At 63.9% G+C, this 57671-nt stretch carries 51 protein-coding genes, 1 tRNA gene and 2 pseudogenes (1 of these 54 running past the window's edge); 24 read left to right on the top strand and 30 right to left on the bottom strand.

All coding sequences use genetic code 11. The features are described from left to right. Positions 1-194: 194 nt before the first annotated feature. Positions 195-4088, bottom strand: coding sequence for a PAS domain-containing protein (locus AC066Y_RS00005; RefSeq protein WP_478272121.1), 3894 nt, complete (start codon positions 4086-4088; stop codon positions 195-197). 362 nt (positions 4089-4450) lie between these two features. Here AC066Y_RS00005 and AC066Y_RS00010 point away from each other — a divergent pair, with 362 nt between their 5' ends. From AC066Y_RS00010 to AC066Y_RS00020, 3 genes are all read left to right on the top strand, one after another. Next, positions 4451-4849, top strand: coding sequence for a phasin family protein (locus AC066Y_RS00010; RefSeq protein ID WP_478272122.1), 399 nt, complete (start codon positions 4451-4453; stop codon positions 4847-4849). A 283-nt stretch (positions 4850-5132) separates the two neighbouring features. Further along, positions 5133-5570 carry a phasin gene (locus tag AC066Y_RS00015; protein WP_176533651.1) on the top strand — a complete coding sequence of 146 codons (438 nt, stop codon included), beginning with the start codon at positions 5133-5135 and terminating at the stop codon, positions 5568-5570. 187 nt (positions 5571-5757) lie between these two features. Then, positions 5758-5834: transfer RNA gene (locus tag AC066Y_RS00020), tRNA-His, on the top strand. A gap of 388 nt (positions 5835-6222) precedes the next feature. On the opposite strand, the gene AC066Y_RS00025 is transcribed toward AC066Y_RS00020, so the two are convergent. After that, positions 6223-6405 carry a hypothetical protein gene (locus AC066Y_RS00025; RefSeq protein ID WP_478272123.1) on the bottom strand — a complete coding sequence of 61 codons (183 nt, stop codon included), beginning with the start codon at positions 6403-6405 and terminating at the stop codon, positions 6223-6225. 259 nt (positions 6406-6664) lie between these two features. On the opposite strand from AC066Y_RS00025, the gene tnpA reads away from it, so the two are divergent. The 4 genes from tnpA to AC066Y_RS00045 all read left to right on the top strand — a co-directional run bounded on the left by tnpA (position 6665) and on the right by AC066Y_RS00045 (position 10235). Further along, positions 6665-7204, top strand: coding sequence for an IS66-like element accessory protein TnpA (gene tnpA, locus AC066Y_RS00030; protein WP_478272124.1), 540 nt, complete (start codon positions 6665-6667; stop codon positions 7202-7204). A 21-nt stretch (positions 7205-7225) separates the two neighbouring features. Then, positions 7226-8122, top strand: a complete 897-nt coding sequence (locus AC066Y_RS00035; protein WP_478272125.1) for a LysR family transcriptional regulator — start codon at positions 7226-7228, stop codon at positions 8120-8122. A gap of 108 nt (positions 8123-8230) precedes the next feature. Continuing rightward, entirely contained in the window at positions 8231-9001 is a 771-nt protein-coding gene (locus tag AC066Y_RS00040) for a glucose 1-dehydrogenase (RefSeq protein ID WP_478272126.1), read from the top strand. A 244-nt stretch (positions 9002-9245) separates the two neighbouring features. Continuing rightward, positions 9246-10235: a zinc-dependent alcohol dehydrogenase family protein gene (locus tag AC066Y_RS00045; protein ID WP_478272127.1), complete on the top strand. Its 990-nt coding sequence runs from the start codon at positions 9246-9248 to the stop codon at positions 10233-10235. Positions 10236-10277: 42 nt separating this feature from the next. Here AC066Y_RS00045 and pyc read toward each other — a convergent pair whose 3' ends face one another. From pyc to AC066Y_RS00080, 7 genes and pseudogenes are all read right to left on the bottom strand, one after another. Beyond that, positions 10278-13718, bottom strand: coding sequence for a pyruvate carboxylase (gene pyc / locus AC066Y_RS00050; protein WP_478272128.1), 3441 nt, complete (start codon positions 13716-13718; stop codon positions 10278-10280). 129 nt (positions 13719-13847) lie between these two features. Next, a complete protein-coding gene (locus tag AC066Y_RS00055) occupies positions 13848-14873 on the bottom strand; it encodes a zinc-dependent alcohol dehydrogenase family protein (RefSeq protein WP_478272129.1) in 1026 nt (341 codons plus the stop codon). A gap of 64 nt (positions 14874-14937) precedes the next feature. Further along, positions 14938-16373: pseudogene (locus AC066Y_RS00060) on the bottom strand (aldehyde dehydrogenase family protein). A gap of 312 nt (positions 16374-16685) precedes the next feature. Next, the gene (locus AC066Y_RS00065) at positions 16686-16916 is read right to left on the bottom strand and encodes a hypothetical protein (protein WP_478272130.1); all 231 of its coding nucleotides are present in this window, start codon (positions 16914-16916) and stop codon (positions 16686-16688) included. After that, positions 16913-17650 (bottom strand): substrate-binding domain-containing protein, encoded by a 738-nt coding sequence (locus AC066Y_RS00070; protein WP_478272131.1) that lies wholly within the window; start codon positions 17648-17650, stop codon positions 16913-16915. The genes AC066Y_RS00065 and AC066Y_RS00070 overlap by 4 nt, the downstream gene beginning before the upstream one ends. Before the next feature lie 197 nt (positions 17651-17847). Continuing rightward, a complete protein-coding gene (locus AC066Y_RS00075) occupies positions 17848-18888 on the bottom strand; it encodes a LysR family transcriptional regulator (protein WP_478272132.1) in 1041 nt (346 codons plus the stop codon). 30 nt (positions 18889-18918) lie between these two features. Continuing rightward, positions 18919-19278, bottom strand: a complete 360-nt coding sequence (locus tag AC066Y_RS00080) for an EthD family reductase (RefSeq protein ID WP_478272133.1) — start codon at positions 19276-19278, stop codon at positions 18919-18921. 202 nt (positions 19279-19480) lie between these two features. On the opposite strand from AC066Y_RS00080, the gene AC066Y_RS00085 reads away from it, so the two are divergent. The 3 genes from AC066Y_RS00085 (at position 19481) to AC066Y_RS00095 (ending at position 22895) form a co-directional block, all read left to right on the top strand. After that, positions 19481-20386: a LysR family transcriptional regulator gene (locus AC066Y_RS00085; protein WP_478272134.1), complete on the top strand. Its 906-nt coding sequence runs from the start codon at positions 19481-19483 to the stop codon at positions 20384-20386. A 274-nt stretch (positions 20387-20660) separates the two neighbouring features. Continuing rightward, positions 20661-21758, top strand: a complete 1098-nt coding sequence (locus AC066Y_RS00090; RefSeq protein ID WP_478272135.1) for an ISAs1 family transposase — start codon at positions 20661-20663, stop codon at positions 21756-21758. Between the two features lie 309 nt (positions 21759-22067). Further along, the gene (locus AC066Y_RS00095) at positions 22068-22895 is read left to right on the top strand and encodes a metallophosphoesterase family protein (RefSeq protein ID WP_092126665.1); all 828 of its coding nucleotides are present in this window, start codon (positions 22068-22070) and stop codon (positions 22893-22895) included. Here the strand turns inward: AC066Y_RS00095 and AC066Y_RS00100 are convergent. The 8 genes from AC066Y_RS00100 to AC066Y_RS00135 form a co-directional block, all read right to left on the bottom strand. Beyond that, entirely contained in the window at positions 22834-23319 is a 486-nt protein-coding gene (locus tag AC066Y_RS00100) for a cyclic nucleotide-binding domain-containing protein (protein WP_478272136.1), read from the bottom strand. The two genes, AC066Y_RS00095 and AC066Y_RS00100, sit on opposite strands and share 62 nt — an antisense overlap. A gap of 249 nt (positions 23320-23568) precedes the next feature. Then, positions 23569-25269, bottom strand: coding sequence for a vWA domain-containing protein (locus AC066Y_RS00105; protein WP_478272137.1), 1701 nt, complete (start codon positions 25267-25269; stop codon positions 23569-23571). A 354-nt stretch (positions 25270-25623) separates the two neighbouring features. Further along, the gene (locus tag AC066Y_RS00110; protein WP_478272138.1) at positions 25624-26607 is read right to left on the bottom strand and encodes a carbon-nitrogen hydrolase family protein; all 984 of its coding nucleotides are present in this window, start codon (positions 26605-26607) and stop codon (positions 25624-25626) included. 14 nt (positions 26608-26621) lie between these two features. Further along, positions 26622-27149 carry a tautomerase family protein gene (locus AC066Y_RS00115; RefSeq protein ID WP_478272139.1) on the bottom strand — a complete coding sequence of 176 codons (528 nt, stop codon included), beginning with the start codon at positions 27147-27149 and terminating at the stop codon, positions 26622-26624. 102 nt (positions 27150-27251) lie between these two features. After that, positions 27252-28277 carry a GlxA family transcriptional regulator gene (locus tag AC066Y_RS00120; protein ID WP_478272140.1) on the bottom strand — a complete coding sequence of 342 codons (1026 nt, stop codon included), beginning with the start codon at positions 28275-28277 and terminating at the stop codon, positions 27252-27254. 454 nt (positions 28278-28731) lie between these two features. Then, positions 28732-29376 carry a GNAT family N-acetyltransferase gene (locus tag AC066Y_RS00125; protein ID WP_478272141.1) on the bottom strand — a complete coding sequence of 215 codons (645 nt, stop codon included), beginning with the start codon at positions 29374-29376 and terminating at the stop codon, positions 28732-28734. A gap of 1 nt (position 29377) precedes the next feature. Then, a complete protein-coding gene (locus AC066Y_RS00130) occupies positions 29378-30028 on the bottom strand; it encodes a 3-oxoacid CoA-transferase subunit B (RefSeq protein WP_456758955.1) in 651 nt (216 codons plus the stop codon). Positions 30029-30106: 78 nt separating this feature from the next. Beyond that, positions 30107-30814 carry a CoA transferase subunit A gene (locus tag AC066Y_RS00135; RefSeq protein ID WP_478272142.1) on the bottom strand — a complete coding sequence of 236 codons (708 nt, stop codon included), beginning with the start codon at positions 30812-30814 and terminating at the stop codon, positions 30107-30109. A 244-nt stretch (positions 30815-31058) separates the two neighbouring features. Between AC066Y_RS00135 and AC066Y_RS00140 the strand changes: the two genes are divergently transcribed. The 4 genes from AC066Y_RS00140 (at position 31059) to AC066Y_RS00155 (ending at position 36516) form a co-directional block, all read left to right on the top strand. Beyond that, positions 31059-33023 (top strand): AsmA family protein, encoded by a 1965-nt coding sequence (locus AC066Y_RS00140; protein ID WP_478272143.1) that lies wholly within the window; start codon positions 31059-31061, stop codon positions 33021-33023. Positions 33024-33214: 191 nt separating this feature from the next. After that, positions 33215-34600 carry an ABC transporter substrate-binding protein gene (locus AC066Y_RS00145; RefSeq protein ID WP_478272144.1) on the top strand — a complete coding sequence of 462 codons (1386 nt, stop codon included), beginning with the start codon at positions 33215-33217 and terminating at the stop codon, positions 34598-34600. Between the two features lie 198 nt (positions 34601-34798). Continuing rightward, positions 34799-35668, top strand: coding sequence for a carbohydrate ABC transporter permease (locus AC066Y_RS00150; protein ID WP_092123532.1), 870 nt, complete (start codon positions 34799-34801; stop codon positions 35666-35668). After that, positions 35665-36516, top strand: coding sequence for a carbohydrate ABC transporter permease (locus AC066Y_RS00155; RefSeq protein ID WP_176533664.1), 852 nt, complete (start codon positions 35665-35667; stop codon positions 36514-36516). Before AC066Y_RS00150 ends, AC066Y_RS00155 begins: the two co-directional genes overlap by 4 nt. Before the next feature lie 63 nt (positions 36517-36579). On the opposite strand, the gene AC066Y_RS00160 is transcribed toward AC066Y_RS00155, so the two are convergent. From AC066Y_RS00160 to AC066Y_RS00175, 4 genes and pseudogenes are all read right to left on the bottom strand, one after another. Further along, entirely contained in the window at positions 36580-37395 is an 816-nt protein-coding gene (locus tag AC066Y_RS00160; protein ID WP_478272145.1) for an ABC transporter permease, read from the bottom strand. After that, the gene (locus AC066Y_RS00165; RefSeq protein ID WP_478272146.1) at positions 37395-38309 is read right to left on the bottom strand and encodes an ABC transporter permease; all 915 of its coding nucleotides are present in this window, start codon (positions 38307-38309) and stop codon (positions 37395-37397) included. The genes AC066Y_RS00160 and AC066Y_RS00165 overlap by 1 nt, the downstream gene beginning before the upstream one ends. Then, a pseudogene (locus tag AC066Y_RS00170) lies at positions 38306-39405 on the bottom strand (ABC transporter ATP-binding protein). The gene AC066Y_RS00165 and the pseudogene AC066Y_RS00170 overlap by 4 nt, the downstream one beginning before the upstream one ends. 282 nt (positions 39406-39687) lie before the next feature. Next, complete coding sequence (locus AC066Y_RS00175; RefSeq protein WP_478272147.1) at positions 39688-40359, bottom strand: hypothetical protein; 672 nt, start codon at positions 40357-40359, stop codon at positions 39688-39690. Positions 40360-40709: 350 nt separating this feature from the next. Here AC066Y_RS00175 and AC066Y_RS00180 point away from each other — a divergent pair, with 350 nt between their 5' ends. Continuing rightward, on the top strand, positions 40710-41939 hold the full coding sequence (locus tag AC066Y_RS00180; RefSeq protein WP_478272558.1) for a tetratricopeptide repeat protein: 1230 nt from the start codon (positions 40710-40712) through the stop codon (positions 41937-41939). 7 nt (positions 41940-41946) lie between these two features. Here AC066Y_RS00180 and AC066Y_RS00185 read toward each other — a convergent pair whose 3' ends face one another. The 3 genes from AC066Y_RS00185 to AC066Y_RS00195 form a co-directional block, all read right to left on the bottom strand. Beyond that, positions 41947-43413 (bottom strand): glycerol-3-phosphate dehydrogenase, encoded by a 1467-nt coding sequence (locus AC066Y_RS00185; RefSeq protein WP_478272148.1) that lies wholly within the window; start codon positions 43411-43413, stop codon positions 41947-41949. Positions 43414-43470: 57 nt separating this feature from the next. Beyond that, positions 43471-44994: an ABC-F family ATP-binding cassette domain-containing protein gene (locus AC066Y_RS00190; RefSeq protein ID WP_478272149.1), complete on the bottom strand. Its 1524-nt coding sequence runs from the start codon at positions 44992-44994 to the stop codon at positions 43471-43473. A gap of 352 nt (positions 44995-45346) precedes the next feature. Beyond that, positions 45347-48034 carry a sensor domain-containing protein gene (locus tag AC066Y_RS00195; RefSeq protein ID WP_478272150.1) on the bottom strand — a complete coding sequence of 896 codons (2688 nt, stop codon included), beginning with the start codon at positions 48032-48034 and terminating at the stop codon, positions 45347-45349. 231 nt (positions 48035-48265) lie between these two features. Here AC066Y_RS00195 and AC066Y_RS00200 point away from each other — a divergent pair, with 231 nt between their 5' ends. Further along, the gene (locus AC066Y_RS00200) at positions 48266-49405 is read left to right on the top strand and encodes an NAD(P)/FAD-dependent oxidoreductase (protein WP_478272151.1); all 1140 of its coding nucleotides are present in this window, start codon (positions 48266-48268) and stop codon (positions 49403-49405) included. A 93-nt stretch (positions 49406-49498) separates the two neighbouring features. Here the strand turns inward: AC066Y_RS00200 and AC066Y_RS00205 are convergent, their stop codons facing one another. Beyond that, the gene (locus AC066Y_RS00205) at positions 49499-49684 is read right to left on the bottom strand and encodes a YdcH family protein (RefSeq protein ID WP_050422666.1); all 186 of its coding nucleotides are present in this window, start codon (positions 49682-49684) and stop codon (positions 49499-49501) included. 240 nt (positions 49685-49924) lie between these two features. Here AC066Y_RS00205 and AC066Y_RS00210 point away from each other — a divergent pair, with 240 nt between their 5' ends. The 3 genes from AC066Y_RS00210 to AC066Y_RS00220 all read left to right on the top strand — a co-directional run bounded on the left by AC066Y_RS00210 (position 49925) and on the right by AC066Y_RS00220 (position 50797). After that, on the top strand, positions 49925-50131 hold the full coding sequence (locus AC066Y_RS00210; RefSeq protein WP_024583705.1) for a YdcH family protein: 207 nt from the start codon (positions 49925-49927) through the stop codon (positions 50129-50131). A 186-nt stretch (positions 50132-50317) separates the two neighbouring features. Continuing rightward, positions 50318-50527 carry a hypothetical protein gene (locus AC066Y_RS00215; protein WP_478272152.1) on the top strand — a complete coding sequence of 70 codons (210 nt, stop codon included), beginning with the start codon at positions 50318-50320 and terminating at the stop codon, positions 50525-50527. A gap of 18 nt (positions 50528-50545) precedes the next feature. After that, positions 50546-50797 carry a hypothetical protein gene (locus tag AC066Y_RS00220; protein ID WP_478272153.1) on the top strand — a complete coding sequence of 84 codons (252 nt, stop codon included), beginning with the start codon at positions 50546-50548 and terminating at the stop codon, positions 50795-50797. A 3-nt stretch (positions 50798-50800) separates the two neighbouring features. Here the strand turns inward: AC066Y_RS00220 and AC066Y_RS00225 are convergent, their stop codons facing one another. Next, a complete protein-coding gene (locus AC066Y_RS00225) occupies positions 50801-51376 on the bottom strand; it encodes a GGDEF domain-containing protein (protein WP_478272154.1) in 576 nt (191 codons plus the stop codon). Between AC066Y_RS00225 and AC066Y_RS00230 the strand changes: the two genes are divergently transcribed. From AC066Y_RS00230 to AC066Y_RS00240, 3 genes are all read left to right on the top strand, one after another. Next, positions 51375-51539 carry a hypothetical protein gene (locus AC066Y_RS00230; RefSeq protein ID WP_478272155.1) on the top strand — a complete coding sequence of 55 codons (165 nt, stop codon included), beginning with the start codon at positions 51375-51377 and terminating at the stop codon, positions 51537-51539. The two genes, AC066Y_RS00225 and AC066Y_RS00230, sit on opposite strands and share 2 nt — an antisense overlap. A gap of 123 nt (positions 51540-51662) precedes the next feature. Then, the gene (gene purE, locus AC066Y_RS00235; RefSeq protein WP_478272156.1) at positions 51663-52151 is read left to right on the top strand and encodes a 5-(carboxyamino)imidazole ribonucleotide mutase; all 489 of its coding nucleotides are present in this window, start codon (positions 51663-51665) and stop codon (positions 52149-52151) included. Next, entirely contained in the window at positions 52148-53251 is a 1104-nt protein-coding gene (locus AC066Y_RS00240) for a 5-(carboxyamino)imidazole ribonucleotide synthase (RefSeq protein WP_478272157.1), read from the top strand. The genes purE and AC066Y_RS00240 overlap by 4 nt, the downstream gene beginning before the upstream one ends. Before the next feature lie 275 nt (positions 53252-53526). Here the strand turns inward: AC066Y_RS00240 and aqpZ are convergent, their stop codons facing one another. Continuing rightward, positions 53527-54249: an aquaporin Z gene (aqpZ, locus tag AC066Y_RS00245; RefSeq protein ID WP_092123506.1), complete on the bottom strand. Its 723-nt coding sequence runs from the start codon at positions 54247-54249 to the stop codon at positions 53527-53529. Between the two features lie 264 nt (positions 54250-54513). Between aqpZ and rpsU the strand changes: the two genes are divergently transcribed. Together rpsU and AC066Y_RS00255 are read left to right on the top strand one after the other, a co-directional pair. Then, a complete protein-coding gene (gene rpsU, locus AC066Y_RS00250; protein WP_021078544.1) occupies positions 54514-54810 on the top strand; it encodes a 30S ribosomal protein S21 in 297 nt (98 codons plus the stop codon). A 113-nt stretch (positions 54811-54923) separates the two neighbouring features. Beyond that, positions 54924-55583, top strand: coding sequence for a tetratricopeptide repeat protein (locus tag AC066Y_RS00255; protein WP_478272158.1), 660 nt, complete (start codon positions 54924-54926; stop codon positions 55581-55583). Positions 55584-55655: 72 nt separating this feature from the next. On the opposite strand, the gene AC066Y_RS00260 is transcribed toward AC066Y_RS00255, so the two are convergent. From AC066Y_RS00260 to AC066Y_RS00270, 3 genes are all read right to left on the bottom strand, one after another. Beyond that, the gene (locus AC066Y_RS00260; RefSeq protein ID WP_478272159.1) at positions 55656-56567 is read right to left on the bottom strand and encodes a hypothetical protein; all 912 of its coding nucleotides are present in this window, start codon (positions 56565-56567) and stop codon (positions 55656-55658) included. 263 nt (positions 56568-56830) lie between these two features. Then, entirely contained in the window at positions 56831-57115 is a 285-nt protein-coding gene (locus AC066Y_RS00265; RefSeq protein WP_092123500.1) for a cupin domain-containing protein, read from the bottom strand. 115 nt (positions 57116-57230) lie between these two features. Continuing rightward, on the bottom strand, positions 57231-57671 hold the 3' end of the coding sequence (locus AC066Y_RS00270; protein WP_478272160.1) for a calcium:cation antiporter. Its footprint extends 657 nt past the window's final position; the window shows 441 of its 1098 coding nt (coding positions 658-1098); the start codon falls outside the window, past its right edge; the stop codon is at positions 57231-57233.

The raw sequence follows: 57671 nt of genomic DNA on the forward strand, positions 1-57671 counted from the left end.
GCAAATCTTCGAAGCACTCGGCAAATCGTTGCATCGGCCGCTCCCTCTAGATCAGGAGCGACCTTCAGAATCTCTTTCTCCCGATTTGGCAACTACTTGCAGCCGCGCACGTGCGATTCCCCTGCCCCCGCAAGGGGGGAGGGAGGCTCTCCGCCGGTGCGTTCCTAACGCGGGCGACGGAGCGTGCCCGCCTCTCACACCCGCGCGGCGGCGTGGGAGAACACGATCTCGATCAGCGTGCCGGTGCGGCCGCCGGTGCGGATCTGGAATTTGGCGCGGTTGGCTTCGACCAGCGCCTTGGTCAGCGACAGGCTGACGCCGCCGGAGCCGGCCTGATCGGACGGCGTCGGCGCGCGGAACGGCTCCAGTGCAGCGGCGACCTCGTTGTCGTTGAGGCTCTGGCCGGTGTCGCGCACGCGCAGCATCACCTCGCCGAAATCCGACAGCGCGGTCGAGACGATCACCTGGCCGCCGGCATTGGCGAGATGGATCGAGTTGCCGATCAGGTTCAGCGTGATCTGGCGCAGCGCGCGGGCGTCGGCGACCACCGGCGGCAGCGTGTGCGCGAGCGAGGTGCGGATGATGATGCGCTCGCGATTGGCCTGCGGCTGCATCACAGCGACGCAGCTCTCCACCATCTCGTTGAGGTTCTGGCTGGTGAAGGCGAGGTCGAGCTTGCCGGTCTCGATCCGCGACAGGTCGAGCAGATCGTTGACGATGGCGATCACCCGCTCGCCGGAGGCGCGGATGTCCTTCATGTATTCGACATAGCGCTCGTTGCCGAGCGCGCCGAAGCGCTCGCCGATCATCACCTCGGCAAAGCCGATGATGGCGTTGAGCGGCGTGCGCAGCTCGTGGCTGATCCGCGCCAGCATGTCGGATTTGGCGTTCGCCGCGCGTTCGGCGAGCCGCCGCGCCTCGCGCAATTCGCCCTCGCTCTTCCTGGTCTGCGAGAGATCGCGGAACACGGCGAAGAAATTCGGGCCGTCGGCGCGGGTGCGGCCCATCGTCACCGACAGCGGGATGATGCCGCCCTGGCGCACGCGGCCGAGCGTCTCGCGGCCGTGGTCGAGCAGGCTGGCGACGCCGGCCGATTTCACGCTCGTGAGATAGTCGAAGATGCCGTGCTGGCTTTCCGGCGCGAACAGGTCGGCCAGATTATGCGTGATGAACTCGTCGCCGTCATAGCCGAACAGCGCCTCCGCGCTGCGGTTGCAGGAATGGATGTTGCCATCGGCATCGAACATGATGATGCCTTCGGCCGCCGTGTCGAGGATCGCGCCGAGCTCCTCCGCGTCGGCGTGGCCGGCCTGCGGCGGCAGTGGCGCGAGTACCGGCTCGGCGGCAGCCGCAGGCTCGGGCTCCGGATCGGACAGGGCGGCCGAGACCGCGGCGTCTTCGTCCAGCGTGCGCGAGAAGATCAGCGCCAGCGCTGAATCGTCGTCCCAGGTGATGGTGTGCAGCCGTGCCTCCGCGGACACTGATTGTGCGCCATCGTCCGCGTTCTGGTTCGCGGAGATCGTCACCGGCGTGCCGGTGCCGGAGGTGCTGCTCGCCTGCGAGACGCCGGGCTCGACATAGAGCGCGTCCAGCCCGCCGGCGGCTTCCAGCGCGTGCAGGCTGTCATAGCCCATGCGGGCGAGGAAGGCGTGGTTGGCATAGAGCAGGCGGTCGAGCCGGTAGATCAGGATGCCGACCGGCAGGAGATCGAGCAGCGCGCGGTCGCGGCGGGACTCTCCGCGCGGCGCAGGTTCCGTCGCGGCGAGCCAACCGGCCTTCGGCAGGTCGGCCGGCGTCTCTAGTTGCGCGACCGTCTCTTGCGGCCGCGGCGCCTCCGCCTCCTGCGGCGGTTCGCTGGCGGGCGGCTCTTCGGCAACCGCCTCCGTGGTGGCGCTCTCGTTCGTCGTCGCGGTGAGGCCGGCCTCGCTCTCGAGCCGCGCCGACAATTGGCGCGCGAGCTCGTTGAAGGCGTTGTTCTCGACCGGCGTCAACGACGGCGGCCGCGTATCGCCGGCAAGGCGGAACGGCAGCACATTCTGCGGCGGGTCGTGACGCACGTCGTGCGTTCCTCCGGTCGTTTCTCCGGTCGTTTCTTGGGGCGTTTCCACGGCGTGATCCGGATCGGCTTGGTGTGAAGTCTCTGCTGCTGTCGGCTCGGTCAATTCCTCGGGTGGTGCTGCGGTCGGGTCGGGCGGCGGAGCAACATCATGCGGCGCGACGGGCCCGGGCGGCGCGGCGGTGCGCGGCGCCGCCGCGGCATCGGCCGACAGCGATCGCGGCGCGATCGAACCGCTGAAGAACTCATAGCGGCGCAATGCGGCGAGTCGCGCAAGCCCGTCGAGGTCACGACACACACCAAAGCCGCGGTAGCCGGCGAAATTCCTGGAACGATCGAACACCGGCAGGCCGGACAGTTCGACCGGCAGCCGGCCGCCGCCGTCGACCGGCCAGTGCAACGTGATGCCGCTCCAGGTGTCGCGGCTGGCGACCGCCTTGAGGACGCGGCCCTCGGGATCGAGGCCAAAGCTCTCGGCGATGTCGCTCCAGAGACGGCCGAAGCCTGCCGCGGTGTGCAGGCCGATCAGGCGGGTGAATTCGTCGGAGCCGAGCGAGAAGCGGGCCTCATGGTCCATCTGCCACGTGAAGCGCAGCGGATGCCGCCGCACCGGCAACGGCTCGCCGAGCCAGGATGGCGACGGCGCCGGCGCCAGCGTCGGGGGCGCCGGCTCGGCGGCAGGCGGCGGAGGTGGCACATCCGCGATCGCATAAGGCGAGGGGGCGGGCTCGGCCGGTGGCGCCGATGCTTCTGGAGTTAGCGCGTGTGCGGTCTCTTCGAGAGCGGGCGTAGGCTCAGCTGCGGGCGCTTCGACCTGTGCCGCAGCGGGCACCTCGATCAGCGCTTCCGATAGCGGTTCCTCGACCGCGGTAGTTTCGGCAGGCGCGGTGTCGAGAGGCGCGGTCTCGACCGGTGCTTGCTCTGCATGCGTCAGCTCTGCCGACGCGAGCGGTGGAGCAGGGTGCGCGGGCCCTTCGATCTGCGCCCCAGCGGGCACGTCGATCAGGGCTTCCGATATTGGCTCCTCGACGGCGGGACTTTCGTCCGGCGTGGTGTCGAATGCGGCGGTCGCGGCGGGTGCGGTCTCGACGTGCGCCTCTTCCGACGCGGGAGATGGAGCCGCGCGCGCAGGCTCGGATTCAGTCACGCTGACGATCGGCTCGATCGCGACGCGCTCTTCCAATTGCGGGTCGAGCGCATCGAACAGCGTGAAGCTGGCCGGCGCTTCGTTTGTGGGCGCGGGGGCTTCCTCACGCACGGTTGGCGGTTCGACGGCGGCAGGCGCTGGCTCCACGGCTGCGGCCTCTGGTGCTTCCGGTGCGGCCGTCTCCGGCGCAGCCGGCTCAGGCACGATCGGTGCGGCCGGTCTGGCGGCGAGATGCGGTGCCGGCTTGATCAGTGCGATCAGCGCGCGATCGGCGCCTTGGCCGATCCGCTGCAGCACGATGCGGCCGATCGCAACGCTCGCCGCGGCGCGGCCCTGCGCCAGCGCTTCGTCGCGCGCGGCATCGAGGCCGGCTTCGGTGAGATCGTGCAGGCCGGGCAGCGAGCGCGCCGCTTCGTTGGTTGCGACCAAAAGTCCGTCGCCGTTGAAGGCGGCCGCCGGACGCGGCAAGCCTTGCACCAGCCGCAGCAAGCGCTCGGCGAGCGGCATGTTGCGACCAGAGGCATTGAGTGCGCTCATCAGGATGCCGTGGCTGCCGTCGGGCAGGTCAGTCCGCCTGCAGCCGCAGGTCGCGAGCATGCCGGGCGCCGCGCCAAAGCCGCGCAGCCGCTCCAGCCGCACCGCGCCGCCTGCGTCAAGGCTCGGGCCGAGCCGCGCGACCTGGCGGCGGTGCGGATCGGCCGGGCCGAAGGCGCGCTTCGCCAGCTCGGCGCCATTGGCGGCACCGAATACCTGTGCGCCGACCGGATTGGCCCACAGAATCCGTGCGCCGTCGGCCGACCACAGCCATGCCGGCAGGCCGCTCGTCGCATGGTCCGCCAGCCGCACGTCGCCGAGCGCCTGGATCTGGAATTCCGCGTCACTCATCACGCAAGATTTGACCGCATGGTTTGGCTTCTTCCTTAGCTTTGCCGGAGCGCCGGCGGCCGCAGGACGACAGCCTTAACAGAAGGTTAGTATCGCAACTGGGGGGCGGCAGGTCCATGTCCGCGGCCAGCGTGCCCCGGCTTAAGCCGGGATAACGTTAACTTGGCTGAACGATCCACAGCCGTTTGGCGTTGTCGGGTAGAGAGAGGCGGCTGCGACAGCGTGTTGCGGAGCCAGGGCGGCGCCGCGTCATACCTGCGATTGCAGTGCCACGATATGTTCTGCCGTCTATTCTACCTTGTATTCTGCCCTGGCCCGCACGGCCAACCGGCGGGCCGACCACCAAGCGAGGGAGAGCGACCATGAGCGACAACGGGCGTGACCAGTTCGAGATCCCCAAGTTCGAGATTCCGAAGGACATGCGGTCGATGGCGGAGGCGAGCTTCGATCAGGCGCGCAAGGCTTTCGAGCAGTTCGTGACCAACGCACGGGACACCGCCGGCAAGATCGAGGAGCGCAACGCCACGATGCGCGCCGGCGCCAAGGAGCTTTCCACCAAGGCGCTGTCCTACGCCGAGAAGAACGTGCAGTCGTCGCTGGACTACGCCCAGTCGCTGCTCAAGGCCAAGGACCTCACCGAGGTCATGCGGCTGCACAGCGAATATGTGCAGGGCCAGATGCGCTCGCTCGCCGAGCAGGCCAGCGAAATGGGCCAGGCGGTCAGCCGCGCCGCGATGGATGCGGTCAAGCCCAAGAGCTGACGGAGAGCTGATGAGAGCGAGCTGAGCCGGGCCGACTGTGGCAGGCCCAACCCCGGTCGGGCGCGGTAATCCCATATTCCGCCACATAAAAAATGTGGCGTTGCACGCGATCTTACATTGCGTTGCACAAAATTGACATGATATGGGTGTTTATTAGGCGCGCCCGACGAAGGGCACTCCCGTGAATCAAGGCAGCGTGATCCATTTCAACGTTCCCGGCCTTTGTGTCTCCGGGACGTCCGCAATGGTCACATCTACTCACCCGTTGCGAAGGATTACACGTATGACCAACCCGTCCGATCCGTTTTCCGCCTCGATCATCCCGTTCGAGGTTCCCGAGCAGATGCGCGCGTTCGCTGAAAAGGGCGTGCTGCAGGCCCGCGACAGCTACGCCAAGTTCAAGGACGCTGCCGAGACCCACAACTCGACGGTCGAGGCCGTGTTCACCTCGGTGAACAAGGGCGCCACCGCGTATTCGGCCAAGCTGATCGAGTTCTTCAAGGCCAACACCACCTCCTCGCTCGACTTCGCCCAGGAGCTGTTCAGCGTGAAGTCGCCGACCGAAGCAGTCGAGCTGTGGACCTCGCACGCCCGCAAGCAGTTCGAGACCTATACCGCGCAGGTCAAGGAACTGGCCGAGCTCGGCCAGAAGGTCGCCAGCGAGACCGCCGAGCCGATCAAGGCCAGCGCCTCGAAGTTCTACCAGCAGCCGGCCGCCTGATCTCGGCCTGCATGAGATAGCGGAAGGCCCGGGCCGATGCGGTCCGGGCCTTTTTGCTGGACGGGGGCCGTGGATTGGCCCGAGATAAGAGCGGAAATCAGCGCGTTACGGCCTTGCCAAAGGCGGGCGTTGCACCTAGTTTCCGCCGAAATCGCCGCCCCCTTGTTGCGGGGCCGTGCGTCAGGATGCAGTTGTAGCTCAGTTGGTTAGAGCGCCTGTCTGTGGAACAGGAGGTCGGTGGTTCGAGCCCACCCAACTGTACCAACAAAATCAGCACCTTATTCTAATCCTCGCTCGAAGCCAGCTAGCGCTAGCTACCAGATAGCTACCACGGTGGCGGGAAGCAGTCTTTCGTAACGATGGGGTCACAGCTTCGAGGGATGTTTGCGGCATCACTCAACCTGATGAAATTGCTCCCGAGCCCTTGGGCGATTCGCGGCTGCACGACGTGACCCCTGAAACCGAGAGAAGGTTGTGAGAAATTTGCGAAGAGGAGGCATCTCGATCCGTGCGGATAGAGAGATTTGGATACCCCACACGCTCGCTCCAAAGTGGCTTTCTGTTGCTGTTCGGCGATGGCATCGTTCCGATAATGACGAGAACATCGACCACACGATTGCGGAGCGCCGTCGCCAAATGCGCACGCCGCCGTTCAACGGGAAAGACCGGAGGTGCTGAACGGACGAGTACCATCCACGGCCATTCGTTTTTCGTATCGCGCATAGACGAAACACGTAATGGCTTCAACCTTGCCTTCCATGGGACGGTTTTGGAAGTGCGAATCGCGGAGCGGCGTGTAACGCAACTGGGGCGTCGTGCGGCGCAGTAATGCCATCGATGTTGCCCGTAAAGTCCACCGCGAGCTTCTCCTACAAGTCAAGGACGACGCGGGCGCCGCACGGCTCACCTCGGATCCTCCATCAGCGGGGAGAGCCTGATTTCGTTTTGTCTTTCAGTAATACCCTGAAGTCAGGATCCGGATAACATCGGAGACCATCATTGACGAAAACTCGGCAGAGCAGTCTCGCGAACAGCGTGACGTTGATGACCGTAGGCGAGTTTCACGATCTCTTTGAAGGGATCGGCTTGTGTCTATGCTTGACCATACGCTTAAGTCGGACGTGACGGCGCGCCGACTGGAAGTGATCACGGAGACGGGACGCCGTCGTTGGTTCTCGAAGGACGACAAGGCCCGGATCGTCGAGGAGACGCTGGTACCAGGCGCGGTCGTTTCCGAGATTGCCAGGCGACACGGGCTGACCCCACAACAAGTATTCACCTGGCGCCGGCAAGCACGCCAGTTGCCGACGCCGATGGCTGACGATCCGCCATTTGTACCGGCGGTGGGAGACGCCGTGATACCGGCCGTGGCGGTTGGCCATGAGCGCAAGACAGCGCAAGGCAAGGCCAAGCCGGATGTCGGAGGCATCGAGATCGAAGCCGAGGGCGTCACTATCCGGGTCGGCCGAGGCGCGGACGTGGCGATGATTGCGGCCATCGTCCATGCGCATTTTTCTCGTCTGCTACCTGGTGATGTCGGGATCTACGTGCAGGCCGGTTGTGGCGACCTGCCGCTCGCGCAGCGGATCGACTTAGGCACGTGGACTGATCTGATAACCGCGACAATGGGATGAGCAGCTGAGTTGAATTCACCAATGTCGTCCTATAGCTTTCAGGAACTGGCCGCGTTCGTAGCCATTGCGAGGTGCCGCAGCTTTCGACGCGCCTCGGTTGAGCTTGGAGTATCTCCATCCGCACTCAGTCACTCGCTTCGGCAACTCGAGGACAGGCTTTCTCTGAAGCTGGTGAACCGCACCACAAGGAGCGTTGGGCTGACAGAAGCAGGACAGCGCCTTTTTGATCATCTCGATACCGTGTTTCGCGGCATCGACACCGCCGTCGAGGAGCTCAATCAGTTCCGGGATGCTCCATTCGGCACGTTGCGCCTCAACGCTCCGCGGCAGGCCATCAGGTTGGTCCTTGGCCCTCTCATCGCCGAGTTCACGAAGCTGCATCATCAGATGAAGATCGAAGTGGCGGCCCGCGACCGGCTTGATGACGTCGTCGCGGAAGGCTTCGATGCCGGCATCCGTCTCGGCGAACTTATTGCGGAGGACATGATCGCCACGCCCTTGGGCCCAGACCTGGGTTTTTCCACGGTCGCCACGCCTGCTTACCTCGCGGGTCGGATTCCGCCACGGCATCCGGCCGAGCTTCGTGATCACATATGCGTTGGCTACAGGTATCCGAGCGGCAAGCCCTATCATTGGGAGTTCGAACGTGCCGGAGCACCGGTCCAAGTCGAAGTGTCTGCTGCGCTCTCGTTCGACGACATGGATCTTGTGCTCGACGCGACGCTGCTCGATGCCGGGATCGGCTATGTATTCGAGCGCCAGGCGCGACCGCACATCGATGCTGGTCGGCTGGTTGAACTCTTGCCTGGTTGGAAGCCAACGCCGGCGAAATTCTTCATGTACTATCCCAGTCGCTCAAATCTGTCCTGCGGGCTCCGCGCGTTCATCGATTTCATACGCGAGCGCAGCCGCGATTGATGAGCCACATTCAACACCTCGTTCAGGAATGGGCATCTAGTTGCGCGCTGGCGTTCCTCCTACCTCCACTTCGCGGGCCAATGGGCCAGTCGGGATCTGGAGGAACTTATGGACGCTTCTGTTATCCGTACGCTTGAGGGAAAGGTCGCACTCGTGACGGGTGCCAGCTCGGGCATCGGGAGGGCTGCGGCAGTCGAACTCGCGAGGCGAGGAGCAAAGGTCGTTGCCAGTGCGAGACGTGTTGACGAATTGGAGCTACTCGTAAAGCAGCTCCGTGGAGAAGGCCTCGACGGCAGAGCCATCCGCGCCGACATCAACTTAGAGGGGGACGTCGAACGCCTCGTGCGTGAGACGGTTGCTACATACGGTCGCTTGGACGCGGCGTTCAACAACGCCGGTACCGAGGGGAAGTTCACGCCGTTTCTGGAGCAGTCCAATCACACCTACGACACGATCTTCAACGCAAATGTCCGTGGCGTCTTCTGGTGCATGAAGCATGAGGCAAAGGTTATGCTTGCACAGGGCTCCGGCTCGATCATCAACAACGCTTCGATGGGCGGCTTGATCGGATTCGCGAATGCGGCTCTCTATATCGCAAGCAAGCACGCCGTGCTCGGGCTGACAAAGACGGCATCTTTGGAGTGGTTTGCGGAGGGCGTACGGGTGAATGCGCTTTGTCCCGGGCTCATCGATACGCCTTTTCAGGATCGCGTTTGGGGATCGCAGCAGGCGAAGGCGGACGTCGGTGCCGCGTCCGTTCCAGGCCGCATGGGAACGTCGGAGGAGATGGGTAAGGTCGTCGCCTTTCTCGCCTCAGATGACTCGGCGTTCGTCTCCGGACATAGCCTCTTAGCCGACGGAGGCTACACCGCTACATGACGCGGACGTTCAGTGCGATACTCTAGGTGAGAAGCGCTCAAGTCGGGACGATCACCACGTCGCGAAGTAGAGATCGATGGCTCGGCGAGGCGGCCGAGCCATCCTTGAAGGGGCCGAAACTGCCCGGCGTCGAGAACAACAACATCCTCTTACGAGTTAGCTCTTCCGGGTTCGAATAGTTCAGCGTCAGCAAAGGCATTCGACTGGGAGTACCTATGCAATTCCTTCGAGCAGGAGCTTGATTGTGAGCCGTGTCGTACGCTTTCACCAAATTGGCGGTCCCGAGGTCCTCAAGGTCGAGAACGTCAACGTCCCCGCGCCGGGCCATGGTGAAATCCAGATTCGAACCAAGGCCCTTGGATTGAATCGTGCAGAGGTAATGTTCCGATCCGGGGCTTATGTGACGACACCGCACCTTCCGACGCTCACAGGCTATGAGGCCGCAGGCGTCGTCGAGGCGGTCGGCACTGGTGTCAAGGGTTTCGCGATCGGTGATAAGGTCAGCGTCGTGCCGTGTTTCATGCTCGGTGAGTATGGACTGCACGGAGAGCTGGTGAATGCTCCCGCCTTTGGTGTCGTTAAACATCCTGAAAATCTCTCCTGGGAGGAAGCTGCCGCGGCCTGGATGATGTTCGTGACGGCCTATGGCGCCTTAGTTGACATCGCCGATGTGAAACGCGGGGACGTAGTTTTGATCCGTGCGGCGTCGTCCAGCGTGGGTCTCGCCGCAATTCAGATTGTAAACATGCTTGGCGGTGTGGCGGTGGCTCTGACCCGCACGAGCGCGAAGCGGACCACGCTGTCGGCGGCCGGCGCGAGGTATGTCATTGCGACCGAGGAACAAGATCTAGTCACCGAGGTGAAGAAAATAACGGCCGGTAATGGCGCGCGGATCGCTTTCGATCCGGTCGGAGGCCCGGAAGTTCCGAAAATACTTGAATCTCTGTCCTACCTCGGCGTTTTCTTCCAGTACGGCGCGCTCGTCACGAGTGATGTTGTCGTTCCCGTTTTGGCCCTTCTCGGAAAGGATCTGACTATCCGAGGGTATCAGCTCTTCGAAATCACAAAGGATCTCGCACGTCTTGAGCGGGCCAAGACTTTCATCAGCGCCGGACTTACCTCGGGCGTGCTGAAGCCCGTCATCGCGAGGACTTTCACGCTGGACCGGATTGCCGATGCTTATCGCTTCATGGAATCAAACGAGCAGGTCGGCAAGATCGTGGTGACAATTTAGCGGCAATCGGGCTACCGCCAAGATCGGTTCGGCGCATCGACATCACTCCAGGTCGATGAGCAGATCCTTAGCCTCCACCTGGCTGCCCGCGCCGACATGGATGGACTTCACCCTTGATGCCCGATCTGCATGCAATCCCGTCTCCATCTTCATCGCCTCGATGCTCAGCAGGAGATCTCCAGCCTTGACGGCTTGGCCCACGGAGACTGCAATGGACGAGATGGCGCCCGGCATCGGGGCGCCGATCTGGCTCGGATCTCCGTCGGTTGCCTTCGCGCGAACCGCTATCTTGCTCTTGAGTTCACGATTCGGTACGCGGACTACGCGAGGTTGACCGTTCAGCTCGAAAAATACTTTCACCTCGCCTTCTTCGGAGCTCTCGCCGACGGCCTGAAGACGGATCTCAAGCGTCTTGCCGGGATCGATCTCGACCGATATCTCCTCACCAGGCTGCATGCCATAGAAGAACGTACGCGTTGGAAGCGTGCGTACTGGGCCGTAGGTCTGATGACGCTCGACGTAGTTGATGAACACTTTCGGATACATGAGATAACCGTGGAGATCCTCGTCGTCCACGGCGTGGTCGTCCAGCGCAGCCGATAATGACTTGCGGGCGGCATCAAACTCGACAGGCTCCAAGCCAAGGCCAGGCCGCGTCGTCATCGCGGCACCGCCCTTTAGCACCTTCCGTTGTATTCCTTCGGGCCAACCCCCCTGAGGTTGGCCGATATTTCCCTTCATCATTTCCACCACAGAGTCGGGAAAGGCGATCTCAATGGCTGGATCCTCGACTTGCTCACGGGTCAGTCCCTGGGCGACCATGAGTAGGGCCATATCGCCGACGACCTTGGAAGATGGAGTTACCTTCACGATATCGCCGAAGATCATGTTGGCTTCCGCGTAGGCTTTCGCAATGTCGGGCCACCGTTCTGACAGGCCAAGCGAGCGAGCCTGCGCTTGCAGGTTGCTGAACTGTCCGCCAGGCATTTCGTGGAGGAACACCTCCGAGGCGGGTGCGGTTGGACCAGATTCGAAGGCTGCATATTGAGCTCTGACCTGTTCCCAATAGTCGGAGATTTCGCGTATGGCCTCACTGTCCAGTCCCGTGTCACGCTCAGTGCGTCGAAGCGCTTCGACGATCGATCCGAGGCACGGTTGCGAGGTGCCGCCCGAAAAGGCATCCATGGCGGCATCGACTGCATCGACGCCGGCTTCGCAAGCGGCGAGGACGGTCGCCGCTGATATTCCCGAAGTGTCGTGCGTGTGGAAGTGAATCGGAAGTCCCACGTCCTCCTTGAGCGCCTTGACGAGGATTCGAGCCTGTTTGGGTTTCAGGAGTCCCGCCATATCCTTCAAGCCGAGGATGTGGGCACCTGCCGCCTTCAGCTCTCTCGCCCGGTCGACATAGTATTTCAGGTCGTATTTCGGGCGCGCGGGATCCAGCAGGTCGCCCGTATAGCAGATTGTGCCTTCGCACACCTTGTTCGCCTCGATCACGGCGTCCATGGCCACCCGCATGTTCTCAACCCAGTTGAGCGAGTCGAACACGCGAAAGACGTCGACTCCGGACTTTGCGGCCCGCAAGACAAAGCTGCGAACCACATTGTCGGGATAGTTGGTGTACCCGACCCCGTTGGCGGAACGCAGGAGCATTTGGGTGAGGATATTCGGGATCGCGGCCCGAAGGTCGCGCAACCGTTGCCATGGACATTCCTGAAGGAAGCGATAGGCCACATCGAAGGTCGCGCCGCCCCAGCATTCGATGCTGAAGAGTTGAGGGAGGTTTGCGGCATAGGCGGGCGCGATCCGGAGCATGTCGATCGAACGCATTCGCGTGGCAAGCAGCGATTGATGCCCGTCGCGCATCGTCGTGTCGGTGATCAGCACCCGCTCCTGAGCGGATAGCCAGTCCGCCAGGGCCTGCGGTCCGTCCTTTTCGAGAATGTCGCGGGTGCCGGGAGCGATAACGCCTCGTGGCGGGGGCAGCCTGGGCTCGGATATCCCGGTCGTCGGCTTTGGGCGCGTCTTGGTCTCGGGATGTCCGTTGACCGTGACGTCCGCGATATAAGTCAGGAGCTTGGTCGCTCTGTCGCGCCGTTTTGTGAACCTCAGCAACCCCGGCGTGGTGTCAATGAACTGAGTCGTATACCCGTTGCTCCGGAATTGCGCGTCGTTGAGAAGGTTCACGAGAAATTCGATGTTGGTGCTGACACCCCTGACACGAAACTCGCGGAGCGCGCGAAGCATCCGGTTGGTCGCAAGGTCTTCTGTCGGAGCCCAGGCTATCACCTTGACCAGCAACGAGTCGAAATGTCGTGTGATGACGGCGCCGGAATAGGCGGTGCCGCTGTCCAAGCGGATGCCCATTCCCGTAGCCGAGCGGTAGGCCGCGATACGACCGTAATCGGGGATAAAGTTGTTCTGTGGATCCTCCGTGGTTACACGGCACTGCAAGGCATGCCCAGTGAGCCGAATGTCCTCCTGTCTGGCGACACCTGTTGCTTCGGCAAGCGTAGCGCCTTCCGTCAGCAACATCTGCGCCTGCACGATGTCGATACCGGTGACTTGCTCCGTTATCGTGTGTTCGACTTGGATGCGCGGATTGACTTCGATGAAATAAAATCTCCCGGAGTCCACGTCCATCAAAAATTCGACCGTTCCGGCACATCGATAACCGACGTGCAGGCATATGCGCCTCGCAAGCTCGCATACTTCGGTACGTTGTTCCGCTGAGAGATAAGGTGCAGGGGCGCGCTCGACCACTTTTTGGTTCCGGCGCTGAACGCTGCAGTCGCGCTCGAAGAGATGAAAGATGTTGCCGTAGCTGTCGCCGAGGATCTGGACCTCGACATGGCGCGCCCGCTCGATCAGCTTTTCCAGATATCCTTCTCCGTTTCCGAAGGCGGCTTCGGCTTCGCGGCGGCCTTCGAGAACTTTGGACTGAAGTTCTTCGGGGCTATAGACTGTACGCATTCCCCGACCACCGCCGCCCCAGGACGCCTTCAGCATCAGCGGATATCCGATGTCGGATGCCTCCTTGCGGATAGCGTCGAAATCGTCGCCTAAGACACCAGTTGCCGGCACGACGGGTACGCCGGCTTCGATCGCAACGCGACGAGCGGAGGCCTTGTCGCCGAGAAGACGCATCGTTGCGGCCGTTGGCCCGATGAAGGCGATGCCGGCAGCCTCGCACGCCTCCACGAGTTCGGGACTCTCAGAGAGAAGTCCATAGCCGGGGTGGATTGCGTCCGCACCCGACGATCGCGCAACGCGGATGATCTCGGGGATCGAGAGATAGGCGCCCACGGGCGACATCCCCCGACCGATCAGATAAGCCTCGTCGGCCTTGAACCGATGCAATGAAAGCTTGTCTTCTTCGGCATAAATCGCAACCGTCGTCTTGCTCAACTCGGTCGCCGCGCGCATGACGCGAATTGCGATTTCGCTTCGGTTTGCGACCAGGATCTTGTTGAACTTGCGCACGTTCAAGTATCCTCTTGCTCAAGGTGTTGGACGGGAAAGGAAGACGGGCACGACAACTGACGCCGTCGTGCCCGTCACTATGTCTCCGTACTAGACAGATGGCGTCGCGAAAGTTCGTAACGTCCGATGCTATGGCAAATTACATCGTAAGGCGATCTTTCCGAAGTGTGCGCCACTTTTCATGTAGTTGAAGGCGTCTGCAGCCTCGGACAGATCGAAAGTCTTGTCGACGACCGGCTTGATTCCAGCCACCTCGATCGCGCGATTCATGTCAACGAAACTACGCCGCGAACCAACGGCGATCCCTTTGACGTTCACCATTGGGCCGATCAACTGTCGGATGTTCAATTCCGTCGAATAGCCGGCGACAAACCCGACGACACTGATCGTTCCCCCAAAAGCAACCGCGCTCAACGACCTGCCCAACGATGATCCAATGGTCTCGACCACGATATCCGCGCCACGGCCGTCGGTGAGCCGCTTTACTTCGACATCCCATTCCGGAGTGGTGCGATAGTTGACGCCAAAGTCGGCCCCAAGCGCTTTCGCCCGCGCCAGCTTTTCGTCGGATGACGACAGAATGGTAACTCGGGCCCCCGACAGCTTGGCGAACTGAAGTGCGAAGAGCGAAACACCGCCGGTTCCCTGGAGCAGAACGTCGTCTCCGGATTTGACGTTTGCTTCGTTCAAAGCCGACCACGCTGTAAGACCAGCGATGGGCAGCGTGGCGGCTTCCACGTCGGTCAGGTGCGACGGAGGCGTGACCGCGTCCTCTTCCGGGATGAGGATGTAATCCTGAAGAACGCCGGCCAGCGGCGCACCGAGGGTGCGCTTCGCGCGTTGCTCCGGAGTAGGTTTGCCGTCGTGCCAGCCCTGGGTGTAGATGGGGACGATTCGATCTCCCTTCTTGAACCGGGTGACGCCCGGTCCGATCTCCGCCACAGTGCCGCACGCGTCGGAGGCGGGCACATAGGGCAAAGGAAGACCCTTGATATAGTCACCGCCCAGTACGGCCAGGTCGCGATAGTTCAGCGTCGCCGCCTCCACCCTGAGCAACACCTCTCCCTTTCCTGGCGTTGGTATAGGGACCTCGGTCAACTTGAGGCCCGAGATCGCGAACTGGTGCGCTTGCATAGCCCGCATTGTCGCCGACATGATTGCTCCTCGTTTTTTTGTGGCGGTTCCGCGCTATCGGATATCGGCGCCGCCTGGTTAGTGATCAAGCGTGCTTGATCACGACTGTCTTCAGGTTCGAATAGTCGTCCATCGCCACAAGACCCTTTTCCCGTCCATGGCCGCTTTTGCCGGTGCCTCCGAAGGGCAACTCGATGCCCGCGCCGGCTCCGTAACAGTTTACGAACACTTGGCCGGAGCGCAGCCGCTTCGCAAGATGCATTTGTCGGCCGCCATCCCTGGTCCAGACTGCTGCCACAAGGCCGAATTCAGTTCCGTTGGCGATGCGTACCGCGTCATCCTCATCGTCGAACGGAATGGCGGCCAGCACGGGGCCGAACACCTCCTGTTGCGCGAGCTCGTGGTCCGTCGGCACCGGCCCGAACAGCGCGGGCCGGACGAAGAACCCACCCGGGTCGACGCCCTCCGCAATCTGGCCTTCGGCGAGGAGGGGGAGGCCGCTGGCGGTGGCGCGATCGACGAAGCCCAGGACGGTCTTCTTTTGTCCGGCGGTGATGATCGGACCACAGTCGAGATCCATCTCCGGGCTGCCGACCCGCACGGCCTTGAATCGCTCGCTAAGTGTCGCGATGAAGTCGTGGAAGATGCGCCTTTGAACAAGGACGCGGCTTCCGGCCGAGCAGGTTTGGCCACTATTCTGGATGATGGCGGCGCAGATCGTCCTGGTGGCCGCTTCGAAATCGGCATCTTCGAACACAAGCTGGGGCGACTTGCCGCCGAGCTCGAGAGTACAATTGATGTAGTTGTCCGCGGCCAACTTCTGGATCTGCTGGCCGACCTCGGGTGAGCCGGTGAACGAGACAAAGTTCACGCCGGGATGCGTCGTAAGCGCTACGCCCACTTTGCTTCCAAATCCTGTCACGATGTTGATCGCGCCGTCGGGAAGGCCGGCTTCCGTCGCGAGCTCGGCGAGCCGTAGAATGGAGGCGGATGCGGCCTCGGCCGGCTTGAGAACAGTTGCGTTGCCGACCGCTAGCGAAGGAGCAAGTGTCCGGCCGAACATCTGGGCGGGATAGTTCCAGGGAAGGATGTGCCCCGTCACACCCTTTGGCTCACGCACGACGGCGACGAAATGATCATTGAGGTACGGAATCGTGTGTCCATAGACCTTGTCAGTTGCGCCACCATAGTACTCGAAATATCGAGCGACCGCGTTGATATCGTTTCGCGCCACCGTCATGGGCTTTCCGGTGTCCCGCGCTTCGATGGCGGCAAGCTCCTCCTTCTTCTCGAGGATGCGCTGCGAAATGGCGATCAGAATGCGGCCTCGTTCCGCGGCGGTCAACTTGCCCATGCGCCGGTTTCGAAGGCGCTGCGGGCCGCCTTGACGGCCAGGTCGACGTCCTCACGGGTGCCGGCGGCGATTTTGCCGTAGGCCTTCCCCGTGCTGGGATCGATCATATCGGTCGTCTCGCCATTGGATGCGCCGACCCATTTGCCACCAATGAAGTGCTTCGACATGATGTCAACTCCTGTCTGTTGCCGCCGCGATCTAGAAGCACGGGCAGGAGGGTGGTCTCAATGGCGTCTACGATCTACCTGCCATTATGTTGCCCTATGGGTGCGATCGCATGGCGCGTCCCATTTGATTGCGTCGGACGGTAATCGATCCGAAATCGTCAGTTATCGGCCCGAGACAAGATGGCTCGCGCGATACACTCGCCCGAGCCACCGAGGGGAAAGCGAGAGCCTATCGGCCCGTCCGCGAAGGCCCCACCTACGTCACGCGTGCGAAAAGCAACGCCGCATATGGACTGGGCGATGACGTCGCCGTTAGTTTCCGACTTGCGGATCGGATGCGAATTCTCGGGCGTTCCCCTTGGTAAGCACTCTTGTCTCGAGGTCGATCCGGGCTTTGGGCTTCCCGCCCTTCAGCGTGGTAACCATGGCATTCATGCCTTCGTAACCCATTCTGAAGGGATCCTGCACGATGACGCCCAGAAGCTTTCCTTCCTTGATCAGTTCGTAGGCGCGTGCACTCAAGTCGAATGTCACCAGCTTCACGTCCTGGCGCTTCGCGGCCTCGAGGGTCGCCGCGGCACCTTGAGCCACGATTTCGTTTTCGAAGAAAACCCGGCGATGTCCGGCGTCTCGACCAGAATATCCTCCATCGTACGCCTGCCTTCTTCGAGGCTCAGCTTGATCACCTTCCGGGGAAGAACGGTAAGGCCGAGCGCCTTGGCCTCCGTCTCAAAGCCTCGCACACGAGCTTGCACGTTGTCGTTCGCCAGTCCGAAGTCGAAGACGATGACCTTCGCGCCCGGCTTGACATTCTTCGCGATGAGCTGCGCGGCCTGTTTGCCGCCCGTCACGTTGTCGGTGATGATGAAGGAATCCCAGGATCCCGATTGCAGGCCGATATCGGTGACCACGACGGGAATGTGGTTGGCATTGAACACCGTCTTGACTGGCTCGGCGAGCACGACGCTGTCGCCTGGAAAGAGGAGGAGGCCGTTGACCCCTTGCGTATGGAGGTCTTCGAGGTCGGCCACCTGGCGGGTGGTGTCGGTATTGCCGCCATTGGTGACGATCAGGTCGATGTCTACCCCCTTGGCCTTCCATTCTTCCATAGCCTTCCGCGCTCCAGCGACCTGCGTTCGCGAGAAGGGGATGGTCCCCCAGAATTGCGAATAGCCGACGGAGAATTTATCCGCGGCATCGGATGTGCCCGTGGATATTCCAAGGGCACATAGGGCGGCCAGCAGCCGGGCGCGGCGAACCACCGTCGGTTTGATCATAAATTCCTCCAAGATTGCGTTATGGCGAAGCTATGGGCGTGAATGTCGCCGTTCTCTCGACGCGACATCGCTTCGCATCTAACGATTGACGTCTTGAAGGAGGCTACCGTGTTCCACTTCTGGCTGTGATTAGCCTTCGCACTGGCTCGCGTTTCGAATCCGTACGTCGGCGCGTATCCGAGACGTCGCGTTCACGACTACTTCGCGGTTTGCGCTAGCGAGAATTCTCTATTCACCTGAACGAGTCTCGGAGACGATCGCATGAAGTTGTCATCCGGACCGCTCATCCTGGAACGCTTGACACGCGTAGCAAGCCAATCCCCCCGGCCGATTAGATCCCATGCGATGTTTGTCAGGGTTTCGGCAGCCTTGACTGACGCGCGCGTCACGAATTGGGATGGATTGCGCGCCAGGAATATCCCGCGCCGAAAGACGGGCTTCACGATCCGGGCTGCGGACAACTCGCCTCGGTTCAGTTCTTCGGAGATGGCCGCGTGCGCGAGCAAGGTATGGCCATGGCCGCTCTGAACCAGGTGCTTGATGACGGTGAGGGAGTTGATCTCGTGTTGGATGTTGAGCATCAGCTGGGACGAGCGTGCGCGCTGGTCGACGAAGCGCCGAAGGCCGTGTTGCCCCGTCGGCACAATGAGGGGGAAGCTGTCGACTGCACTGAGATCGACGGCGTCATCAGCAAAACCGTGCCGGTCGCAGTGCTTAAAGGCGTTCGGAGGACCGACCAGAAAAAGCTCTTCGACGGCGATTTGTTCCAGCAACAGATGCCGGCTGTCCTGAATCCCGTAGAGAACGCCGACGTCAAGGTCGCCCTTGGTCAGCCACTCGCGGATATGTCCTGACATCGCCTCGATTAGTCTCAGCTGCACGCGAGGTGTGTCCTGTGCAGCTGCAGCAATAAGGGGAGCGCCGATCAATGTGGCAAAAGAGCTCGGCAAGCCAATCGTGACCTCCGATCGGACATAGCTATCCTCCGCCTTGATCTCATCCCGAGCGCGCTCGATGTCCGAAATGATGTTGCGCGCGTGCTCGCGGAAAACCTGTCCGGCCTCGGTGAGCACGACCCCGCGTGACGTTCGCTGAAAGAGCTTCGAGCCCAATTCCTCCTCGAGCCGGAGAAGCATCTGGCTCAACGAGGGTTGGGCAATATCCAGGCGCTCGGCGGCTCCGGTCACCGAGCCCGTCTCTGAGATAACCAGAAAGCATTTAAGTTGGCGCTCGTCCATTGCGCCGCCCTCTGAATAAACGATCCGAGTCTAACGCGCCTTGCCGCCTAGCCCATCGTCGGCTGGCCAAATGAATCGCTCCTCATAGGCGATGACTCCGCATACCGTAGAGGTGAAGTTGGGGAGATCGGCCAACAGTGTCTTCCCTTCGGGGCTCGAAAGAGACGCGTCATGGGCCTCCTTGCTTTCGAACCAGAGCTCCGAAAAGCCGTCGTAGGCCGCATTGGGATAGGCATCGCGATCAATAAAGTTGATCGCGTAGCGCTTGAGCCCCGGGATTTTCTTGCACAGCTCCGCATGAACGGTTCGCCAATGCTGGACGAACTGCTCTTTCGTCATGTCTTCGCGCTTTGTGAGAAAACCGATACGTTTCGCGTATTTCGCGTTCACGTCGTTAACCTCCCGATGCTGATTATTGCGCCAACTATAGGCGCCTTGTCCGAAGCCGGTACCGTAGCTGGCAACTGACTGTTATTGGAATTTGTTCTAGGTTGGAATTGAAGCTAGGCCATTTTCCAGACGAACCAGAAGCGGTATGTTCCGAATGAAGCGTTCGTCAGAGCCGAACGCGGGCACAAACTTACGGCGGAAGATGCGTTACGATCTCGTCGATTTGAGAGTGTTTCTCGCGGTTCTAGACGAAGGAAACCTATCGCGCGGTGCCCAGCGGTGTAACCTGGCGCCATCCTCCGTCAGCCAACGCATTAGGCAGCTCGAAGACGCTCTCGGTACCCCCCTTCTTGAACGAAATCGCGAGGGTGTCAGCCCCACGCCTGCCGGTACAGTTCTGGCTAACTATGCTCGCAAGTCGTTTGAGCTGCTTGAGCAGATGCACGCCGATATGCTGCCATTCTCGGCGGGTATGCCCGGGAGGATCACACTGTTTGCGAATACCAACGCAGTTAATTCGTTTCTCCCCGATGATCTTGCAATCTTCTTCAAGCATCATCCATCTGTCCGTATCGCACTCGAAGAGAAGAACAGCCACGACATACTGGCCGCGGTCGCAGACCGGCGCGCCGATGTCGGGATCGTTGCGCTTCAGGCCAACCATAAAGAACTAGCCTTCTTTCCGTATCGTGATGATGAGCTGGTTGTCCTCGTGCCGCTGAGCAGCCCGATCAATAAAGACAGGCCGGTTCGTTTCGAGGAATGTCTTCGCGAGCCATTCGTTAACCTGCAGCGAGGCGCAGCGATCAACGCCTTCTTACTGAGCCATGCCGCAGCTCTTGGCGCGACGCTCGATATTCGCGTGCATGTTCCCGGCTACCGGGCCGTTGCTCATCTTGTCGCGTCAGGTGCTGGCGTTAGCATTGTGCCCCGCTCGGTTGTTGAGAAGGAAGACGAGAAGCGACTGGCGATGTTGCCTCTGGCTGAGCCATGGGCAGAGCGAAACTTGCGAATTTGTGTCCGGCAGGACGCTCCGGCCAACCATCACCGCGACGAGCTCGTGAGGATCCTTGTCGAGTGCGCTGCCGCAGCGACGAGTGCGGCCTAGTCGGAATGCGCTCGTCCTGTTCGTTGGCCAGGTCATGGGAGCCGCGGTCGTAACGGTCTCTGTTCAGCGCATTGAGTCCCTTCACGAGCTTCGCGCGAGGGGATACGGTCGGCGCCGATCGGCTGAGCGATCGGTGAGGGTGGGCTCGGGAGATTCCTGAGGCTCCCCACCCCCCGCAAAAGGGCAGGGGAATCGCACGTGCGCGGCTGCAAGTAGTTGCCAAATCGGGAGAAAGAGATTCTGAAGGTCGCTCCTGATCTAGAGGGAGCGGCCGATGCAACGATTTGCCGAGTGCTTCGAAGATTTGCCCGACCCGCGGGCCGACAACGCGCTGCATGACCTGACCGAGATCTTGTTCATCGCACTGATGGCGACGCTGTGCGGGGCGACGAGTTGCACCGACATGGCGCTGTTTGCCCGGATGAAGGCCTATCTTTGGCAGGATGTGCTGGAGCTCAAGAATGGCCTGCCGAGCCACGACACGTTCAGCCGGGTATTCCGGATGCTCGATCCGAAGGCGTTCGAGGTCGCGTTCCGGCGTTTTATGACGGCCTTTGCGCAAGGCGCGAAGATCAAGCGGCCGCGCGGGGTGATCGCGCTCGACGGCAAGGCGTTGCGGCGGGGTTACGAACGCGGCAGGAGCCACATGCCGCCGGTGATGGTGACCGCCTGGGCGGAGCAGACGCGCATGGCGCTCGCCAATGTGCTGGCGCCGAACAACAACGAAGCCGACGGTGCCCTGCAGTTGCTTGCGCTTCTGCAACTCAAGGGCTGCGTGGTCACGGCCGATGCCCTGCATTGCCACCGCGGGATGGCCGAAGCGATTGTGGCACGGGGCGGTGACTACGTGCTGGCGGTGAAGGCGAACCAGCCCGCTCTGTTGGAGGATGCCAAAGCCGCAATCCGCGCCGTCAAACGCAAGGGCAAGACCTCGCTGACCACCATCGATGCGGAACATGGACGCAACGAGAAGCGTGTGGCGCTGGTCGCATCGGTTCCTGGCATGGCCAAGAAGCACGACTTTCCGGGCCTCAAAGCTGTCGCCCGCATCACCAGCAAGCGGGGACAGGACGACACGGTCGAGCGCTACTTCCTGATGAGCCGCCCCTACAGCCGCAAAGAGGTCCTGCGCATCGTCCGTGCTCATTGGGGCATCGAAAATCGCCTGCACTGGCCGCTCGACGTCACCCTCGACGAGGACCTTGCCCGCAATCGCAAGGGCAACGGACCGGCCAACCTGGCCGTGCTCAGGCGTCTGGCTCTCAACGTCGCCCAAGCCCACCCGGACACGACAGTCTCCCTGCGCGGCAAGCTCAAGCGCGCCGGATGGAACGATGCATTCCTCTTCGAACTCCTCGGCCACATGCGATAGCCCTGCTTGCGGGGGGGGGGGTTGGGGAGAGGGGTGGCCACACGGCACGCTCTCTCCGTGCAATATTCTTCAACGCCACGCGGCCGAGATTGTGAGACCGACGCTCATCTCGATCATCTCGCTCGGGGCCACCCCTCTCCCCGCCTTCTCCCACAAGGGGAGACGGAGCCTGGCCAGCGTGCCTACCTCACTGCGAAAATCTGTCGCGCCGGATCTGCACGATACGGCATAGATCTTGCTGCAATTCCCATTGTTTGAATTCATGATCTTCCGAACCCAGCCCGCTTTCCGGGCATCTGGATCTGGCGGATGCGCTGCCTCGTCGTCGCCGACCTGCATTATTCATTGCCGCAGTTTGACTGGCTGCTGGCGGCCGCGCCGCAATTCGATCTAGTGATCTTCGCCGGCGATGCCCTCAACCTCGGCTCGGCGGTCGATTTCCGCGCCCAGATCGTCGTCGTCACGAAATACCTCGCGCGCCTCGCCGGCCTCACGCGCGTGATCTTCTGCTCGGGCAATCATGACCTCGACGAGCGCAACGCAGAGGGCGAGAAGGTTGCGCGATGGGTCGCCGCCGTCAGGGAATTCGGCGTGGCCTGCGACGGCGACAATCTGACCATCGGCGACACGCTGTTCACGGTGTGCCCGTGGTGGGACGGCCCGATGGTCAAGGCGCGGATCGACGACCAGCTGCGCGAGGCAGCCGCCATGCCGCACCGCCGCTGGGTCTGGGTGCATCACGCCCCGCCGGCGGATTCGCCGATCAGTTGGGGCGGCAAGCGCTTCTTCGGCGACGTCGAGCTGCTGCGCTGGATCGAACGCCACCACCCGGCGATGGTGATCTCGGGCCATGTGCATCAATCGCCGTTCATCCCGAACGGCTCGTGGTTCGACCGGATCGGGACCACCTGGGTGTTCAATACCGGCCTGCAGCCCGGCCGGCCGCCGGTCTACATCGTGCTCGATCTCACCCAGGAGAAGGTTTTCTGGCTCGCCGCCGGCGACGCGCAGATCGTCGATCTCAACGCCCCCCTGCATCGGCCGGCAACGCCGCTCAGCGATGCGCCCGACTGGCTCACATCCTTGGATCGGATTGCCGATCCGAGCCTGGCGCGACCTGCATCGGCGGCAGGTTGATCATGCTCTGCAGCACTTCGCTGACCATCGCCAGATGGGTGCCGTGATCGGCATATTGATGCATCAGATCGGCAAGATAGGTCGTGGCGACATGCAGCCGTTGCGCCAAGAGCTGCGCGATCAGCAGCGCCAGCGCAGGCTGCTCCCGCAGGAACGACGCCGCATCGTCGAATTCGTACAGGACGCAGTCGGACGCCGCGCGCACCTTTGCGCTGTGCGGCCTGTCGAGCAGAACACTCATCTCACCGAACACCGCGCCGGGCTCGTCGATCACCGCGACCAGACTGCTGCCCTTCACGACCTCGACCTTGCCCTCGAGCAGCACGAACAGATGACCTGTCTGGCCGCCCTCCTCGATGAATTCCGTGCCGGCCGGCAGGCTGCGCCTGCTCCCGCCAGTGCAGTGATCAAGGATCGCCCGCATGCTGTTTCGCCTCCGTCTGCTGTCAGACTAGGCGGAGATGTGGCCGAGGTGAACGGGATTAGCCGGGCGGTCTGCCCAAATTGTCGGCAGGCGTTTGCGGGCGGGAAGTGGCGCGTGGAGGCATAGGCGTAGTCTCCATGCACTCTTGTGTGAGGGACGCACAGTGCACAGGCTCCCTCCCCCGCAAGGGGGAGCGAGCCTGAGAGGCGTGCTCACCTCACGTGCGAGCGGCGCTGGGCAGCGGCGCCCCTACTGCTTGATCTCCAGAGTCTGGCGCTTGCCGGCGGCGATCGAGAACGGCTTTTCCGCCTTCTGGCCGTCGGCATAGGTGGCGACCGCGACGTAGTCGCCGGCGCTGAGCGCGACGTTGGTGGTCGCCTCATAGCTCACCGAGACGCGCTTGCGGTCGTCATTGATGTCGCGCTCGGCACCGTAGATGTCGATCTCCTGGGCGCCGTCGGCCTTGATCCCGACCACGCCGGCGTTGAGGTTGACGGTGATCCGGGTCGGCGCGCCGGACTTCACCTCCGCGCGTGCCGTGCCCTTGGCCTCGCCGACCGTCACCATCACCTCGTAGCTGCCGCCGGGCAGATCGAACTTCGATTCGGCATCGTATTCCTGCGCGACCTTTTCGCCCTCGTCACCGTCGGCCTTGGCCGGCTGGTGCACAGCGACCACGAGGTCCTTCTCGACCTTGGGGCCGCCCTCGGCATAGGTGGTGGTGACGATCAGCTTGCCGACATCGAGGGTGAGCTGGACGTTACTCGAATCGCCGGCGGCGACCACGAACGGCTTGCTGGTCTTCGACTGCCCCTTGGTCAGGGTCAGCGTATAATTGCCCGCAGCGAGCACGAAGCGCGGCACCGCGTCGTATTCCTGCGCGATCAGTCTGCCGCCCTTGTCGGAGACCTGCCAGACCACGTCATCGACCTTGCCCGCGCCGCCCGCAACCGAGCCCTCGCTGGTGACGTAGCCGGCATCGAGGATGACGTCGAGCATCGCGGGCTTGCCGTTCTCGACCTTGAGCGGAAACTCGCGCTTGAGCTGCCGGTAGCTCACCTCCACGATGTAATCGCCGGGCGCGATGTTGTCGGCGAACGGCGCACCGTAGAAGGTGTTGACGTGCTCGCCCTTCTCGCCTCCGGCGCGCTTGTAGACGCCCCAGTTGACGTCCTCGTCGCTGATCGGATCGAGCCCTTCGGCGAGCCGTGCCACGCCGCGAAGGTTCTTGCCGAGATACGGATCGGCGGCCGCCGGCTTTGGCGGCGCCTCGCTTGCGACCTTGGTGCCTTGCGTCGCCGCCACCGCCTTGCTCAGTGCGCCGGTCAGGCTCGCGGCGTTGCCGGCATCGAGATAGACGCCGCCGGTCGCGCGCGCGATGCATTGCAGCTGGCTCTTCGCCGCGGGATCGGCGACGTCGAGGCCGATGACATGGGCGGTGAAGCCGATGCCGGCCTTCTTCAGCTCGGCCGCGGCCGCGCACGGATCCGGTGCGCAGGTCTCGATCCCGTCGGAGACCAGGATCACATTGGCCTTGTTCTCGGTCGAGTGCAGCGCCTCGGCGGCAGCACGGAGCGAATCCGAGATCGGCGTCTTGCCCTTCGGGTTGATGCCGTCGATCGCGGCCTTGATCCGCGCCGGATCGAACTTGCTGACCGGCACCATCAGCTCGATGTCCTTGCAGTCACCCTTCGAGCGATGGCCGTAGACCATCACGCCGAGACGATCGGCGGGATTCCATTTCGACAGAATGGCATCGACCGCCTGTCGTGCAGCGGAGATCTTGCTCTGCCCATCGACCAGGCCCCACATCGAGCCGGATGCATCGAGCACGAGAATGGTGTCGGTCCCCTGCGCTTGCGCCTGCGCCTGGGCGCCATGAAGTGACAGCAACGCCAGGCCAAGCGACAGCAGGCCGGCAACGAACGAGCGGCGAAATACCTTGATCACGGATCGATCCTCGATGATGGAGACAATCGGAGGGCAAAGACGGCTGCGGCGGCGGGCATGTCGTGAGATCATTCGCACCTTGCCACAGCTGCGCCCTCCTTCGATCCGGATTTTGTTTTTTGTTGGCCGGATTGCTGATGCGATACACTTCCGACGTGCACGCGACGAAGCGCCAAAATGTCTTTGATTGGCGTCACTTGCGTCCGAACATTTGGACTATTGCGACAAGCATTTGGCCTGATGCGACACGCAGATGACGACTAAATTGCTTCCAGAGTTGCGCGCATCGCGCGCGTCGGCGTGAGCGTCATCACAGATGACGCTGCTTTGCACGCTGCCGTGCACTAGATCGCACTACTCCCACATGTCCGGCGCGACGCGCCCGGCGAAGCCGTAATCGATGACCCGATCCTGTCGATCACGGTCGACGATCAGTCGCAGCAGGTCCGGGCGCGAGTAGTGGCCGCCGATATCGCATAGCGCCTTGGCGGCGAGAACAACCTCCCGCGATCCGTCAGCGATCAGGATGGTCTCACCTTGCGCCGGCCCCGCGATAATCTCACCGCGTGGATCGATGATCACGCTGTCGCCGCTGTACTCGATCGTCGACAGCTCGCGATAGCGTTCGGGCGTCGCCTCGTGCGACCGCATGCCGCCCACGGCGATGACGTAGCAACCCGCCTGGGACGCGAACGCGCGTGACAGCAAAAGCTGTCGCGGCCACAGCGGCGTGGGTGACGGCGGTGCCACGGCGGGCTCTCGTCCCGGCCACGCGGCGACATGGATCTGCGTTCCCTGCGCCGCCAGCGCATAGCCGGGCAACATGGTGTTGTGCTCCCAGCAATTGAGCCCGCTGATCCTGCCATAGGGCCGCTCATGAACCCGAAGGCCGACCGCGTCGCCATTGGCCCACACCGAACGCTCGTTGAAGGTCGGCTTGAGCTTGCGATGACGGCCGAGAATCCGCCCCTCGCGGCCAATGAACAGAAGCGTGCAGTAGACCGTGCCCTTCGTTACTGCGTCGCGTTCGGCAACGCCGATCACGACATCGATCCCGGCGCCCCCTGCGGCATCGCAGAGCCGGTCGGTGGCCGGCGATGGAATCTCGACGGCGCTATCGAGATATTCCGCCATGGCGCGAAAGGTGCTCGGACCGGTCGGTGCATGACAGAAGAACGGATAGCCCGGCAGCCAGGTCTCGCCGAACGCGGCGATCGTTGCCTCCATGGCACCGGCCTCGCGGATCAGGCGACAGGCCTTCTCCACCGACGCCTCGCGATCGAACGGTACCGCGGCGGCCTGGATCGCAGCGAGCCTGAAATGCGTGTCGATTGCCATGGCCGGGTGCCGTGTCACGCGACGCCCTTGCGGGCGGCATCGAGCGCACCCGCAAGCAGCTCGAGCGCCTTGACGCGCCGTCGCCGTGCAAGGCGTTCTTCGCCGACCTTGCGTTCATGCTCGCCGGCGATGAAGGCCTGGATGTCCGGCAGCAGACGAATGACGCCGCGGCTGCCCCACTGGCCATCCGGTATCTCGGTCGGAAACACCCAGACTTGCGGCGCCACATCCTCGTACGACCCACCGTCAGCGCGTACCACGGCAGCGGTCACGTCCTTCACCAAAGCCGCACGCGAGACTTCGGTGTACTGCCCCTCGGGCACCGTCGGCACGATGCGATAGCGTGGCGACGGCGACGGCTCGCCCGCCACATAGACGGCGGCCGGCCGATGCAGGAACACGACGGTGACGCCTTGCGCAACCTTGTTGGCCGAGTCGAATCCCTCGTGACCGATCAGGATATCGCCGAGCTCCTTGATCAGCCGCGCTTCCGCTGCCGGCTTCAGGGCTCCTTCGGGAATTGTGACGTCGATCATCGGCATTGGGAGACCTCCTGTTGTTGCCAGCATGAGGTCTATGCGCGAGGTGCTTCCGGCAGCAGTGGCAGTATCGCCATTCTCAGGGCAGATTCGGACACGGCCTCGTCAGCCGGCAGGCGCCATGCGCGCGGTGACACGCGCAAATCGGCGCTGGTATTCGCGCGGCGAAAGCCCGGTTTCGCGCTTGAACAGGCGGCGAAAGGTCGACAGATCGTTGTAGCCGACACGCGCACTGACCGCGTCGAGCTTCAGCCGCCTGGATTCGATCAGGCGCTTGGCCACATCGACGCGCAGCGCCTGCAGATATTGCAGCGGAGCCTCGCCGACCGCGAGCTTGAAGCGGCGGTTCAGGGTGCGTTCGCTGACCGAAAGGTCGCGGGCCAGCCTGGCGAGGCTGAAGCCCCGCTGCAGCGACTTCTCCATCAGGCTTTGCGCCTGCGCCACCAGCGCGTCGGAATGCTGGGTGTCGTGCGTGCGGCTGGCATAGGACGCCTGCGAGACGCGATTGCCGTCGATCAGCATCAGCTTGCCGGTCTCGGCGGCCAGATCGGCGCCGGCGAACTTCTCGACCAGCCGAATCGCAAGATTGAGCGAGGTGGTCACCGCGCCCGAGCAGACGATCCGGTTCTGCTCGGTGAGGATCTCGGCGACGCGCAGATCCACCGCCGGGTAACGCATCGCGAAGGTCCGCCCCTTCGCCCAATGGGTGGTCGCGACCCGGCCGTCGAGCAGGCCGGCTTCGGCGAGGATGAAGCTGCCGGTGCAATAGGATGCGAGCAGGGTGCCGCGCTCATGTTGCCGCCGCAGCGCGGCGAGCAACGGCTCGACCGTATCGAGCCGGGCGAAGAAGCGCTCGATGTCGCCGACGAACGGTCCGGGGATCACCACCGCATCCGCCGCAGACCGCGCGTTGATCGGTCCATCGACGCCGATGATTTGGCCGGACGCGGTCTGCACCGGCCGGCCATTGAGTGACTCGACGCACCACCGCAGCCGGGACGGCTTGCCGTTGTGACGCTGCGGCCGCTTCGCCGCCACCGAATTGGCGGCCGTGAACACGTCGACAATGCCCGCAACACCCGAAGCGAGGATACCGTCATAGACCCAAATCCGGATGAGTGGCATGGCCATGTCCGATCTTGCACAGAATGAGGCAATTCTGCCATTGCGCGCAGGGCCCGGCAAGCGGCCACCGTTGGGACTGCGCTATGTGACTGCCCGATGGACAACTCACGCCGCGAGAATGCGATGTGTGATTCACCGGCAGCGCAACGCATTCGCTGTCGTCCCGGCGAAGGCCGGGACCCATAACCACCGATGCGAATTGTTGTGCGCGATCGCAACGACGAGTCCCGCCTTTAACATCCGCCGCGGCGTGGGTCCCTGCTTTCGCCGGGACGACACGACGATTGAGGTGGGCAATGCCACATATTCACGGTCGTCCTGGCGAAAGCCAGGACCCATTACCCCACATCTCAACTGTTGCGCGACGCTGGGGCCGCGATCCCGTTCACAATCCAATGCGGTGGTTATGGGTCCCTGCTTTCGCAGGGACGACAGTGGTGGATGTGGCCTCGCCTCTCTCTCAGATCCCGCGCGCAAATCGGCGAAAGCCCGGCGCGCCGGTCAGCGCCTCGAAGGCCGCATCGCGCCTCTCTTCGGCGAAGGCAAAGCCGGCCTTGGCGTAGCAGCGCTCGGCCGCGTCGTTGCCGATCACGAACGAGATCGATGCCTGCGCATAGCCCGCCGCCTTGCCGTCGGCGAGCGCGCGGCCGATCAGGGCCTGCACCAGGCCGCCGCCGCGATGCGACGCTTCGGCTGCGACGTGCTCGATCAGCCAGTCGCCCTCGCCGCCCTGAACCCAGCAATTGCGGGCATAGCCGCCGCGCGCGACGATGCCGTCGGCATCGGCACCGGTCTCGGCCGCGACCTCCTCGATCGCCGCGCGTGCGGCGACGACCGTTCCGGATGCCGGCATGGCGCACAGCGCGGCAGCCGGCACACCGTCGACCTCAGCAATCAGGAAATGGGCGACATGGTACCATGACCGCACCCGCGCCACGGCGAGCCGCGCCATGAACGCGAGACACTCCCCCTCCGGCCGGTCGAGCGCGATGTCGAACCAGCCGCGCGGCAACGGGCCGCGCTGCGCGGCCAGCACGATGCGGGCGATGAAGCCGGCGTCGTCGGATCGTGCGGGACGGATCGTGGATCGCCCCGCACTACACATCTCAGGTGTTCGTCAGCGCGACGCGGAACTCCGCCTCGGTCTTGGCCTTGACCTCGTCGAGCGTGACGCCGTCGGCGAGCTCGATCAGCGCCATGCCGTCCTTGCCGTGCTTGTCGATGGTGAACACCGCAAGGTCGGTCACGACCATGTCGACCACGCGCTCGCCGGTCAGCGGCAGATTGCATTGCTTGAGCAGCTTCGGGCCGTCCTTGGCGGAATGCTCCATCACGACCACGACGCGCTTGACGCCGGCGACGAGGTCCATGGCGCCGCCCATGCCCTTCACCATCTTGCCGGGGATCATCCAGTTGGCGAGGTCGCCATTCTGCGCCACCTGCATGGCACCGAGGATCGACAGATCGATATGACCGCCGCGCACCATGCCGAAGGAATCGGCCGACGAGAAATAGCTGGTCGAGGGCAATTCGCTCACGGTCTGCTTGCCGGCATTGATGAGGTCGGCGTCCACCTCGTCCTCGTAAGGGAACGGGCCCATGCCGAGCATGCCGTTCTCGCTCTGCAGGCTGACGTCGATGCCCTCGGGAATGTAGTTCGAGACCAGCGTCGGGATGCCGATGCCGAGATTGACGTAATAGCCGTCGCGCAACTCCTTGGCGGCGCGGGCGGCCATCTGTTCACGGGTCCAGGCCATGAGGCTCTCCTGAAGAGTTATGTCTTAGTTGCGCATGATCTTGCCGGAAAACCGGTGCCCGGTTTTCCGGATCATGCGTTAAGCGGCGGGCCGCGGACGGGTGTTGCGGAACTCGATCCGCTTCTTGCCGGTCCCGACCTCGATGATGCGTTTGACGAAAATGCCGGGGGTGTGGATGTGGTCCGGGTCGATCTCGCCGGCCGGCACCAGATGCTCGACCTCGGCGACGGTGACCTTCGCGGCGGTCGCCATCATCGGGTTAAAGTTGCGCGCGGTCTTGCGGTAGACCAGGTTGCCGACGGTGTCGCCCTTCCAGGCATGCACGATGGCGACGTCGGCGAACAGGCCGCGTTCCATGATGTACTTCTCGCCGTCGAATTCCTTCACTTCCTTGCCTTCTGCGATCAGCGTGCCGACGCCGGTCTTGGTGTAGAAGGCCGGGATTCCGGCGCCGCCGGCGCGGATGCGCTCGGCCAGCGTGCCCTGCGGGTTGAACTCGAGCTCGAGCTCGCCGGCGAGATATTGCTGGGCGAACAGCTTGTTCTCGCCGACATAGGACGAGATCATCTTCTTGATCTGGCGCGTCTCCAGCAGCCGGCTGAGGCCGATGCCGTCGACGCCGGCATTGTTGGAGACGACGGTAAGGCCCTTGACGCCGGAATCGCGGATCGCGTCCGACAGGGTCTCGGCGATGCCGCAGAGGCCGAAGCCGCCCGACATGATCATCATGCCGTCCTTGAGGAGACCATCGAGTGCCGATTTGGCGTCGGGATATACCTTGTTCATGCAATGAATACCTGATGGAGGGCGCGGAACGGCTCTGTCCAGCGGATTATTAGGCGAAATCTTCGCAATGCGTCAATCACGGCCCCGTCCGGCGACGGGCGGCGGCCTGCGACATCAACATGGCCTTGAAAGCGACAAGAAAACCCTTCAAGTTGCGTGGGTTGGCCCCGGCTTCCATTGCGCAGCCGGCAGTGTTCGACGACGACCCGACAAAACTCAACCCGACCCGGATATGTCATTGACGATGGCCCAAGGAATTAAGCGCCTGGGGATGCCGATCGCGGCGCTTCTCGGCCTGGCGCTCGTGGGGCTGGTCGCAACGTCCTGGTTCCTCAACCGGGACGCGCTGCGGAGCGCGGTGGAAGCGCAGATTCGCGCCGTGACCGGGCTCGAGCTCGTCGTCAACGGGCCGATCGACGTTTCGGTGTTTCCCGGCAGCTATGTCTCCTTTCACAATGTCGGGCTGAAGGGCGCCGATACCACCGATCCGGCCTTGCAGGTCGACGTGCTGACCGCGAACCTGCGCCTGCTGCCGCTGTTGCTGCGGCGGTTCGAGATTGCCGACGTCATGATGCTCCGCCCGCACATCCATGTGGTTCGCGACAGCGCCGGCGAGAGCAACTGGACTCCGTTCGTCGAGACCATCGCCAAGACGATGACGCCCGGCGCCGAGAACCAGGTGTCATTCTCGGAAATCCGGATCCAGGACGGCGAGCTGAATTACGAGGACGGCACCAACCACATCTCCGAACAGCTCGGCGATATCGATCTTTCGCTGGCCTGGCCTTCCATCTCGCGCTCGTTTGCCGCAACCGGCCAGTTCGACTGGCGCGGCGAGCGCGTCGACGGCTCGATCAGCGCCAGCGATTTCGTCGCGCTGCTGTCGGGCGACCGCTCCGGCCTCAAGGCGCGGCTTGCCAGCGCGCCGCTGAAGGTTGCGTTCGACGGAACCGTCGCCAACCGCACCAGCGTGATGATGGAAGGCACCGCCACCATGGACTCACCGTCGCTGCGCAACGCGCTGCGCTGGATGGGACAGGCGCCGCCCGGCGGCGGTGGCGGCTTCGGCCGTTTCGCACTGAAGGCCCGCGCCAATGTGGTCGGCGGCTCGGTCGCGCTGACCAATGTCAATGTCGAGCTCGACGGCAACGTCGCCGAGGGCGTGATGACCTACGCCAATAACGGCCGGCAGACGCTGCAGGCGACGCTTGCCGCCGGCAATCTCGATTTCACGCCCTACATCTCGACGTTCCGCCTGCTGGCCAGCGGCCAGCGCGACTGGAACAGGCAGCTGTTCGACCTCTCCTCGCTGTCGTCGACCGATCTCGACATGCGCCTGTCGGCCGCCAAGGTGACGGTCGGCCCGTCCAAGCTCGGCCGCACCGCGTTCGGCGCCAATCTGCGCGGCGGCGCGCTCGCGCTCAGTGTCGGCGAGGCGCAGATGTATGGCGGCATCGCCAAGGGCTCGTTCGCCGTCGCGCGCTCGGATGCGGTCGCCGACGTAAGGGCGCAATTCCAGTTCACCGATGTCGATCTGCAGGCCTGCGCCAGCGAACTGTTCGGCATCAACAAGCTGTCCGGCCGCGGCAACCTCAACGTCTCGCTGACGGCCTCCGGCTCGAGCCCGTTCGGGCTCGCGTCGTCGCTGGACGGCACCGCGACGCTGAACGGGCATGACGGCGCGATCGCCGGCTTCAACGTCGAGCAATTGCTGCGGCGGCTGGAGAAGCGGCCGCTGTCCGGCGGCGGCAATTTCCGCTCCGGCTCGACGCCCTATGACAATCTCAGCGTCTCGGTGAAATTCGCCGACGGCGTCGCGACCGCCGACGACATCCATGTCGAGAGCCCCGCGGCGAAGATCACGCTGACCGGCACCGCCTCGGTGCCGTCGCGCGAGTACGATCTCAAGGGCGTCGCCAGCCTGACCTCGGCGGCTGCCGGCGGCACCGCGTTCGATCTGCCCTTCGTGATTCAAGGCCCGTGGGACGATCCGCTGATCTTCCCGGATCCGGAAAGCCTGATCCGCCGCTCGCCGGCATCCGCCCCGTTGCTCGACGCCGTGAAGGATCGCAAGACCCGCGACGCGGTGCGCTCGGTGATCGAGCGCATCACCGGCGGCGCCGCACGGCCCGCGGCCGCGCCCGATGCCGCGGCCGGCGCACCCGGCAACGCACCGGCGACAGCGGCCGAGAATGCCAAATCGAACTGACCAAAGTCGGACTGACCAAGGTCGAACTGATCGATCCATTCACTTTCCGCATCAATGCAGCGGGACTGATCCACGCTCTCCCGCGAGCCCCCTACAGAAGTCGTCGACGCGGCATCTTTATCGGGTCACGGGCATGCGCTAGTGTTTTCCCCAACCGGTTAAAAAAGCCGGCCTCATGAGGGGAGAAGAACGTGAGATCCAAGGTTATCGGTGCGCTATCAATTGCGGTCGCTGCGGTCGGCCTGTTCGCCGCAACTGCACCCGCTCTGGCCCAGGGCAAGACGATCACCGTCTGGTGGGGCAAGGGATTCTACAAGTCCGAAGACGACGCGCTGCTCGATACGATCAAGAAATTCGAAGCCAAGACCGGCATCAAGGTCGAACTGTCGCAATACGCGATCCAGGACATGATTCCGAAGACCGTCGCCGCGCTGGATTCCGGCACCGTGCCCGACGTCGCCTATTCCGACACCTACGATGTGCAGGCGCAGGGCAAGTGGGCCTTCGAGGGCAAGCTCGAAGACCTGTCCGACATCATGCTGCCGATGAAGGACGCCTTCGCGCCGAACACGCTGGAAGCGGCGCTGCTCTACAATGACGTCACCAAGAAGAAGTCCTATTACGGCTTCCCGCTCAAGCAGCAGAGCATGCACGTCCAGATCTGGGGCGACATGCTGGAGAAGGCCGGCTTCAAGGCCGATGACATCCCGACCAAGTGGGAGGATTACTGGACGTTCTGGTGCGACAAGGTGCAGCCGGCGATCCGCAAGGCGACCGGCCAGCGCATCTACGGCGTCGGCCAGCCGATGGGCGTGGAATCCACCGACTCGTTCCAGTCGTTCTACACCTTCATGGACGCCTATCACGTCAAGCTGGTCGACGACGACGGCAAGCTCCTGGTCGACGATCCCAAGGTGCGCGACGGCCTGATCCACGCGCTGAAGGACTATACCGACACCTACATCAAGGGCTGCACGCCGCCCTCCTCGACGACCTGGAAGGACCCGGACAACAACGTCGCCTTCCACAACAAGACGATCGTGATGACCCACAATTTCACCATCTCGATCGCGGCGAAGTGGTTCGAGGATTCGACCAACCCGGCGCTGACCGACGCGCAGCGTGCCGCCGGCAAGCAGGCCTACGAGCACGACATCATCACGGCGTCGTTCCCGAAGGCGCCGGACGGCTCGACGATCCGGTACCGCTCCGACGTCAAGACCGGGCTGATCTTCGCCAACGCCAAGAACAAGGCGGAAGGCAAGCAGTTCATCAGCTTCCTGATGCAGGAAGACAACGTCCGGCCCTATATCGAAGGTGCGCTCGGCCGCTGGTTCCCGGTGACCAAGGCCAGCCAGGCGAGCCCGTTCTGGCAGGCCGACCGGCATCGCAAGGCGGTCTGGAATCAGTTCACCGGCGGCACCGCGCCGTTCGACTTTACCAAGAACTGGAAGTTCACCATCCTGAACAACGAGAACGTCTGGGCCAAGGCCATGAACCGCGTCGTCAGCGAGAAGGTGCCGGTGGACAAGGCCGTCGACGAACTGATCGCCCGCATCAAGCAGGTCGCGGGGTAACGTAAACGATGACCGGCACTGCCGACACTTGCTCCGTGTCGTCCCGGCGAAAGCCGGGACCCATACGCCGCGGCAGCAGTTTTGGAGTATGCTGGTCGACGACTTTCGCGCAACGACCGGGACCTGTGGTTATGTGTCCCGGCTTTCGCCGGGACGACAGCGTGGTTGCGTCCGGCATCTCCTTCCCAGAGTAACCGAATGGCGATCACGCTCTCCGCATCCGATGTCCCCTCGCCGCCACTGTCGGCGCGGCTGTCGCCGCCGCAGGTGTGGGGCATCGTGCTGCTCGTGCCCTATCTGCTCGTCTTCCTCGCCTTCGTGGTCTATCCGGTCGGCTACGGCCTGTGGCTGGCGCGTCATCCGTCAAGCTATGTCGCGCTCTACAACGACCCGATCTTCGCGCGCGCGGCGGTCAACACGCTGATCTTCCTGGTCATCGGCATCAACATCAAGATGCTGATCGCGCTGTTCCTGTCCGGCTTCTTCGCCCAGCAGCGGCCCTGGATCAGGTGGCTGTCAGTGATCTTCATCCTGCCCTGGGCGGTGCCGTCGATCCCGACCATCCTGTCGGTGCGCTTCATGCTCAATCCCGAATGGGGCGTGGTCAACCAGCTGATCTTCAAGTTCACCGGCGACGACGGCCCGAACTGGCTGAATGATCCGGCGGTCGCGCTCGCGATGGCGATCGGCGTGCACATCTGGAAGTCGCTGCCGTTCTGGACGCTGATCCTGCTAACCGGACGGCTCGCCATCCCGCACGATCTGTACGAGGCATCCGACGTCGACGGCGCCAATTGGTGGCAGAAGTTCCGCTACATCACCTGGCCGTCGATGCAGACGCTCTACATCACCTGCACGCTGCTCTCGATGATCTGGACGCTGGGCGACTTCAACAGCGTCTATCTGCTCACCGGCGGCGGGCCCGCCGACCTCACCCACGTGCTGTCGACCCTCGGCATCCGCTATCTCAGGCTCGACCAGCTCTCGCTGGCGATGGCCTCGATCGTCTGCGCGATGCCGTTCGTGCTGCCGCTGGTCTATTACATGATGAAACGGTTGTCGCGATGAAGCTGCCCACCCTCCGCGAAGTCGGCACCGAAGCCAAGCTGCTGCTGATCGGCATCCCGGTCTTCATCTGGACCATGATTCCGATCTACCACATGTTCGTGTTCGCGATCTCGCCGAAGGAGGACGCGTTCACCGGCAAGCTGTGGCCGACGCATCCGACGCTGCATAATTTCTCGATCGTATTCCACCAGCAGCATTACTTCCTGCGCGACTTCTGGATCCAGTTCTGGAATTCGGCCGTGATCGCGCTGGCCGTCGGCGCGCTGACGCTGTTCGTCGCCACCGCCGCGGCATTCTCGATCTCGCGGCTGCGCGTGCCGGGCGGCCGCGCCGTGATGAACCTAGCGCTGTTCACCTACTTCATCCCGGCGGCATTCCTCGCCGTGCCGATGTACCGCACCATGGGCACCTACGGCCTGCTCAACAATCACTGGTCGCTGATTCTGGCGATGGTCACGATCGCCGCGCCCTACGCGATCTGGGTGCTGAAGCAGGCGTCCGACAAGCTGCCGGTCGAGCTCGACGAGGCCGCGACGATGGACGGCGCCACCACGCTGCAGCTGTTCCGCCTGGTCTATGTGCCGCTGATGATGCCGTCGCTGGTCGCGGTCGGCACCTATGCGATCCTGCTCGCCTGGAACGAATATCTCTACGCGTTCCTGCTGCTGTCGAAGGACACCGACATCACGCTGCCGGTCGCGCTCGGCAACTTCCTCGCCGCCGACGATTCGCCGTGGGAGCTGTTGATGACCACCGGCTTCATCTACGCGCTGCCGCCGGCCGCGGTGTACTACGCCTTCAAGCGCTACATGGTCGGCGGGCTGACCGCCGGCGCCGTCAAGTCGTGAGGCAGAGCGTTTTCGAGCGAAGTGGACACCGGTTCGCGTGAAGAAAACGCGTCAAACAAGAATCTACAGCGGCGCGGCGCTCTCGCCGCGCGCGCTCGACAGTTTCGAGGCGAACGAGGCGACCACGATGATCACCGCGATCAGCGCGATCACCAGGGTGCAGATCGCGTTGATCTCAGGCTTCACGCCGAGCCGGACCTCCGAATAGATCCGGATCGGCAGCGTCGCCGAACCGGGACCGGTGGTGAAGCTCGCGATCACGACGTCGTCGAGCGACAGCGTGAAGGCCAGCATCCAGCCGGCTATGATCGCCGGCACGATCAGCGGCAGCGTCACCAGCAGGAACGCGCGCACCGGATCGCAGCCGAGGTCCATCGCGGCCTCCTCCAGGCTGCGGTCGAGCGCGGTGAGGCGCGACTGCACCACGACGGTGACGAAGCACATCGTCAGCGTGGTGTGGGCGATCGTCACCGTCCAGAAGCCGCGTTCGGCATTCAGCGCCACGAACAGCAGCAGCAGCGACAGGCCGGAGATCACCTCCGGCATCACCAGCGGCGAATACAGCATGCCGGAGAACAGCGCCCGTCCGCGGAACCGTTCGCCGCGCGCCAGCCCGACCGCCGCCAGCGTGCCCAGCAATGTCGCCAGCGTCGCCGACACCGCGGCGACCGACAGGCTCATCCACGCCGCCTCCAGCATGGCGCGATCGCTGAAGAACTCGTGGTACCAGCGCAGCGACCAGCCGCCCCACACCGTCACCAGCCGCGAGGCGTTGAAGGAGTAGATCACCAGGATGACGATCGGCAGATAGAGGAACGCAAGCCCGAGCGCCAGCGACGTCATGTTGAAGCGCGTCAACCTCGTGACGTTGCCAGCCATCAGCGATTACTCTCGAGCTGGCGGCGCTGCAGGCGGTCGTAGAGCACGAGCGGCGGCACCAGCAGCAGCAACAATGCGACCGCCGCGGCTGACGCCACCGGCCAATCCTTGTTGGTGAAGAACTCGAGCCACAGCGTCTGCCCGATCATCAGCGAGTTGGAGCCGGCGAGCAGATCGGGGATCACGAACTCGCCGACAATCGGAATGAAACAGAGCAGCGCGCCGGCGCCGACGCCCGGCAGCGACAGCGGGAACGTCACCAGCCAGAACGCCTGCAGCGGCGAAGCGCCGAGATCGCCCGCGGCCTCAAGCAGCGACGCATCCATCTTCGAGAGCGTCGCATAGAGCGGCAGGATCATGAACGGCAGATAGGAGTAGACGATGCCGAGATACATCGCGCTGTCGGTCGACAGCCAGACCACCGGCGCGGACACAATGTGCAGCGCCAGCAGGATCTGGTTGAGCAGGCCGTCATGCTGCAGGATGTTGATCCAGGCATAGATCCGGATCAAAAACGAGGTCCAGAACGGCACGATCACCAGCATCATCGCCACGCCCTGCCAGCGCTGCGGCAGCCGCGCCATGCCGTAGGCAATGGGATAGCCGATCAGCAGCAGGATCAGGGTCGAGGTCACGGCGACGACGAGGCTGCGCAGATAGGACAGGATGTACAGATTGTCCTGCAGCAGCAGGCGGAAATTGTCGAACGACAATTGCGCAAACGCAGCCGCCAGCGCCGCGCGGCCCGCGGTGAAATCGAACACCGGCGTGTAGGGCGGCTGCGCGATCGCGGTCTGCGACAGGCTGATCTTCAGCACGAAGCCGAACGGCACCAGGAAGAACAGCACCATCCAGAGATAGGGCGCGATCGCGGCGAGCCGCGCCGGCCGGGCGAAGATGCGGCGCGCGCTCATTGCTCGAGCACCAGGCAGTCGTCGGCGGTGAACCACGCCACCACCCGCTGGCCGGCGAGATAGGCGTCGACATCGAGCCGCGCGGTGTTGGCCATCGACGAGCGCACCACCGCGCCCGTCTCCAGCTTCACCCGGTAGCTCGTCACGCCGCCGAGATAGTTGACGTCGGTGACGACGCCCTCCAGCCGGTTGATCGTCTGCGATGCGCCCGCGTCCGAGGCCGGTGCGCGGCGCGACAGCTTGACCTTCTCGGGGCGGATCGCGACGCTGACGACCTCCTTGGTCACCGGCGGCCACAGCTCGCTGACCGCGAGCGTGCCTGCTTCCGCGGTCGAGACCGTCAACCGTCCATTCTCGCGGGCGGCAACCTGGCCGTTGAACAGATTGATGTCGCCGACGAACCCGGCGTCCAGCGTGACGCCGGCGCCTCATAGAGATTGCGCGGGGTGGCGACCTGGACCAGACGGCCGGCGTCCATCACCCCGATCCGGCCGGCCATCGTCATCGCCTCCTCCTGATCGTGAGTGACGATGATGAAGGTCATCCCGAGCCGGCGCTGCAGCTCCATCAGCTCGCCTTGCGTGCTCTCGCGCAGCTTCTTGTCGAGCGCGGCGAGCGGCTCGTCGAGCAGCAGCACCTGCGGGCGGCGCGCCAGCGAGCGCGCCAGCGCGACGCGCTGTCGCTGTCCGCCGGAGAGCTGGTCGGGCTTGCGCTTCTCGAGCCCCTCGAGCTTGACGAGCGCCACCATCTCGGCAACGCGGGTCGCGATGTCGCCACGCGCCATGCCGGCGCGCCTCAGGCCGAAGGCGATGTTGTCGCGCACCGACAGATGCGGGAACAGCGCGTAGTTCTGGAACATCATGTTGACGGGCCGCTCGTGCGGCAGCACCTGGGCGATGTCATTGCCGCCGAGCAGGATGCGGCCCTCGTCCGGGGTCTCGAAGCCCGCGAGCATACGGAGCAGCGTGGTCTTGCCGCAGCCGCTCGGGCCGAGCAGCGCGAAGAACTCGCCGGCACGGATGTCGAGCGAGAGCCGGTCGACCGCGCGGAAATTGCCGAACGACTTGGCGACGCCCTCGATCCGCAGCAGCGGCATGTCCGAGACGGCCGGTTCAGGCAACGGCTTTGCCGCCTCCGCACTCGCTTCGCCCGATGTCACGTCAAGAAGCCCCGATTCCCCGCAAGGTCCAATCCTGGCGGCAAGCTAGCGGCGGATCGCCACCGGCTCAACCGCCTCACGGACATCTCCCGCAATATTGTCGACCTCCGCGCCTCTGCCAGGGCGTGTACTCATCAACGCGTTGCGCCGGCTTTGAGGTACAAACCGGAAGAAACTTGTTCAATCTCAACCTTATTGCTTTTGACCCGAAGCGGACCCTTAAACCTCGCTTCCGTTTGGCCGAATAGCAGGCCATTGAAAATCCGCAATCACGTCTTCAGCGAGTTGGAGGCACTTCTTTGCAAAGAGACGCTCTCGCCAGACGGAACGCAGCGCGGCATCTGTCGCTTCCCGGGTCGCTGCCGGATAGCGAGCCAACAATTCTTCCGATAGCTCGTCGAACTTCGCGCCGCTTGGTTCGCGCGGTATGGCCCCGAAAGACAAGCCGTACTCGGGATTGCGATCCCGGTCAAAGTAAGTTTCGTAACGTGGATCGTCCGGCATCGACACAACCCCGACTTCGAAAGACGCTTCGCGCGTCCATTGGCCGCCGCCCACACGCCACCAATATTCCAGCACTTCCAGTTCAACGACGCCCATCGTCGGCCCTACGCCGCAGCAACCGATGTTGGGAGGGTCGCCATAGTGCAAGGATCTGTTGCAGATAGCTGTCGCTAGATCGGGATCACTCTTATAGTAAGGGAATGACATTGCCAGCCTGAAGTGGCGGCCACATCCTTGACAAGCGGCAAGGACCAAGACTGCTTCGCGTGCGTAAATGTTTCCCATCGCACTTGGACTGAACGGGCCATATCGAGGAACCGCGAACTCATCAAACCACGATGGCTCTTCCGGTATGCGGCTGCGGATATCGCTGTAGTCGGTGTGCATAGAACCTCGAAGGTACGTCGGCGACCGATTTCAGCAACCGTATCGAAAAACAAGGCTGCTATCTATGCTTGCTTAATGGAGATTATTCGCGCCTTTTGATGGATAGTTACTGGCAAGTTTTCAAGTCGGCTTGTGGCCCAACTCGGACCTCCGGCGATGGCCGCTCTTGCGATGTTGTTGAAGGCTAAGCAGACGTAAGCCCCGACGAGGCTCGTTGCCTTTATCAGCACATGCCCTAGACTTCGCGGCCGAATTCGGGAGGACAACCGATGATTTGCGACCGCTACGGCCTGCCGCTGACGACCGATTCCGACCGCGCCGCCGCGTATTATGTCGACGGCGTCGATCGCATGCTGGCGGCGCTGCACGGCGCCGATGCCGCGTTCGAGGCGGCGATCGCCGAGGACCCCGATTTCGCGCTGGCCCATCTCGGCCGTGCCCGCGTGCATCAGCTCAACATGGAGGGCGCGAAGGCCCGCGCCAAGGCGAACGATGCGCGGCAGCTGGCGGCGGCCGCGAGCCCGCGCGAGCGCCAGCACATCGAGATCATCGCGTCCGTGATCGAGGGCCAGGGCAAGAAGGCGATGACAGCAGCCGAACAGCATCTCACCGAATATCCGCGCGATGCGCAGGTGCTGTCGCTGTTGCTCGGCGCCTTCGGCCTCTACGCCTTCTCCGGCCGGCCCGACCATGACGCCGCGCGGCTCGCGATCTCCGAACGCTACGCCAGCGACTATGGCGACGATTGGTGGTTCCTCACCTATCTCGGCTGGTCCAAGACCGAGGCCGGCGACGTCGTCTCGGGCCGCGCCATCACCGAGCGCGGCTATGCGTTGAAGCCGGAGAACGCCGGCGCCGCGCACGCGGTGGCGCATGCGCTGTTCGAGCAAGGCGACGCGGCGGAAGGCCGCAGCTTCCTCTCCGCATGGCTGCCGGCAAATGATCGCACCAGCTTCCTGCAGGGACATCTCGCCTGGCACCTCGCTCTGATCGCGATCGAGGAAAGCGACGCCGACAGCGCGCTCGACATCTACGAGCAGCACATCAAGCCGGCGGATCGGCCCTATCCGCCGCTCAATATCTATACCGACACGGCCTCGCTGCTGTGGCGGCTGTCGGTCGCCGGCAAGACCGGCCTCGAGCCGCACTGGAAGGATGTCGCCGCCTATGGCGACGGCTACTTCCCGAAGGCCGGCGCGCATTTCGCCGATGTGCACCATGCGCTGGTCGCGGCCACGACCAACAACGATGCGCTGGAGACGCGGCTGGCCGAGATGGCGGCGCGCGACGCCGACGGCAAACTGCCACCCGGCCCTGCCGCGATCGGGCTCGGCCGGGGCGTTGCCGCCTTCGCTGCCGGCGATCATGAGCGCGCCGTGCGCATCCTTGCGCCGCTGATGCCCGAGCTGGTGCGGATCGGCGGCAGCCATGCGCAACGCGAATTGTGGGAGGACACCTTCATCGTCGCGTGCCTGCGCGCGGGTCAAGGCCGGCAAGCGACGAGCCTGATCTCGGAGCGGCTGCATCGCCGTCCGTCCAAGCGTGACCTCGCCTGGTCGCAGGAGGCGGCGCGGCAATAGCCGAACCTCAATCCGCCTTCGCCATGAACGCCGCAAGCGCATCCTGATCGGCTTGCGGCATGGTCAGGCCGAGCTTGGAGCGTCGCCACAGGATATCGTCGGGAAAGCGCGCCCATTCCTTGCGCATGAGATAACGCACCTCCGCCCCAGTCAGCTCCGGGCCGAAGGCCGGACCGAGGTCGGCCTTCTGCTTCGCGTCGCCCAGGATGTCCTTTATATTCAGCCCGTAGGCGGCCACCAGCCGCCGCGCCTGCGCCTCGCCTAGGAAGCGCCAGTGGTCGCGCGCGATGTCGACCTCGGTCTCAAAGCGCTGCCACGCGAATTCGCCGCCCGGCAGCGGCACTGTTGCGGTCCAGCGCGGCGTCATCGGATAGAACCGCGTGAACTCCGAGACCGCCCGCTCGGCGCGGCGCCGCGCCGTGGTGACGTCGCCGCCGAAGATCGTGAGCAGCGGTGCCTTGCCGCGCCTATAATCAAGCGATGAGGCACCATCGCTGATGCGCCGGCGCGCGGGAGCGATGACGGAATTGGCGCCGGAAATCGTTCGCAGCACATCGGCTGGCGCGATCTGCTCGCGAAAGTAACGATTGGCGGCATCGCAGAGATAGGCGACTTCACGCACCCCCATCGCAACAATGGCAGGGTCGCCCGTGAAGGGACGGCTAATGCTGCCGATCAGGGTGAAGTCGCGCTCATAGGGACTGGCGAAGATCAGTTGCCCGTCGGTGTTCTGGAACACATAGACGTTGTCGCAGTCGAACAGGCGGCGCACCACGATCTGGCTAGTCTGCACCGTCGCGAGCTGCGGTGCCGGCACGCGCAACACGGTGTCGGCGACGGAGGCGGTCCATGCACCGGTCGCGTTGACCAGCGACCGCGCCGTGATCACCCGCCGATAGCCGCGGTCGATCGTGACCAGCCGCCAGGTCTCGCCGCGCTCGGCCCGGGTCACGCGCGCGCCGGTGCGGATATCGGCGCCGCGCGCCGCGGCATCGACCGCGGTGAGCACGACGAGACGGGAATCGTCGACGACGCAGTCGGAGTATTCGAACGCGGTTCCGAACGGCCGCTTCAGCGCATTGCCGACCGGATGGTGGGTGACATCCAGCGTCGTCGAGCGCGGCAGGCCGCTGCGCGAGGCCAACCGCTCGTAGAGCAGCAGCAACGACCGCAATTGCCACGGCGGCCGTTCCTCGGCATGCGCCGGGATCGCAAAGCGCGCCGGCCGCACGAGATGCGGCGCGATGCGCAGCAACACATCGCGTTCCCTGAGCGCCCTGCGGACGCGGAAGAACTCGCGCCGTTCCAGCCCGGCCAGATCGCCGTGGACCAGCCGCGGCGAGGCCTGCGACGCGCCGGAGCCGAGATCGGCCTGCTCCAGCAGGATCACGCGCAGGCCGCGGCCGGCCGCATCACGCGCAATGCTCGTGCCGTTCAGGCCACCGCCGATGATCGCGACGTCATAGTCCGCCATGCGCAACGCCTATCGCATTTCCATGCGAACGGAATATGTGTTCGCGGAGAAAATGCATCAGCCGGCGCCAACCGAGGCAAAGAAATGTTCGGGTCCATCGACCTCGATCAGCTTCTTGCCCTCGATCACCCAGAACCGGTTGGCCACCGTGCGCACGAACTGGCGGTCGTGCGACACCAGCAGGCAGCTGGCCCGCTGCTCCATCAGTTCGTCCTCCAGCGCCTCCTGGCCCTCGATGTCGAGGTGGTTGGTCGGCTCGTCGAGCAGATAGAAGTTCGGCTGGGTGAGCCGAAGCACCAGCATGCCGAGACGGGCCTTCTGCCCGCCCGATAGCCGCCCGATCGGACGGCCGTGCATCTCGATCGAGAGCCCGGCACCGGCAAGCAGGCCACGCGCCCGCTGATCGCCGACCGCAAAGCGCCGCGTCAGCATGCGCATCGGCGTGTCGCTATCGGCGAGATCGGCCAGCGCCTGGTCGCAATAGCCAAGCACCAGCGACTCGGTGGCCCTGATCTCCGCGGCTGCCGCCTCCGCGTCCTCGATCGCCAGCCGCAACGCCGCGACGAACCGGGTCTTGCCCGCGCCGTTCGGCCCGAGCAGGGCGATCCGATCGCCCTTGCAGATGAACTGCTGGCCGGTCCTGAACAGCGGCCGGCCGTCCGGGGTGCCGATCGCGGCGTTGTTCAACCTGATCAGAACCTTGGCATGGGTGTCGCGCTTGGCGAGCCGGATCGTGCCGGCCGAGCGTTCCACATGCGCCGGTTTCGCGGTCTCCTCCAGTCTCTCGGCACGTTGCTTCAATTGCCTGGTCTTCGACAACAGAAGGTCGCTGCCGGAATTGATGCCGAGGTTGTTGAGCTTGGCGGCCTGCTGCCGGAGTTGCCGGACGGCCTTCATGTCGCGCTGAAAGCGCCGCTCGTCCGAGGCATCGAATTCGTCGAGCGCCGCGCGCGCCGCGGTGTATGGCAACGAGAACAGCTGCGACCGTTCCGGGCGCAGGAACAGCGTCCGGTTGGTGGTCGCATCGAGGAAGGCACGGTCGTGGCTTGCGATCACCACCGGCATCTCGCGCGGCAGCGCGTTCAACCAGCCCTCAAGCCGGCCGATCTTGGCGAGGTCGAGATGGTTGGTCGGCTCGTCGAGCAGCAGCACATCGGGCTCGGTCACCAGCACACGTGCGAGCAGCGCAAGCCGTAACCAACCGCCGCTCAGTTGCTTGAGCGGTCGCGCCCACAGTTCCTCCGGCACCTCCAGCGATTGCAAGGCGACGTCGACCCGCCAGCCCTCGCTGGCGCGCTGCTCGCCGGGTAGTGCCTCGAGCACGGCCGCATGGAACGGGGTATCGAGCAGCCTCGGCGGCGCATCCTGCTCGACATGGCCGACGGTCAGGCCACGCGCGCGGGTGATGTCGCCTTCATTGGGCTCCATGCTGCCTGCGATACAGCGCAGCAGCGTGGATTTGCCGCGGCCGTTGGCGGCGACGAAGCCGATCCGGTCGCCGGCATTGACGACAAAATTCAGTTCGGAAAACAGCGGCGCGTTCAGCGTCACGCCGAGATTGCGTACATTGATGAGGGTCACGATCAGTTCTCTGGTCTTGCCGGCAATCACGACATCCCGCGGCGTCCAGCCAGCATCGGATGCGCGTGTCGAAGCGCGGCGAGGGATTCAAATGCAGGCGCGAACGCTCAAAGGTTCGACGCCGCACGGCCACGAAGGGCAGACCAGGAAGAGATTTTGTCCGAGTTTCCGGTCAGCCCTGCAAACGCATTTGCAGGGCGTTGACGGGGCCACGCTTGAGGTGGGGATCGGTGAATCTCGCCACGACGCAGCCCTCCTTTCTCGGCTGAAATGATGTGGTGGGCCGAGATTTAGCCGGACGCGCAACAGATGGCAAGGCAGCCGCCGGGCCGCTTCGGCGGTTCAGGCCGATTCAACCGGCCCTGCGCACGGTTTCGGCGAGCAGGTCGCCGCCGACCAGCGCGGCAAATTGACCGATCGGGGCGGGCCGACCGATCAGATAGCCCTGCACCGCGTCGCAGCCTTCTTCGGAGAGGAAGCTGAGCTGCGCTTCGGTCTCGACGCCTTCGGCGACGATCGACATTTCGAGGCCGTGACCGAGATCGATGACCGCGCGGACGATCGCGGCCGATTGCGGATTGCGGCCGAGATTGATGACGAAAGCGCGGTCGATCTTGATCTTGTCGAACGGAAACGCCTGCAGATAGCTCAGCGAGGAATAGCCGCTGCCGAAATCATCCATCGAGATGCGCACGCCGAGCGCCTTCAGCCGCCGCAGCAGCGACAGGCCGCGGTCGAAATCCTCGATCAGCACGCCCTCGGTGATTTCAAGCTCGAGGCGATCGGGCGTCAGCCCGGTCTCGAGCAGGATCGAATGCACGAGGCCGACGAGGTCGCCATGGGTGAACTGCGCCGGCGACAGGTTCACGGCGACCTGCATCGGCACCGCCCAGGAGGCGGCCTCACGGCAGGCTTCGCGTAAAATCCATTCGCCCATCTCGACGATCAGGCCGCTTTCTTCCGCGAGCGGAATGAAGTCACTGGGCGGCACGAAGCCGCGTACCGGATGGTGCCAGCGCGCCAGCGCCTCGAAGCCGATGATCTGGCTGTCCGCAACGCTCGCGCCGGTGGCCGCCTGCGGCTGGTAGTAGAGCGACAATTCGCCGTTCTTGATCGCGACCGACAGTTCCTGATGCAGCACGCGGCGATCGCGGATCTGCTGGTCCATCTCCGGCTCGAAGATCGAGATCGTGCCGCGCGACTTGGCCTTGGCGCGGAACAGCGCCGCGCCCGAATTGGCCAGCAGCGAGGCCGCGTCGGATCCGTTGTGCGGGAACACCGCGATGCCGGTGGTGAGGCCGGTGCGCACCGATTTGCCGTCGATCGCGAAATCCTCACCCAACGCCTCGGCGGCCTGCTCGGCCAGCGCAATGCCGGCGGCCGGCTGCTGGCCGTCGATGATGAGGCCGAATTCGTCGCCGGACAGCCGCGCAACCACGCCGCCGCGCGCCACGGTCTGCAAGCGCTGCGCGACTTCGATCAGCACCTTGTCGCCCATCGCATGGCCGTAGACGTCGTTGATCTCCTTCAGCCCATCGAGGTCGACGCAGAGCACGGCGAACTCCTCGTCGGTGCCGTCGCAGGCCTCGATCATCTGGGTCAGCGCCTGCAGGAAGGCGGCGCGGTTCGGCAGATCGGTCAGGCCGTCATGATAGGCCATGTGCGCCATGCGCGACTCGGTCTGGCGCCGGTCGGTGACGTCCTCATGGGTCTTGATCAGATATTGCGGCTCGCCATGGTCGTCGAGCACGGTCATGCGGCGGGTCAGGAACAGCCGCAGGCCGTCCTTGGTCGAGATCGGGTGCTCCTCGGCGATCATGCTGCGCTTCCGGATCGCAGCCTCGTCGCGGGCGACGATCAGCTTGGCTTCGCGCGCATTGAAGATGTCGGAAGCGGTGAGCCCGGCGGCGTCCTCGCGGCGGCGGTTGAGGATCGTCTCGGCGCTGCGGTTCGCCAGCAGGTAGCGGCCGTCGCTGACGCGCTGCACGATCAGCGAGACCGGGATGTTGTCGACCACAAGCTCGAGGAATTTCCTGTTGTTCTCGAGCTCGCGTGACAGCGAACGGCGGTCGGTGACGTCCTCGAACAGCGCGATCAGGAATTCCGGATCGCCGGCCTCGTTGCGGGCGATCACGCGGTTCGACGCCAGGATGCGCTTCTCCGAGCCGCGCTCGACGAAGAATTCGCTGCGGTGATAACCTTCCGGCGCGTCCAGCGCGGCGCGGTCGGCGGTGTCGATGCTGACGGCGGTCTCGGGACGGAAGATCTCGTCGGCGCGCTTGCCCACGATGTGATCGCGCGAGAAGCGCGAGAAGCGCTCGAACGCGCGATTGGCAAAGATGTAGCGGCCGTCCTCGATGTTCTTGGCCGCGACGCAGACCGGGACGTTGTCGAGCACGGATTCGAGGAATTGCGTGGTCGAGGCGAGCTTGCGCGACAGCTTGCGCTGGTCGGTGCAATCGAGATGGGTCGCGACCGAGCCGCCGTTCGGCAGCGGAAAATATTTCACCAGCACCGATCGGCCGCCGGGCAGTTCGGTGACCAGCCCATCGGGCGCTGCGGCCCTGGCGAAGAAATCCTCGGCGCTGATGTCGAGCACGCCGCGGTCGCGGCGCAGCTCCAACAGCTCGGTGCCGGTCATGTTGCGCCTGATGTCGGCGCGCGACAGGCCGTAGATGTCGAGATAGCGGTCGTTGCAGAACACGATGCGCTCACGCGCATCGGTCATCACCACGCCCTGGTTCAGATGGTTGAGGGCGGACGACACGAAGGCGTTGCGCCGCAATTGCGCGCGCTTGGCCTTGCGCAGGGCCGAAAGGATCCACAGCCCGACCGCGCCGAGGAAGGACGCAACCACCACGCTGCCGATCAGGAGCTCCCAGACCACGCCGGGATCGAGGTCACCAAGATAGGTCGACGGGGCGAAGGCGGCGGAGGCGGCCCGGGCTGCACCGACCGGCACGACGGCCGCGATCAGGCAAAGGACGGCCCTTGCCGGAATCGAATTCTTCCCGCCCGCCTGCCACTTCCTGCCAGCCATCAATCACCCGCGGATTACCGGGGCGAGTGTCCGGCTCTGGCGGTTTGGATCGGGTAAACGCGCAGGGATGCAACCTGGAAATGCCACTTAATGTACGGCAATTGCCCTGACGTGATTAATGCTGCCCTAACAGAGCATGGCTCCCCAACTATTTGAGATGGCCCAAGCACTTGCCTAATAAGCACTTGCCCAAAACGATGGGATCGGCTGAACGATGTTGGCGGCAACGGCGTGGCTGCGCGGAAATGTTCGGACCTGAAGGACGAGATGGACAGGGTTGATTGCGTGATCGTCGGTGCGGGGGTGATCGGCCTCGCGGTGGCGCGCCGGCTGGCACAGGCCGGCCGCGAAGTGATTGTGATCGAGGAGGCCGAGGGGATCGGCACCGTCACCTCGTCGCGAAACAGCGAGGTGATCCACGCCGGCATCTACTATCGGGCCGGCAGCCTGATGGCGCGGATGTGCGTCAGCGGCAAGCGGGCGCTTTATCGCTACTGCGCCGAGCACGGCATCCCGCACAGGAATTGCGGCAAGCTGATCGTCGCCACCACGGCCAAAGAGACCGAAAAACTGCAGTCGATCCGGGCCCATGCCGAGGCCAACGGCGTCGACGACATGCAGCTCCTGTCCGGCGAGGCGGCGCGCGCGCTGGAGCCGGCGCTGAACTGCGACGCGGCGCTGCTGTCGCCCTCTACCGGGATCATCGACAGCCATGCCTACATGCTGGCGCTGCGCGGCGACGCCGAAGCGGCCGGAGCTGCATTCGCCTTCCATACGCCGCTGCTCCACGCCAGGGCCACGGCCAACGGGTTCGAGATCGAGGCCGGCGGCGCGGCGCCCATGACGCTGGCCTGCGATCTCCTGGTCAATGCCGCCGGCCTCGGCGCAACGGCGGTTGCGCGCAACGTCGAGGGCATGCCGATCGAGTTGATTCCAACGGCCTATTTGGCCAAGGGCAATTACTTCAGCTGCAGCGCCAGGGCGCCGTTCTCGCACCTGATCTATCCGGTGCCGGAGCCCGGCGGGCTCGGCGTGCACCTGACGCTCGACATGGCCGGACAGGCGAGGTTCGGCCCCGACGTCGAATGGATCGATCACATCGATTACGCCGTCGACCCTGATCGGGCCGAGCGGTTCTATCCGGCGATCCGGAAATACTGGCCGACCCTGCCCGACGGGGCGCTGATGCCGAGCTATTCGGGAATCCGGCCCAAGATCGTGCCGCCGGCGGTCGCCACCCAGGATTTCCTGATCCAGGGACCGGCCGATCACGGCGTCGCGGGCCTGATCAACCTGTTCGGGATCGAATCGCCTGGACTGACGTCGTCGCTCGCGGTCGCCGACCATGTCGGCGAGCTGGCAGAGCTCTGAGCAAATGCAGCATTGCCTCCCCGAGGGATGCGCGCCGCGGCGTTCATCCCTCGGTAAAGGCCAGATTATTTGCAAATTTGCGGAGGAACCGGCTTAGTGGACCGTGTCGTCGGCGGAAAGTCTCAACCGCTCGATTTGGTCCTTGACCATCAACTTGCGGCGCTTGAGCTCGCAAATGTGGAGATCGTCTACGGAGGGGTGAACGAGTGCTTCGTGCAGTTCGTTCTCGAGTATTTTGTGCTTACGCTCCAGCTCAACGAGATGGGCCTGTATTGCCATTGCGAACACTCCTCGGTGCGTTAAACCTCAGGTTCGATCCGGACCAATAATTCTACACGAGTGGGCGATGCTGTCGATAGGGGACGCGAAATGCCGCACGGACTCATTTCGGTTTATCTGTAACTAATCGTGACTATGGAACCGGTTCGGCTTGCGCCGGGCGCGCTCAGGGAGGATATTCCGGCGAGCGGCTGCTTCGGCCGCAACAACCTCGTCGTGCTTACCAGTCAATACACAACCATGAACGATCAGGATGAGCGCGAACTCCTCGCCGAGCTTGCGCGTCTGCAACAAGAGCACCGCGACCTCGATGCCGCGATCGACGCGCTGCATCAATCGCCGGCGCCGGATCTCTTGATGCTGCAACGCCTGAAGAAGCGGAAGCTGCAATTGCGCGACCGCATCGCCTTCATCGAAGATCAGATCACGCCCGACATCATCGCCTGACGCCCGCCTCGGCGGTTCGGCGGCCCACTGGTTCAGGTCCGGCGGCGGTTTTCCCCGTCATCCACAGCGCCCGACTGGCTTCACGTTCGCGGCAACGGACGCGGGCGCACTTTTCGGCGCTTGACTCCAAAAGAACAAAATAAGAACATGCCAATCCAGCTGCCAGCCATCAGAGGGAGTTTCGCCATGTCCGCACCGCCCGCCCTGCCCGACAACAGCCGCTACGAGCAGGCCTGCGATCAGGCGATCGCGATGTGCGACGGCAACCTGCGCAGCACCATCAAGGCGCTGATCATGGCCAACGAATATCTCGAAGCCGAGCTCGAGGAATTGCAGGCCGCGATCGCGGCCGGCTGCGTGCCGGCGCGAACCCATGCGGCGAGCGACGCCGCCTGATCTTCAGGGAGCACAGCAATGGCTGACGTGACCTATTACGTGGCGCTGCCTTTCATGCAGGACGACGACGGCACGCCGGTCGCCGGCAGTGCCGAGGAATGCCAGAGCCCGGCGATCGCACTGCGCCGGGCCGAGACGATGTCGCGGATGCCCGGCAGCATCGGCGCCGTCGCGTTCAGCCGCACCGGCGATCCCGCGATCGGCGAATTCGGCGATGCCAAGCTGCTGCGGGCCTACGGCAATGTGCCGGAGGATCTGAGCGCGCTGTAATTTTCAGGATTCATGGCGGCGCTGCGCCTTGCGCACATACATCGCACGATCGGCTTCATCGAGCACGCGATCGGCATCCGAATGCGCTGTGAGGATCGCAACGCCTGCTGAGGCGCCCGCGGAGATCGTGCTGCCACGAAACACGAAAGTCAGGCGGTCGATCGCCTCTTCCAGCGCGGCCGCCTTGGCGCGGGCATCGGTCTCGCTGAGATTCCACAACAGCACTGCGAACTCGTCGCCACCGAGACGGCCGATCACGTCGGAGGCGCGCACCTGGTCCGATATCGCGGCGACGATCGTCTTCAGCACCTCGTCACCTGCCGCGTGCCCGAACGCATCGTTGATCGGCTTGAGGCGATCGACGTCGAGCACGATCAGCGCGCCGGAGGCCTGATAACGCTTGATGAAGGAGAGCGAACGGACGAGCTCGCGCTCGAAGCCGCGCCGGTTCAGGATGTCGAGCAGGAAGTCGGTCTCGGCGGAGGCCTGCAGCTCCTCGATCCGGGCCTGGGCCCGCGCCAGCTGCGCCCGCAACCTGCGGATCGTGGATTTGTCGCCGGACGCGACCGCGCCTCGCATGGAAGCTTCGGTTCCAGCCGCTTTGGTTCCAGTCCCCTTTGTTGCCGTCCTGCCGGGTACGGATTTGCGCGCGGCGGGCGCGCCTTTTCGTCGTTTTGCCGCCCCCGAGGCCGCCGCCGTCGTCTTCTTCTTCATGCGCATCCTTGTTGAGGCCTGCTTATGAAGGCTTGCCGGGATTCACCAAGACAGGATAGTCCATTCTAACTCCCTTGCCACGCCTTGGATGACGCCCGGGCCGCCCCTATAATCGGCCTATGCTTTTGGATTCCTGAACAGAATTGAAGAGATGACCGCTCCGATCGCCATCATCATGGGAAGCCAGTCCGACTGGGAAACCATGCGCCATGCTGCCGACACCCTGGCCGCGCTGGGTGTTGCCTGCGAAACGCGCATCGTTTCGGCGCACCGCACCCCCGACCGGCTCTATGCCTTTGCCAAGGGCGCCAAGGCGGCCGGGCACAAGGTGATTATTGCCGGCGCCGGCGGTGCCGCGCATTTGCCGGGCATGACGGCCGCGCTGACGGAGCTTCCGGTGTTCGGGGTTCCCGTCGAATCGAAGGCGCTGTCCGGGGTCGATTCGCTCTATTCGATCGTGCAGATGCCGGCCGGCATCCCGGTCGGAACGCTCGCGATCGGCAAGCCCGGCGCGATCAATGCCGCGTTGCTCGCGGCGAGCGTCCTCGCGCTCGACGATCCCGCTCTATCGGCCCGCCTTGCGGCCTGGCGCAAGCAGCAGAGCGATGCGGTCAAGGACCAGCCGGAGGGCACGGCGTGACGGCTTCGAACCTCGTGAAGCTGAAGCCGGGCGACACCATTGGAATCCTCGGCGGCGGACAATTGGGCCGGATGCTGGTGCTTGCCGCCGCGCGCCTCGGGCTCCGCTGCCAGGTGTTTTCACCCGATCCGGACTCGCCGGCCTTCGACGTGGTGCAGAACGCGACTTGCGCGGAATATGCCGACGTCGAGGCGCTCGAGCTGTTCGCCAACGACGTCGACGTCGTCACCTATGAATTCGAGAATGTGCCGGCTGCGACCGCGATGGTGCTCGCCGCGCGCCGTCCGGTCCTGCCCGCACAGAAGATCCTCGAGACCACGCAGGACCGGCTGATCGAGAAGGATTTCGTCAGCAAGCTCGGGATCGGCACCGCCGATTATGCCGACGTCTCATCGGTCGCCACGCTGCGCGCAGCGATCGAGCGGATCGGCCTGCCTGCCGTGATCAAGACCCGCCGCTTCGGCTATGACGGCAAGGGCCAGGCCATCATCCGGGCCGGCGACGACCTCGAGCAGGTCTGGCAGGACCTCGGCACCAAATCGGCCATCCTCGAGGCCTTTGTGCCGTTCGAGCGCGAGATCTCGGTGATCACGGCGCGCTCGGCTTCCGGCGAGGTCGAGTGCTTCGACGTCACCGAGAACGAGCACCGCGACCACATCTTGAAAACTTCCCGCGCGCCGGCCGCGATCTCCGACGAGCTTGCGGCGCAGGCGCGGGCGATCGCCGAAAAGATCGCCGCGGCGCTCGACTATGTCGGCGTGCTCGCGGTCGAGATGTTCGTGGTGCCCGGTAACGGCGCAGCGACGGTGCTGGTCAACGAGATCGCGCCGCGCGTGCACAATTCCGGCCACTGGACGCTCGATGGCGCCTCGATCTCACAGTTCGAGCAGCACATCCGTGCGATCGCCGGCTGGCCGCTGGGCAAGCCGGTGCGCCACGGCGACGTCACCATGACCAACCTGATCGGCGACGACATCCTGAGCTATGAGCAATGGCTCACCGTTCCCGGCGCCACGGTGCATCTGTACGGCAAGGGCACGCCGCGCCCTGGCCGCAAGATGGGGCACGTCACCGAAGTGACGCCGGCCCGCAAGCCGTAATTAATTCCACACCGGCGGCCGCCTTCGACTCATCGATGGAAATAGGATCGTGGCGGCCACGATCCCATTAGAGCATCGGCTCTGATTGAATCAGAACCGATGCTCTAGTTTGTGCTTTGACGCGTTTTCTTCACGCGAACCGGCGTCCACTTCGCTCGAACACGCTCTAAAGCGCGATGAGATCAGGTTGAATCGTCATCGCGCTTTAGCTCCTTGTTTGAGCATGATCTCTTCGGAAAACCGCTTCGCACTTTTCCGGATCATGCTTTAGCCGATCACGCAGTCTTGACGCCGGCGACGATGCCGGTCGGCTCGTCGCTGAGCCAGCGATAGATCACGCCGCCGAGCGCGCCGCCGATCAGGGGCGCGACCCAGAACATCCAGAGCTGCCCCAGCGCCCAGCCGCCGACGAACAGAGCCGGCCCGGTGCTGCGCGCCGGGTTCACCGAGGTGTTGGTGACGGGAATGCTGACCAGATGGATCATCACCAACGCGAGGCCGATGGCGAGCGGCGCGAAGCCGGCGGGCGCCTTGCCGTGGGTCGATCCCATGATGATGAACAGGAACATCATGGTCATCACCACTTCGGTGATGAAGCACACCACCATGCTGTAGTGGCCCGGTGAGTGCGCGTCATAGCCGTTGGAGGCGAAGCCCTTGGTCACATCGAAGCCGGGCGCGCCGCTGGCGATCACATAGAGCAGCCAGGCCGCGATGATCGCGCCAGCGACCTGCGCGATGATATAGGGCAGCACCTGGCCGCCGGGGAAACGCCCGCCCGCGGCGAGTCCGACCGTCACGGCCGGATTGAGGTGGCAACCCGAGATATGGCCGATCGCATAGGCCATGGTCACCACACTGAGCCCGAAGGCCAATGACACGCCGACCAGGCCGATCCCGACCTGCGGAAAGCCGGCCGCGATCACCGCGCTGCCGCAGCCAGCGAATGTGAGCCAGAAAGTACCGATCAGTTCGGCCGCGTATTTCTTCATGTCCATGTGGCATCTCCCCTATTTCCAATGTCCGGGTTATCTGAAACTCCGGGAGCGGCCCCGATCCTGGCGCCAAACCACCCAAATCAGGGCCGCACGAAGGCATTTTCGCCCCATTTCGTGGCTTTACTAGGCCCTAAAGTCACTCGACCGGTGGACATCTGCGCGTTTGTCTGATACATGCGCGCGCCTAGGGTTAAGAGGCAGGCCTTTTGCCGCCCCTTTACCTCGCCAGAATTCCGAACCGATCAATTCAAAAGAGGATGCCGCGTGCAGGTTCTCGTCCGCGATAACAATGTCGACCAAGCCCTGAAGGCGCTGAAGAAGAAGATGCAGCGCGAGGGCATTTTCCGCGAGATGAAGCTCCGCGGTCACTACGAAAAGCCCTCTGAGAAGAAGGCTCGTGAAAAGGCCGAAGCCGTGCGCCGCGCACGCAAGCTGGCGCGCAAGAAGCTGCAGCGCGAAGGCCTGCTGCCGATGAAGCCGAAGCCGGTGTTCGGCGCTGGTCCCGGTGGCGACCGTGGCGGCCGTCCCGGTGGTGCAGGCGCCGGTCGCGGACCGCGCTGAACCGTTTTGCCGATATGGAAGTCTAACAGCGCGGGCCACGGGCCCGCGTTGTTGTTTTGAAGCCAGCCGTGTTCCGGGGTACCCATGCAAAACGACCGGCAAGAGCACTTTGCATGATGGCCGTTCCGGCGCTCCGCTCCCCGCTCCCAGAAGCTGCGCACAGCCGTCGTGCGGCGCACCTCGTCATCATGGCCGTGGTTCTCGGCCTGCCGCTCGGGGGCTGCTCCTTCGACCTGGGATCATGGGGCTCGGACGACAAGCCGAAACAGGCTGCCGCTGCCGACAAGCCTGCCGCCGACACCATCACCCCACAGGACATCAACCGCGCCAAGGATCACGCCACGCGCGGCCAGGTGCTGGCGCATTCCGGCAAGGTCGATGAGGCGCAGGCGGAATTCGAGCAGGCGCTGACCGCCGACCCTTACAACATCCAGGCGCTGTACGGCCGTGGCCTGATCTATCAGGGCCGCGGACAACATCAGCAGGCGATCGACGATTTCACGGCGGCGAGCGGGCTGTCGCCGCAAAAGGCCGAGCCGTTGGTCGGCCGCGCCACCAGCTACCTCGCGCTCGACAAGGCCAAGCAGGCCGCCTCCGATCTCGACGAGGCCGTGCAGGCCGATCCCAACAATGTTGCGGCGTGGAGCGCGCGCGGCCAGGCCTATGAGCGGCTCGGCGACAGGGCCAAGGCGGCGGCGTCCTACAATCGCGCGCTCGCGCTGCGGCCAAATGACGGAAGCGCGCGCAGCGGGCTGGCGCGCACCGGCGGCTAGCGCGCTTTCAAACGAGCGGTTACCGATCCGCTCGAAGCAGATGCGTCGAGAACGATAGATCAGGGCTGCGCGTTACTTCGGCAGGACGGCGTGGAACATCGACTTCATGCCCGAGAACATGTCGTCGGTCACCGACGTGCGCTCGTTCTTCGGCGCCGGCATCGCAGCGTCGGCACGCAGGTCGAGCGGGGCCTGCAGCACCGGGACCGGAATGTCGGCCGGCGGCGTCAGCCGGTTCGAATCCTGCGCATTGGCGGCATAGGGCGGACGCGGCTGCGCCGCTTGATCGGCATTGTCGCTGGACGGGTTCGACACCATGATCGGCGGCGGCAACGGCCGGATCGCCGGGGCTGCCGCCGGACGCTGCTGGTCAGGCAGGCGGGCGAGATCGGTGCTGCGAGCGTCCTGGGAGCGCACAGCGTCCTGGGAACGCACAGCGTCCTGGGAACGCCCAGCGTCCTGCGGACGCTCCTTGCGCAGCCGCTCGATGGCGGCGCGCGCAAGATCGTTGGCATCGCGGGCTTCCTCCGGCGCGACGGCGGACTCGACCGGCGCCGCGGCGGGCGCAGCCTTCGCGACCGCCTTCGGCGCTGCCGGATGATGGCGCGAGTCGGCCGGGATGCTGGCCGTCTCGGCCGGCGCATCAGTTTTGGTGTCGGCAGATTTGGTGTCAGCCGATTTGGGATCGGCGGGCTTCTCGGTGACGGTGGCCTTCTCCGACGCCGACCGCTCGATCAGGGTGCGCTCGGACATGCCCTTGGCCTTCACGCCGGCTTCCGGGAGGCTGCTGACCACGGTGGACTTTTCGGCGGGCTTGGCGGCGGCTTTCGGATCCGCCTTGGGATCCGCGGCGGCGGTCACGGCTGTGGCATCCGGCGCTTGCGGCTTGGCCACGATGTAATGATTGACGATGTACGCCCCGATGATGGTCGCTGCCACCGAGGGTAAGATGTCCATCACGAATTTCTTCAGGTAACTCAGCATGACCTGCCACTCCCCACCCCGTTATTTCATGCTGGAACTTTGAGGCACATTCAGGGATCAACTGCGACGGATCGGTGGCAAACCCCCGTTCCGACGTCACCTTTGGTGTCACTTTGGTTTCAGCGGAGGCGCCCCCTGCGTAGGCCGCATCCGCCCTCTAGATCATCGTGCAGCCGTTAACGGCTCATGAATTTCCACAGCTCCGCGGACTCGGACCTGCCATTCGGCACGCGCAGGGTTCCTTGCAGGGTTTTTGTACCGCGTCAGGGCTTGAGTTCGACCTCGAGGAACACGATCTCGCTGGCCGTCTCGTTAAGGACGTCGTGCTGGACCCCGGCCTTGCGGAAATAGGACCTGCCGGCCCCGAGCTGCGCCTTCGAGCGCTCGCCGTTCGGCGCCACGATCGTCATCTCGCCTGCCGTGATCGGAACGATGACGTAGTCCATCTCATGGGTGTGGTGGCCGGTGGCGCTGCCCGGCGCGAGCCGCCATTCGGTCACGCGGACCTCCGCCGTGTCCACCTGAACATCCGATTTGGCGCTGAGCATCGTCATTTCTCCACGAAAGCGTTTTCAAGCGAAGTGGATACCGGTTCGCGTGAAGAAAACGCGTCAAAACAATAATCTAGAGCCCCGTTTCGATTCAATCGGAACGATAAAGGCTCTAGGGCACGAAAACCATGAACACGAACACGGCGAACACCACCATGTGAACGAGCCCGAACAGGATGTTGGTGCGGCCGGTTCCGAAGGTGAGCAGGCTGACCATGAAGGTGAGCAGCAGGATCAGCATATCCTGGTTGCTGAGCCCGAGCACCAGCTGCTTGTCCAGCGCATAGGCGGCAACCGCCACCGCGGGAACCGTGAGCCCGATGGTGGCGATCGAGGAGCCGAGCGCGAGGTTGATGCTCTTCTGCAGGTCGTTCTTGCGCGCCGCCGACACCGCGGCAACGCTCTCCGGCAGCAGGATCAGCGCCGCCACCACCAGACCGGCAAAGGCCGGCGGCGCGCCGATCTTGACGGTGACGACATCGACCACCAGCGAGAATTTCTTGGCCAGCAGCACCACCGCCAGCAGCGAAACCAGCAGCAGGGCGACGCTGAT

The organism is Bradyrhizobium sp. USDA3010, assembly GCF_056429065.1.

Bases quoted from the DNA above. Each gene is read 5' to 3' on its own strand.
- AC066Y_RS00005 (WP_478272121.1), bottom strand. From the start codon at position 4,088: ATGAGTGACGCGGAATTCCAGATCCAGGCGCTCGGCGACGTGCGGCTG.
- AC066Y_RS00010 (WP_478272122.1), top strand. From the start codon at position 4,451: ATGAGCGACAACGGGCGTGACCAGTTCGAGATCCCCAAGTTCGAGATT.
- AC066Y_RS00015 (WP_176533651.1), top strand. From the start codon at position 5,133: ATGACCAACCCGTCCGATCCGTTTTCCGCCTCGATCATCCCGTTCGAG.
- AC066Y_RS00025 (WP_478272123.1), bottom strand. From the start codon at position 6,405: ATGGCATTACTGCGCCGCACGACGCCCCAGTTGCGTTACACGCCGCTC.
- tnpA (WP_478272124.1), top strand. From the start codon at position 6,665: ATGCTTGACCATACGCTTAAGTCGGACGTGACGGCGCGCCGACTGGAA.
- AC066Y_RS00035 (WP_478272125.1), top strand. From the start codon at position 7,226: ATGTCGTCCTATAGCTTTCAGGAACTGGCCGCGTTCGTAGCCATTGCG.
- AC066Y_RS00040 (WP_478272126.1), top strand. From the start codon at position 8,231: ATGGACGCTTCTGTTATCCGTACGCTTGAGGGAAAGGTCGCACTCGTG.
- AC066Y_RS00055 (WP_478272129.1), bottom strand. From the start codon at position 14,873: ATGTCGGCGACAATGCGGGCTATGCAAGCGCACCAGTTCGCGATCTCG.
- AC066Y_RS00070 (WP_478272131.1), bottom strand. From the start codon at position 17,650: ATGATCAAACCGACGGTGGTTCGCCGCGCCCGGCTGCTGGCCGCCCTA.
- AC066Y_RS00075 (WP_478272132.1), bottom strand. From the start codon at position 18,888: ATGGACGAGCGCCAACTTAAATGCTTTCTGGTTATCTCAGAGACGGGC.
- AC066Y_RS00085 (WP_478272134.1), top strand. From the start codon at position 19,481: ATGCGTTACGATCTCGTCGATTTGAGAGTGTTTCTCGCGGTTCTAGAC.
- AC066Y_RS00090 (WP_478272135.1), top strand. From the start codon at position 20,661: ATGCAACGATTTGCCGAGTGCTTCGAAGATTTGCCCGACCCGCGGGCC.
- AC066Y_RS00095 (WP_092126665.1), top strand. From the start codon at position 22,068: ATGCGCTGCCTCGTCGTCGCCGACCTGCATTATTCATTGCCGCAGTTT.
- AC066Y_RS00100 (WP_478272136.1), bottom strand. From the start codon at position 23,319: ATGCGGGCGATCCTTGATCACTGCACTGGCGGGAGCAGGCGCAGCCTG.
- AC066Y_RS00110 (WP_478272138.1), bottom strand. From the start codon at position 26,607: ATGGCAATCGACACGCATTTCAGGCTCGCTGCGATCCAGGCCGCCGCG.
- AC066Y_RS00115 (WP_478272139.1), bottom strand. From the start codon at position 27,149: ATGCCGATGATCGACGTCACAATTCCCGAAGGAGCCCTGAAGCCGGCA.
- AC066Y_RS00120 (WP_478272140.1), bottom strand. From the start codon at position 28,277: ATGGCCATGCCACTCATCCGGATTTGGGTCTATGACGGTATCCTCGCT.
- AC066Y_RS00125 (WP_478272141.1), bottom strand. From the start codon at position 29,376: ATGTGTAGTGCGGGGCGATCCACGATCCGTCCCGCACGATCCGACGAC.
- AC066Y_RS00130 (WP_456758955.1), bottom strand. From the start codon at position 30,028: ATGGCCTGGACCCGTGAACAGATGGCCGCCCGCGCCGCCAAGGAGTTG.
- AC066Y_RS00135 (WP_478272142.1), bottom strand. From the start codon at position 30,814: ATGAACAAGGTATATCCCGACGCCAAATCGGCACTCGATGGTCTCCTC.
- AC066Y_RS00140 (WP_478272143.1), top strand. From the start codon at position 31,059: ATGGCCCAAGGAATTAAGCGCCTGGGGATGCCGATCGCGGCGCTTCTC.
- AC066Y_RS00150 (WP_092123532.1), top strand. From the start codon at position 34,799: ATGGCGATCACGCTCTCCGCATCCGATGTCCCCTCGCCGCCACTGTCG.
- AC066Y_RS00155 (WP_176533664.1), top strand. From the start codon at position 35,665: ATGAAGCTGCCCACCCTCCGCGAAGTCGGCACCGAAGCCAAGCTGCTG.
- AC066Y_RS00160 (WP_478272145.1), bottom strand. From the start codon at position 37,395: ATGGCTGGCAACGTCACGAGGTTGACGCGCTTCAACATGACGTCGCTG.
- AC066Y_RS00165 (WP_478272146.1), bottom strand. From the start codon at position 38,309: ATGAGCGCGCGCCGCATCTTCGCCCGGCCGGCGCGGCTCGCCGCGATC.
- AC066Y_RS00175 (WP_478272147.1), bottom strand. From the start codon at position 40,359: ATGCACACCGACTACAGCGATATCCGCAGCCGCATACCGGAAGAGCCA.
- AC066Y_RS00180 (WP_478272558.1), top strand. From the start codon at position 40,710: ATGCTGGCGGCGCTGCACGGCGCCGATGCCGCGTTCGAGGCGGCGATC.
- AC066Y_RS00185 (WP_478272148.1), bottom strand. From the start codon at position 43,413: ATGGCGGACTATGACGTCGCGATCATCGGCGGTGGCCTGAACGGCACG.
- AC066Y_RS00195 (WP_478272150.1), bottom strand. From the start codon at position 48,034: ATGGCTGGCAGGAAGTGGCAGGCGGGCGGGAAGAATTCGATTCCGGCA.
- AC066Y_RS00205 (WP_050422666.1), bottom strand. From the start codon at position 49,684: ATGGCAATACAGGCCCATCTCGTTGAGCTGGAGCGTAAGCACAAAATA.
- AC066Y_RS00210 (WP_024583705.1), top strand. From the start codon at position 49,925: ATGAACGATCAGGATGAGCGCGAACTCCTCGCCGAGCTTGCGCGTCTG.
- AC066Y_RS00215 (WP_478272152.1), top strand. From the start codon at position 50,318: ATGTCCGCACCGCCCGCCCTGCCCGACAACAGCCGCTACGAGCAGGCC.
- AC066Y_RS00220 (WP_478272153.1), top strand. From the start codon at position 50,546: ATGGCTGACGTGACCTATTACGTGGCGCTGCCTTTCATGCAGGACGAC.
- AC066Y_RS00230 (WP_478272155.1), top strand. From the start codon at position 51,375: ATGGAAGCTTCGGTTCCAGCCGCTTTGGTTCCAGTCCCCTTTGTTGCC.
- AC066Y_RS00225 (WP_478272154.1), bottom strand. From the start codon at position 51,376: ATGCGAGGCGCGGTCGCGTCCGGCGACAAATCCACGATCCGCAGGTTG.
- purE (WP_478272156.1), top strand. From the start codon at position 51,663: ATGACCGCTCCGATCGCCATCATCATGGGAAGCCAGTCCGACTGGGAA.
- aqpZ (WP_092123506.1), bottom strand. From the start codon at position 54,249: ATGGACATGAAGAAATACGCGGCCGAACTGATCGGTACTTTCTGGCTC.
- AC066Y_RS00255 (WP_478272158.1), top strand. From the start codon at position 54,924: ATGATGGCCGTTCCGGCGCTCCGCTCCCCGCTCCCAGAAGCTGCGCAC.
- AC066Y_RS00260 (WP_478272159.1), bottom strand. From the start codon at position 56,567: ATGCTGAGTTACCTGAAGAAATTCGTGATGGACATCTTACCCTCGGTG.
- AC066Y_RS00265 (WP_092123500.1), bottom strand. From the start codon at position 57,115: ATGCTCAGCGCCAAATCGGATGTTCAGGTGGACACGGCGGAGGTCCGC.